Origin of the sequence: Brevibacillus reuszeri (assembly GCF_001187725.1) — a bacterium.
Lineage (GTDB): Bacteria > Bacillota > Bacilli > Brevibacillales > Brevibacillaceae > Brevibacillus > Brevibacillus reuszeri.
On sequence record NZ_LGIQ01000004.1, the window covers coordinates 5038 to 62708 of the forward strand.

At 44.1% G+C, this 57671-nt stretch carries 52 protein-coding genes, 2 tRNA genes, 2 pseudogenes and 1 other annotated feature (1 of these 57 running past the window's edge); of the genes and pseudogenes, 17 read left to right on the top strand and 39 right to left on the bottom strand.

The window, feature by feature from the left end; genetic code table 11:
• Positions 1–57: 57 nt before the first annotated feature.
• The 3 genes from ADS79_RS03225 to ADS79_RS03240 all read right to left on the bottom strand — a co-directional run bounded on the left by ADS79_RS03225 (position 58) and on the right by ADS79_RS03240 (position 5236).
• A complete protein-coding gene (locus ADS79_RS03225; RefSeq protein WP_049737003.1) occupies positions 58–2037 on the bottom strand; it encodes a TnsA endonuclease N-terminal domain-containing protein in 1980 nt (659 codons plus the stop codon).
• A 159-nt stretch (positions 2038–2196) separates the two neighbouring features.
• Positions 2197–3588 (bottom strand): TniQ family protein, encoded by a 1392-nt coding sequence (locus tag ADS79_RS03230; protein ID WP_049737004.1) that lies wholly within the window; start codon positions 3586–3588, stop codon positions 2197–2199.
• Between the two features lie 907 nt (positions 3589–4495).
• Entirely contained in the window at positions 4496–5236 is a 741-nt protein-coding gene (locus tag ADS79_RS03240) for a class I SAM-dependent methyltransferase (protein ID WP_152969573.1), read from the bottom strand.
• A 327-nt stretch (positions 5237–5563) separates the two neighbouring features.
• Here ADS79_RS03240 and ADS79_RS03245 point away from each other — a divergent pair, with 327 nt between their 5' ends.
• The gene (locus tag ADS79_RS03245) at positions 5564–6772 is read left to right on the top strand and encodes an IS110 family RNA-guided transposase (RefSeq protein ID WP_049737007.1); all 1209 of its coding nucleotides are present in this window, start codon (positions 5564–5566) and stop codon (positions 6770–6772) included.
• 449 nt (positions 6773–7221) lie between these two features.
• On the opposite strand, the gene ADS79_RS03250 is transcribed toward ADS79_RS03245, so the two are convergent.
• The 3 genes from ADS79_RS03250 to ADS79_RS35920 form a co-directional block, all read right to left on the bottom strand.
• Complete coding sequence (locus tag ADS79_RS03250; protein ID WP_049737008.1) at positions 7222–7953, bottom strand: YheC/YheD family protein; 732 nt, start codon at positions 7951–7953, stop codon at positions 7222–7224.
• A 2661-nt stretch (positions 7954–10614) separates the two neighbouring features.
• Positions 10615–10932, bottom strand: a complete 318-nt coding sequence (locus tag ADS79_RS03270; RefSeq protein WP_049737012.1) for a C40 family peptidase — start codon at positions 10930–10932, stop codon at positions 10615–10617.
• A gap of 931 nt (positions 10933–11863) precedes the next feature.
• A complete protein-coding gene (locus ADS79_RS35920; protein WP_236699867.1) occupies positions 11864–13459 on the bottom strand; it encodes a glycosyltransferase family 2 protein in 1596 nt (531 codons plus the stop codon).
• A gap of 583 nt (positions 13460–14042) precedes the next feature.
• Between ADS79_RS35920 and ADS79_RS03285 the strand changes: the two are divergent.
• Positions 14043–14203: pseudogene (locus ADS79_RS03285) on the top strand (transposase); the annotation flags it as partial.
• A 237-nt stretch (positions 14204–14440) separates the two neighbouring features.
• Here the strand turns inward: ADS79_RS03285 and ADS79_RS03290 are convergent.
• From ADS79_RS03290 to ADS79_RS03340, 11 genes are all read right to left on the bottom strand, one after another.
• Positions 14441–15205 carry an ATP-binding cassette domain-containing protein gene (locus tag ADS79_RS03290; protein ID WP_049737015.1) on the bottom strand — a complete coding sequence of 255 codons (765 nt, stop codon included), beginning with the start codon at positions 15203–15205 and terminating at the stop codon, positions 14441–14443.
• Positions 15202–16392: a staphylopine family metallophore export MFS transporter CntE gene (cntE, locus tag ADS79_RS03295; protein ID WP_049737016.1), complete on the bottom strand. Its 1191-nt coding sequence runs from the start codon at positions 16390–16392 to the stop codon at positions 15202–15204. The genes ADS79_RS03290 and cntE (ADS79_RS03295) overlap by 4 nt, the downstream gene beginning before the upstream one ends.
• 13 nt (positions 16393–16405) lie before the next feature.
• A complete protein-coding gene (locus ADS79_RS03300) occupies positions 16406–17212 on the bottom strand; it encodes an ABC transporter ATP-binding protein (RefSeq protein WP_049737017.1) in 807 nt (268 codons plus the stop codon).
• Between the two features lie 10 nt (positions 17213–17222).
• Complete coding sequence (locus ADS79_RS03305) at positions 17223–18098, bottom strand: ABC transporter permease (protein WP_236699868.1); 876 nt, start codon at positions 18096–18098, stop codon at positions 17223–17225.
• 2 nt (positions 18099–18100) lie between these two features.
• On the bottom strand, positions 18101–19051 hold the full coding sequence (gene nikB, locus ADS79_RS03310) for a nickel ABC transporter permease (RefSeq protein ID WP_049737018.1): 951 nt from the start codon (positions 19049–19051) through the stop codon (positions 18101–18103).
• A gap of 17 nt (positions 19052–19068) precedes the next feature.
• Positions 19069–20709 carry a nickel ABC transporter substrate-binding protein gene (nikA, locus tag ADS79_RS03315; protein ID WP_049737019.1) on the bottom strand — a complete coding sequence of 547 codons (1641 nt, stop codon included), beginning with the start codon at positions 20707–20709 and terminating at the stop codon, positions 19069–19071.
• 155 nt (positions 20710–20864) lie between these two features.
• On the bottom strand, positions 20865–22070 hold the full coding sequence (gene cntE, locus ADS79_RS03320; RefSeq protein ID WP_049737020.1) for a staphylopine family metallophore export MFS transporter CntE: 1206 nt from the start codon (positions 22068–22070) through the stop codon (positions 20865–20867).
• Between the two features lie 233 nt (positions 22071–22303).
• On the bottom strand, positions 22304–22861 hold the full coding sequence (locus ADS79_RS03325; RefSeq protein ID WP_236699869.1) for an ATP-binding cassette domain-containing protein: 558 nt from the start codon (positions 22859–22861) through the stop codon (positions 22304–22306).
• Positions 22862–22982: 121 nt separating this feature from the next.
• Positions 22983–23273: an ABC transporter ATP-binding protein gene (locus ADS79_RS03330; RefSeq protein WP_049737021.1), complete on the bottom strand. Its 291-nt coding sequence runs from the start codon at positions 23271–23273 to the stop codon at positions 22983–22985.
• Between the two features lie 223 nt (positions 23274–23496).
• Complete coding sequence (locus tag ADS79_RS03335) at positions 23497–23943, bottom strand: DUF6597 domain-containing transcriptional factor (protein WP_049737022.1); 447 nt, start codon at positions 23941–23943, stop codon at positions 23497–23499.
• Between the two features lie 474 nt (positions 23944–24417).
• Positions 24418–25140 carry a glycosyltransferase gene (locus tag ADS79_RS03340; RefSeq protein ID WP_049737023.1) on the bottom strand — a complete coding sequence of 241 codons (723 nt, stop codon included), beginning with the start codon at positions 25138–25140 and terminating at the stop codon, positions 24418–24420.
• 1149 nt (positions 25141–26289) lie between these two features.
• Between ADS79_RS03340 and ADS79_RS03345 the strand changes: the two genes are divergently transcribed.
• Positions 26290–26865, top strand: a complete 576-nt coding sequence (locus ADS79_RS03345; protein ID WP_255323714.1) for a transposase — start codon at positions 26290–26292, stop codon at positions 26863–26865.
• Between the two features lie 244 nt (positions 26866–27109).
• Here ADS79_RS03345 and ADS79_RS03350 read toward each other — a convergent pair whose 3' ends face one another.
• The 3 genes from ADS79_RS03350 to ADS79_RS03360 all read right to left on the bottom strand — a co-directional run bounded on the left by ADS79_RS03350 (position 27110) and on the right by ADS79_RS03360 (position 29534).
• Entirely contained in the window at positions 27110–27871 is a 762-nt protein-coding gene (locus ADS79_RS03350; RefSeq protein ID WP_049737024.1) for an SDR family NAD(P)-dependent oxidoreductase, read from the bottom strand.
• Positions 27872–27959: 88 nt separating this feature from the next.
• Entirely contained in the window at positions 27960–28442 is a 483-nt protein-coding gene (locus tag ADS79_RS03355) for a MarR family winged helix-turn-helix transcriptional regulator (protein ID WP_049737025.1), read from the bottom strand.
• A gap of 69 nt (positions 28443–28511) precedes the next feature.
• The gene (locus tag ADS79_RS03360) at positions 28512–29534 is read right to left on the bottom strand and encodes a hypothetical protein (RefSeq protein ID WP_049737026.1); all 1023 of its coding nucleotides are present in this window, start codon (positions 29532–29534) and stop codon (positions 28512–28514) included.
• 389 nt (positions 29535–29923) lie between these two features.
• Here ADS79_RS03360 and ADS79_RS03365 point away from each other — a divergent pair.
• The 3 genes and pseudogenes from ADS79_RS03365 (at position 29924) to ADS79_RS03375 (ending at position 32080) form a co-directional block, all read left to right on the top strand.
• Positions 29924–31078: pseudogene (locus ADS79_RS03365) on the top strand (IS110 family RNA-guided transposase).
• A gap of 428 nt (positions 31079–31506) precedes the next feature.
• The gene (locus ADS79_RS03370) at positions 31507–31830 is read left to right on the top strand and encodes an ArsR/SmtB family transcription factor (protein WP_049737027.1); all 324 of its coding nucleotides are present in this window, start codon (positions 31507–31509) and stop codon (positions 31828–31830) included.
• 19 nt (positions 31831–31849) lie between these two features.
• Positions 31850–32080 carry a hypothetical protein gene (locus tag ADS79_RS03375; RefSeq protein WP_049737028.1) on the top strand — a complete coding sequence of 77 codons (231 nt, stop codon included), beginning with the start codon at positions 31850–31852 and terminating at the stop codon, positions 32078–32080.
• A 375-nt stretch (positions 32081–32455) separates the two neighbouring features.
• On the opposite strand, the gene ADS79_RS03380 is transcribed toward ADS79_RS03375, so the two are convergent.
• Positions 32456–32544, bottom strand: a tRNA-Ser gene (locus ADS79_RS03380).
• A 171-nt stretch (positions 32545–32715) separates the two neighbouring features.
• Here ADS79_RS03380 and ADS79_RS03385 point away from each other — a divergent pair.
• Positions 32716–33435 (top strand): pseudouridine synthase, encoded by a 720-nt coding sequence (locus ADS79_RS03385; protein WP_049737029.1) that lies wholly within the window; start codon positions 32716–32718, stop codon positions 33433–33435.
• Positions 33436–33496: 61 nt separating this feature from the next.
• Here the strand turns inward: ADS79_RS03385 and tadA are convergent, their stop codons facing one another.
• Both tadA and ADS79_RS03395 read right to left on the bottom strand, forming a co-directional pair.
• Positions 33497–33955 carry a tRNA adenosine(34) deaminase TadA gene (tadA, locus tag ADS79_RS03390; protein WP_376747397.1) on the bottom strand — a complete coding sequence of 153 codons (459 nt, stop codon included), beginning with the start codon at positions 33953–33955 and terminating at the stop codon, positions 33497–33499.
• 20 nt (positions 33956–33975) lie between these two features.
• Positions 33976–34572: a nitroreductase family protein gene (locus ADS79_RS03395; protein ID WP_049737059.1), complete on the bottom strand. Its 597-nt coding sequence runs from the start codon at positions 34570–34572 to the stop codon at positions 33976–33978.
• A 109-nt stretch (positions 34573–34681) separates the two neighbouring features.
• On the opposite strand from ADS79_RS03395, the gene ADS79_RS03400 reads away from it, so the two are divergent.
• From ADS79_RS03400 to nagE, 7 genes are all read left to right on the top strand, one after another.
• Entirely contained in the window at positions 34682–35185 is a 504-nt protein-coding gene (locus ADS79_RS03400) for a DinB family protein (RefSeq protein ID WP_049737031.1), read from the top strand.
• A 159-nt stretch (positions 35186–35344) separates the two neighbouring features.
• Complete coding sequence (locus ADS79_RS03405) at positions 35345–35842, top strand: ribonuclease H-like YkuK family protein (RefSeq protein WP_049737032.1); 498 nt, start codon at positions 35345–35347, stop codon at positions 35840–35842.
• Positions 35843–36212: 370 nt separating this feature from the next.
• Positions 36213–37070, top strand: a complete 858-nt coding sequence (gene glcT, locus ADS79_RS03410) for a glucose PTS transporter transcription antiterminator GlcT (protein WP_049737033.1) — start codon at positions 36213–36215, stop codon at positions 37068–37070.
• A 129-nt stretch (positions 37071–37199) separates the two neighbouring features.
• Positions 37200–37697, top strand: coding sequence for a PTS sugar transporter subunit IIA (locus ADS79_RS03415; protein ID WP_049737034.1), 498 nt, complete (start codon positions 37200–37202; stop codon positions 37695–37697).
• A 37-nt stretch (positions 37698–37734) separates the two neighbouring features.
• On the top strand, positions 37735–37992 hold the full coding sequence (locus ADS79_RS03420) for an HPr family phosphocarrier protein (protein WP_049737035.1): 258 nt from the start codon (positions 37735–37737) through the stop codon (positions 37990–37992).
• 77 nt (positions 37993–38069) lie between these two features.
• Positions 38070–39782 carry a phosphoenolpyruvate--protein phosphotransferase gene (ptsP, locus tag ADS79_RS03425; protein ID WP_049737036.1) on the top strand — a complete coding sequence of 571 codons (1713 nt, stop codon included), beginning with the start codon at positions 38070–38072 and terminating at the stop codon, positions 39780–39782.
• Positions 39783–39924: 142 nt separating this feature from the next.
• Positions 39925–41364: an N-acetylglucosamine-specific PTS transporter subunit IIBC gene (gene nagE / locus ADS79_RS03430; protein WP_049737037.1), complete on the top strand. Its 1440-nt coding sequence runs from the start codon at positions 39925–39927 to the stop codon at positions 41362–41364.
• A 105-nt stretch (positions 41365–41469) separates the two neighbouring features.
• On the opposite strand, the gene ADS79_RS03435 is transcribed toward nagE, so the two are convergent.
• Entirely contained in the window at positions 41470–41679 is a 210-nt protein-coding gene (locus tag ADS79_RS03435; RefSeq protein ID WP_049737038.1) for a hypothetical protein, read from the bottom strand.
• 37 nt (positions 41680–41716) lie between these two features.
• Complete coding sequence (locus ADS79_RS03440; RefSeq protein WP_049737039.1) at positions 41717–41929, bottom strand: helix-turn-helix domain-containing protein; 213 nt, start codon at positions 41927–41929, stop codon at positions 41717–41719.
• Positions 41930–42095: 166 nt separating this feature from the next.
• Between ADS79_RS03440 and ADS79_RS03445 the strand changes: the two genes are divergently transcribed.
• Entirely contained in the window at positions 42096–42458 is a 363-nt protein-coding gene (locus tag ADS79_RS03445) for a helix-turn-helix domain-containing protein (RefSeq protein WP_049737040.1), read from the top strand.
• 51 nt (positions 42459–42509) lie between these two features.
• Here the strand turns inward: ADS79_RS03445 and ADS79_RS03450 are convergent, their stop codons facing one another.
• Positions 42510–42866, bottom strand: coding sequence for a winged helix-turn-helix transcriptional regulator (locus ADS79_RS03450; protein WP_049737041.1), 357 nt, complete (start codon positions 42864–42866; stop codon positions 42510–42512).
• Positions 42867–43067: 201 nt separating this feature from the next.
• Between ADS79_RS03450 and ADS79_RS03455 the strand changes: the two genes are divergently transcribed.
• A complete protein-coding gene (locus ADS79_RS03455; RefSeq protein WP_049737042.1) occupies positions 43068–43478 on the top strand; it encodes a DoxX family protein in 411 nt (136 codons plus the stop codon).
• Positions 43479–43876: 398 nt separating this feature from the next.
• Here ADS79_RS03455 and ADS79_RS03460 read toward each other — a convergent pair whose 3' ends face one another.
• The 13 genes from ADS79_RS03460 to guaB form a co-directional block, all read right to left on the bottom strand.
• Positions 43877–44320 (bottom strand): OsmC family protein, encoded by a 444-nt coding sequence (locus ADS79_RS03460; protein ID WP_049737043.1) that lies wholly within the window; start codon positions 44318–44320, stop codon positions 43877–43879.
• Positions 44321–44609: 289 nt separating this feature from the next.
• Entirely contained in the window at positions 44610–44801 is a 192-nt protein-coding gene (locus tag ADS79_RS03465) for a YgaP family membrane protein (RefSeq protein ID WP_049737044.1), read from the bottom strand.
• A 486-nt stretch (positions 44802–45287) separates the two neighbouring features.
• A complete protein-coding gene (locus ADS79_RS03475) occupies positions 45288–45494 on the bottom strand; it encodes a hypothetical protein (RefSeq protein ID WP_049737046.1) in 207 nt (68 codons plus the stop codon).
• Positions 45495–45593: 99 nt separating this feature from the next.
• On the bottom strand, positions 45594–46745 hold the full coding sequence (gene rodA / locus ADS79_RS03480) for a rod shape-determining protein RodA (RefSeq protein WP_161807252.1): 1152 nt from the start codon (positions 46743–46745) through the stop codon (positions 45594–45596).
• A gap of 157 nt (positions 46746–46902) precedes the next feature.
• Positions 46903–46979 (bottom strand) — tRNA-Arg (locus ADS79_RS03485).
• A gap of 101 nt (positions 46980–47080) precedes the next feature.
• Complete coding sequence (aceA, locus tag ADS79_RS03490; RefSeq protein ID WP_049737048.1) at positions 47081–48370, bottom strand: isocitrate lyase; 1290 nt, start codon at positions 48368–48370, stop codon at positions 47081–47083.
• Positions 48371–48397: 27 nt separating this feature from the next.
• Complete coding sequence (gene aceB, locus ADS79_RS03495) at positions 48398–50005, bottom strand: malate synthase A (protein ID WP_049737049.1); 1608 nt, start codon at positions 50003–50005, stop codon at positions 48398–48400.
• A gap of 63 nt (positions 50006–50068) precedes the next feature.
• Entirely contained in the window at positions 50069–50236 is a 168-nt protein-coding gene (locus tag ADS79_RS34095) for a hypothetical protein (protein WP_236699871.1), read from the bottom strand.
• 188 nt (positions 50237–50424) lie between these two features.
• The gene (gene serS / locus ADS79_RS03500) at positions 50425–51708 is read right to left on the bottom strand and encodes a serine--tRNA ligase (protein WP_049737050.1); all 1284 of its coding nucleotides are present in this window, start codon (positions 51706–51708) and stop codon (positions 50425–50427) included.
• A 48-nt stretch (positions 51709–51756) separates the two neighbouring features.
• Positions 51757–51979 (bottom strand) — a binding site (T-box leader).
• 133 nt (positions 51980–52112) lie between these two features.
• Positions 52113–52688 (bottom strand): pyridoxal 5'-phosphate synthase glutaminase subunit PdxT, encoded by a 576-nt coding sequence (gene pdxT, locus ADS79_RS03505; protein ID WP_049737051.1) that lies wholly within the window; start codon positions 52686–52688, stop codon positions 52113–52115.
• Positions 52689–52698: 10 nt separating this feature from the next.
• Positions 52699–53583 (bottom strand): pyridoxal 5'-phosphate synthase lyase subunit PdxS, encoded by an 885-nt coding sequence (gene pdxS, locus ADS79_RS03510; protein ID WP_049737052.1) that lies wholly within the window; start codon positions 53581–53583, stop codon positions 52699–52701.
• Positions 53584–53691: 108 nt separating this feature from the next.
• Complete coding sequence (locus tag ADS79_RS03515) at positions 53692–54999, bottom strand: D-alanyl-D-alanine carboxypeptidase family protein (protein ID WP_049737053.1); 1308 nt, start codon at positions 54997–54999, stop codon at positions 53692–53694.
• A 187-nt stretch (positions 55000–55186) separates the two neighbouring features.
• Positions 55187–56647: an IMP dehydrogenase gene (gene guaB / locus ADS79_RS03520; RefSeq protein WP_049737054.1), complete on the bottom strand. Its 1461-nt coding sequence runs from the start codon at positions 56645–56647 to the stop codon at positions 55187–55189.
• A gap of 165 nt (positions 56648–56812) precedes the next feature.
• Between guaB and ADS79_RS03525 the strand changes: the two genes are divergently transcribed.
• Positions 56813–57671: the 5' portion of a YaaC family protein gene (locus ADS79_RS03525; protein WP_049737055.1), read on the top strand. It continues 164 nt past the right edge of the window; 859 of the gene's 1023 nt are visible here — the first part of the coding sequence; the start codon lies at positions 56813–56815; its stop codon lies beyond the right edge, outside the window.

Here is a 57671-nt window from a genome sequence, read left to right on the forward strand (position 1 = left end):
ATTGGGAATTAAGTGTCCAATTTTATCTAGTGGATACTGTCCACTTTAGTTTAGCAGTCACATGGGGTTTACTTCCTTCGTTACTTGCCTAACATTTTTCATGATTTGAGTGTTACCTAACAGATTATAAATAAACATAGTATTAGCCGTACCGAACAATCTCTCACAAACAGTGCCAAAACGTGGTTTTGCCCCCGGTCGCTTCTTTTTATGACATCGATTCAGCGCCAAGAGAGATTCAAAATATATACTTTCAAACTCCTTCCCCCCGTCCACTACTAGAAACTTTGGTAAACGAGAATGCCGCTTTACACACTCCCTTAATGTCATCATACAGGCACGATAGCTTGGTTTTTCAAATGTGACATGAATAGCTAAAATTCTTCGAGTGAATGCATCGACCATAAAAGTTGCCCAAGGCTTGCCTAAGTTTCTTTTTGTTTTTGAACAGACCAACTCAATATCAAGCTCCGTATGATCGATGTGACAGATTTCAAAAGGGCGATCTCCATGTCTTGGGGTCTTATAATCTATTTCCCAGTACCATTCTTCTTTGTCGTAGGCTGCTTTTTTTCCTTTTCTGTTTCTTTTTTGCTCGTATTTTGGTCTTAAATGAACATATTTACAAAATGTTGTGTAACTACACGCCTTTATGTTCCGATCTTTGCATTCTTCTTGATAAAGATTGAATACGGATAGCACATTTTTCTGCTTTATAGTCTCATATTGGTTTAAAATAAAATCCAAGGCTAATTCTTTTGACTCGACTGGCAGCTTATCTAGATGATTTCCCCTTCGCTTCTTTTCAGGTATTAGCCCCAAGAATCCATTACCAAATTTTCTTTCAGCATTATGGTATTTCGATATCCACCGCCTTACAGTCCGTGAAGGATGCTCTATTGGTGTAATGTAATCCTCTTGTAAACGCGGAGATATTATTTTATACCTCCTATTCGCCTCTTCAAGATCCTCTTTACTGGCCTGCCTCAAAATATTATGTGCATCTTGATCGTTCTCCGTATGAAATTGCCTATTTATCCCTTTTATCTTCCCTTGATTGGCTAAGGTCTTAAATGCTTCATAGGTTATGTCTGTGGTTAAATCATCATTGTCCTTTAGGAAAATGGAGTTTGTACCCACATTTGAAATGATCCATCTCTGTCCATCCCATTGAATTTCAGTACCTACTTGTACCTCTATAGACGAGGCTTGAACCTGTGTTTCGACTGTCGGAGTTCTTTCCATGAATTTGAATGCCTGTGCAGTCTGACTATCAATAAAAACAGGTGTACTAACCACGTCAACCATGCGATGAGTATGTAAATCTACATAAAGCTCCCCTAATACAATAAGAGAATAAATATCATCAGAAGTAAAAGCGGTTTCTCTTTGAGACAAGAGTTTTTCAACGGTTATTCCTGGATTGCCCTTAACTACATCCAAAATTGTCTGCATTGTTTTTTTTGATACAGCTAGCTCATCGTCCAATAGATAGTCCTCTAGAAGTCGAATGTTACTTTGGTATATCCAATTAATTTCCTTTGAAGATCTTACTCTAAAGGATAGATCAAACTGCTCTGCATACCTTTCACTCGGTGGGCAACGCCACTTTCCACTTTTATCTCTACAATAACGGGTGGGGGATCTCTCAGATAAGGATATGAGCTCCTCCTCTGTTTTCCATTCTTCCCATCCTATCCAGTCTGACGTGATTACAAAGAAATCGGGAGTATAATTATGTCCTCTATTTCGCCCATTCACTTCATACGTAATACAAAACAGGGATGGTTGATCGTAATACTCTAGTACATTTTCATCGTGTTCTTTTTCGTATATTGCAGCCAATTCTAAAGTATGACTTTCAAATTGGATGGCCATTCCCATTTTATTACTTGAGTAAAATCCCGAGACATTTTTCGCGTTGCTTTGTACACGACGAACAGGTTCAGAAGCCCTAATTTGTTGGATTACGTTTTGTGCTGTAGCTGATAAGTTATGTTTTAGACAAAGTAATTTGAACTCGTCTTCGCTTAACATTCATTCACCTACTTTACAAAATTGGACCTTTCTTATTGAAATGAAACAATTACTCCAATGAGTTGGTTGAATTAGTGTAGGAAAGTTGATTAAAGAATTGAAATTTGGGAGGTTTGAGAGAAGTGTTGAGTCTTTACCAGTAATCTACTTATTACACCATTATTCTACATTAAAATTGTTTTCCCTACTTCTTATACCAAGATCTTTTAAAGTTTGATACCATGCTTGTCGAACCGCCCTCTCTTTTAATATAGCTGGTTTGAAAATGACTCTCTCCACATTACGACTACTTGGATTGATCCCCAGTTGTAAACACAAAACAGTAGCTTGTCGAATCTGACCTTTAACTAATCTAAATCTAAGGTGTTTTCGCTGCTTGATCAAAACCTTATATTTTGCTGAAATCTTTCGACATAACTCAGGAAAATGTTTGTAAAGCTGCCTTCGGTCATATTTTATTTTTCTAGATACTGATAACATTGAATACGTATTACTACTACTGAGAATCTCCTCCAACTGAATTCTAACCGTGTCTTGATCAAACGGCCTGCTTAGTCGCCGATTCATTTTAAATGTATATAACTGCTTTGGTTTATCGATAAAAACCTCCATGTGTTCTTCTTTTATTAGTTGAATCAATGTAATGCCCAAAGTAAGACATATCTTTAATAATCCATCTAATGATGCCTTATTCTTTCCTCGATACCAATCCCAGACTGTTACTTTAGGCAATCCAGCCAAACGTGCAAACGTAGATACGCTTCCATGGCTAATGTTATTTATAAGTCCATTAATCCCTGAATTAAAATCGTACTTACCTGTTCGTGCCAAAAAATACGGACCATAGGAAATTAATTCCCCTAATAGCTTTGTCTTTTGAAGATGCTCATCATTTATAACTACATGTTTGTGATACTTACTACGAGTGTGGGAGGATGTTCCCAACCACTGGTGACAAAACGAACAGTATCCAGGCCTTGTATATCTATTTAGTATAGGTAACCTCTTTCCACAACTTGGGTTATTGCATGTAGTTTGTAAAGGTGTGTGATGACGCAAACACACAGTTGACCCTGAAATCATCCATATTAACGGATCATAAATGGGGTGGTCCTTTGATTTCCATTCTTCGTAACATTCTTGGCACCATGCCCTGTTCAAACGTAACACTCCTCTGTCGGGGAGTAACGTTGACCAGGGCAGCATCGTTAACGGCGCTAAATCTCCACGTTTAGTTAACATCTGAATCGCTTCTACGCATTCTTTTGCAATTTTCCCAAAACCGTTCATACTTACAGCGCAATCAGAATACCCTTTACCACCTCGATTTACGATTCGTGAAAAATAATCCTTCCCCATAACTGGTACAAGTTCTTTGATAACAAAGGTTCCGGTTTCGATACAATGGGCTTCAGCTAGCCTACAAATAAATCCAGTAAGGCTCTCAGTTAATTCAGTACCTAAACCCATTGGGCATAAGTGAAATAAACGACTCCGATTTGGAGTTTCTGGTATTGATATATCCCAACATTCAAATATTTCATAACTCATTTTTGTACCCCTTAGATTATTAATGGTATATAGGTTTTTACTGATAAGTAATAACACTATCCGAAGGTGTTCTATGGAAAATGTTTGATTGTTTGATTGTTTGATTCGTATAATATCTTAAATCTTGTTGTATCTATCTCGTTCTTTGTATGTAATATACGGCTTATAAAAACTTGTAACCCTTGTTCTACAAAATCATTGATGAGACTCTCGTATAGAGGCGTTCCTTTTTTTATCTCTTGAGGGATAGGATAAAAACCTATCCCTGGAGAAAATGTTTATCTCCTATACCAGCGCTCTTCATCCACTTGCTTTGAATAAGTCCCCCCCTTGATTTATAAAAAGTACGTATTGTAAACAAAGACAATTTTACCGATTAAATTTAACCTTACTTTGCAAAATTCTCTGCTATCATCTAATGTAGTATTCTCTAATAAGCAGTGTTTCTCACCCCATACTGAATGATGGTAGATATCATCATACATAATCGTGTAATCGCCTACCTTTTCAATGACGACAGGCGTAAGTATTCTCGCCAATATATAATGCATAATATCGCTCCTAATTTATATCCTCTTAATCATCCTTTCCAATCGCAGCACATATTAATATTTCATTAATAATTTAGATTGATTAAATATAAAGAAACAGCAAAAACTATGGCCTCGACACTAAATTTAGGAGTTATATATTACACAACTTTTTATTCAATGATTTGCTTAATGTCGTGAAATGCCCAATTAATGTTCAGAGAAAATAAAGTATTTCTGTAGTTCTTTATACCAATCTTAAAAGAACTACATGTTAATCGCATATGTACTTAGAAATCTAATTGGAAAATAAAAGAGGTATTCAGGAGCAAAAAAATACATTCCTGAATACCTCTTTTTATTCAACTAACGATACCCTATAGTTTTCTTGCTTTGACTACAAAAGTTACAGGCAGCATCTTTGCTTTTTTTGCAAAATCGCTGTTATCGTCCCGCAATTGCATGATTTCATCATCAGATTGCTCAATCATTTGCTCAATTACAAATCCCGCTTTTGCCAACGCATTCACATAGGTTGATAGTTTGCGGTCCGATAATGTTAGAGTGCCATCATCAAGAGATACCGAATACCAAGATTCATCGAAATAACATTTTTTAAAAGCAAGCCTATTATTTTCTGCAACAACACATTTGTGTATAGGGTGAGACCAACTGAAAATAAATACACCGTCTTTTTTAAGGTAAGATGCGATCCGGCAAAAAGTACCCTCAAGGTCGCTGGTCCAGCCTATGGCATAAATCGAATAAACAAAGTCAAAATAATCCACTGGTACGCCACATTCTTCTTCCATGGGAGAACAGATCAATTTTGTTGAAAGACCGCATGACTTCAAATGTTGCGCTGCCTTTTCGATTTGTTTTTCTGATATATCCATACCCCATAGTTCAGATGCTTTGCGTTCTCCATGATATTGCAAGGATTGACCGTTTCCACAGCCGATCTCCAGCATCTTTTTCCCCGAAACGTCGCCAAAAAGCTGGCATTTTTCTTCTGAGACAAATGCTCCATAGAAAGGAAGCACAATTGCTCCTAAGAAGTCATTTCCTTTTGTATCCCAATAGAAACTGTTTGTTTTATAAACAGAATTCTTATCCATACCGGCCCTCCCCAAATATTGTTCGATGGCTTGACCACTTATAACCATATTTTAACATAGGCATTTGAAGATAACTGCCCATTCGTATTATGTGATCAACCAGTTCTTTCTGGTTGATCCTTTTTGCATTTGCTCTGAGGATTAAGGTAGCCGGGTCGAACGCAACTGCCCGTGGGACTTGATCCCGAGCGCTATAATGTTCACCTCTACTTGTCATGACCATGATTGAGGCTGGTTGGGACAACGATCCCGTATCACATGCGATGCTGTGGAGCGACAAGAAGATTCATAGAGGCTACCGGTAAATTTACATCAAGGAGAGATTGGATGAATCCAGTTATCGGGTTAGATATCTCTAAAGAAGAAAGTCATGGTCAAGCTTTTTTAGACCGAGGAAAACCGTACAAAAAGACTTTTCACTTTGCACATACGCAGGAAGGTCTCGAGAAACTGCTTCAAGCGATTCGTGACGTTGAGGTTGTATCTGGAAAGCGCCCTACACTGATTCTTGAAGCGACTGGGCATTACCAAAGCCCAGTGGTTCAGTTCTTAGAAGAGCATCACTTTTTATTCATTGTTATCAATCCGCTCATTTCAAACCGCCTTAGAAAATCTAATCTTCGTAAGGTGAAAACGGATGCTGCTGATGCTTATCTTTTGGGCGAATTATACTATAGGGAAGAATTCGAACCTTTCAAAAAAAGGGGCGTTCAGTTGCTTAATCTGCGCTATCTAACGCGGCAATACGAGGCCTTTTCTAAGATGTGTGTGCAAACAAAGTTGCAATTCCAAGCCGTTTTGGATCAAGTTTTCCCTGCTTATAAAGGCGTCTTCGGTGCTATGTATTCTAGTGTTTCACTACGGTTTTTATACGAGTTTCCAACATCATATTCAGTGATTCAAACCGATTCAACAATGCTAAAATCCAAGATCAGTCTTCTACTTTCTTCAAAACGTGGTCGATCAGAAGATTGGATGAACGAGCGAGTTCAAAGGTTGCTGGATGCAGCAAAACAAAATCCATTCCAGCAAACAATGTACGCAAGCCACTTCATTAATCTAAAAATCCTAATCACCCTTATTCTTCAATACCAGGAGCATCTTGCTGAATTGGATCAGAACATAGATGCCCTGGCTAAAGAGATTGAAGAGTATGATTTAATCCAGTCGATTCCCGGTATTGGCCATAAAATTGCGGCAACAATTTTATCGGAAATTGGTGAAATCGACCGATTTGATCACCCAAAGAAGCTGGTCGCCTTCGCTGGCATAGACCCGAGTGTTTTTGCTTCAGGAAAGTTCACCGCAACTCGAAATCGAATCACAAAACGTGGTTCTCGGCAGCTTCGGTACGCGCTAGTAATGGCCGTCCAATGTGGGCTTATCCGCTCTCGCAATACACGGATAAAGGAGTTTTACGACCACAAAAGAGCTGAAGGAAAGCCTCATAAAGTGGCACTAGTAGCATGCGCGAATAAGCTAGTTCATTGGCTTTATGCCATTTTAAAAAGTAAGAAGTCATTCCGTCCTGATTAACAAAAAGTTAATGGTATAACCTTCCAACAGATCTCAAATTGGGAGGTTATTTGGCATGCTTATTTTTCACTATACCACATGATTTATAATTACTAAGCTGGGAATGTTGACAAGCTATTAGCTGGTATAGCTCAGCCGGTTGCACCGATGAGTTAAACAGAGCTTTAATTTTTTCTAGATAATCTGTTTCATGATTTAGATGAGGTGACATTCTTAGAACCTTCACTAAACCGACTTGAATGGGCGACCCCAGCCGCAAACGTATAGACATAAATGTAGGAACCCTCTACGTTGAATACGTTGTTTTAAGAGTCAAGATATCACGTAAACGAAGTAACATTTTCGGTAAAATGCGTTACTTTGTTTACTATGAATAGCATGAACTAAACGAGTTAAGATAACCGCGTTTGATTGGCGGTACCTCATATAGGGCGATTTAGATGAATTTATCAACGCCGCTGGTAAATTTTTTGGTAACGGAGTATCTTCTGGTATATGCTTTTGTCTTTAAGCGATTTGAAACCGTATATGGCAGGACGGGTATTCACTTCAATAACCCACTCTTTTAGGTAGCGGTCAACACCAACGTCAAGACCGATCTCTTTAAGGTTCTTGTAGGCACTGTTCAACTGACGAGCGGTACGCGTCCCCAGACTTCTGAGCCTCTGTTTACACTGACTGAGGTTGTTTACGTTTTTCCCTAAAAGTAACTCAACAGGCTTTGAACTACCGCCCTTGCAAACGTTCGTTATGATCTTCTTGGGATGCCCCAAACGTCCGATCACGCCTGTCGTTTCCCACTTGCCTTTCGGGTTTTTCTGCACCATCACTCTTAGATCAAAGGAGCGTCCGTTGTACTGTAATAAGTTAACCCCACGTTGGATGATATAGGAACGGTTTTTCTTTTTCTTGTCTATGAAACTAGCCAAACTGTCAAAGGATTTGAAAGTCCTAGCGGTCGTCTTTAGCTGGTATTTATAATGTCCCCCCGACTTCTCTACACGCATGACGCCACTACCGCCCGTTCCCGTGTTCGGTTTAACGTAGACCATCTTGTACCTTTCAAGCATTGCTTTTAAAGTTGATTTGCTGTACCACTTCGTCGAAGGAACATTCTGGCTAAGTTCCTTATTACGTAATAACACTAAAGTCTTATTCCACTTACTCGCTACGCTTCCCATACGGTCCCCCCTACATACGATAATCAGTAACAGTATAAGTTATGTATCAAGGGGACTTGTTGACTGTGCTAATATCGTAAGCCATCCTGCTCGTTAACGCAGCAAGCTTCGGGGAATTGAACCCGTAGCCATTAAAGAAACTTTTGATCACACATCATCCTAGTCCAAATATCAATACAAGCTTTCAACAAATCGTTGAGTAGAAAGACATAAAAACGGCATTACCAGTAAAACCCATACGTTTGCGGGTGGTGACAGTACGCTGGTACTACCCCTTTTAATGAGGCAATAAGTAATAATTTGGATGACTACTTTGGTACAATCAATGGAGAGGGTGATAGGGATACAGAAATCCCTTCTCCACAACTGGCTTAATTTTGACTGGTAGCAGTTAAACGGAATGGCAAGGGAATTACTACACTGTTTTTTAAATTAGAAAAATTCCTATTGTATTAAATGCCGCATCAATTAGCACAATTCTTTAGTCTACAGGCTCGTATCAGTTGCCAATCTTCTCTCAATTGCATTCTCTATTCCATACAGAGAGAAGCGAGGTGATTGAAATGGCTCGAATTAGAACAGACATTGTAGTGATAGAGTTTACCCGTAGAACTGTGAATGGTCGACGGGTACGAATTATCCAAGCAGTTCGGATCATCGGTACTGCGTCACCGTGTAATGTAGTAGTCGGTCGACGTGTGGGTCCAGTTCGACGTTGTTTGTTGAATAACAGATTCCGTATTGTGTCAACGCATCGAAATACGCTGGTCTTTGAACGGAGGACCTAACTCAAGTAACAACTCATTACAACGGTAGCTCCAACGGGGTTACCGTTGTTAGCGGTTTTTTTATTGTTTCAGGAGACTATGCATTTACACACATTTATGTGGAGCTGCATAAGATGATCCAGAAGTTAACTAATACTTCCCCCTTGTTCGGACGCCATCCAATCTGGCGTCCTATTTAATTTGTATTTACTCGTCCATTAACTACCTAACTATTAATTAGACTATGAAAAACTGCATGCACAACGATTACGACGATAGAGAAACACGTTGATTGTATATGCACAACGTTTCGACGATTAATCTGTGTGTTTTTATCATTTTTTAGTACAGATAAGCTCAACTTTGTTAAAAAAATCAGACTAACTCCGCCTTGTGGTACCAAACAAAGTTGGTACTTTTTTGTTTATATGCGCGTTCAGCAAGGCATTAATTGCTAGTTGGTGAAAGTCCAACCGAGGTAAGAGCCAAGTCGCCTTGTAGCTGACAGGCAACTAGCGGAGAGATCCTACGGTTGAAGCTCTGTGACAAAGTAACTCCAAGAAGAGTGCGAGCAAATCAACAGACCGTAACATAAAGTGAATCCTGCCGCTTCGTGAAAAGAGACCATCGTAAGATGGACAAGGAGGTTTGGGGTTGATGCCATGCAACACGAAAAATACGCTTGTAACAGCTCTTCATATCTTTCTCCACCTATAAAGGCCACCAGCAAAGTGGCCGCTTCCATGATTCGATCCCTTTCCTTTTACAAAATCAACAACAATGTGAAAACCATGAAAGAGATGAGTACCTTGGAAGAAATCATGGAGCCGAATACTGCGAGAAACGGTAGACAGGTAAGAATTATTCAAAAAGCGAGAATTATTAGAAGTGCCTTCCCATGCAGGGTATAATACACGGAGTGGAAGGCGTGCGTTTCGCGCTCAGCGTTGCTGATTGAATCACGGGTTCCGGCTGGTGTCCTTCAGTCGTAACGTATTGATCTTTGAACGCAGAACCTAATGAAACTAAAGAAAAAGACGGTACCCTCTGAAAGAGCTAGGGGTCGCCGTCTTTTTTTCACTAAACGAATGAATCTCCCTCCCACAGGTAAAAACCTGAAGAGAGGGATTTGAAATGAATATTACTTCTGTTCTTTACTGGTTTCCGTATCGGTATCAACGGCTCCTTGGTCGTCGCTGGTTTCCGTGTCGGTATCAACGGCTCCTTGGTCGTCGCTGGTTTCTGTGTCGGTATCAATGGCCCCTTGGTCATCGTTGGTTTCCGTGTCGGTATCAACGGCCCCTTGGTCGTCGTTGGTTTCCGTGTCGGTATCAACGNTCGGTATCAACGGCCCCTTGGTCGTCGTTGGTTTCCGTGTCGGTATCAACGGTTCCTTGGTCATCGTTGGTCTCCGTGTCGGTATCAACGGTTCCTTGGTCATCGTTGGTCTCCGTGTCGGTATCAACGGCCCCTTGGTCGTCGTTGGTCTCCGTGTCGGTATCAACGGCCCCTTGGTCGTCGTTGGTTTCCGTGTCGGTATCAACGTTACCATGATCATCGATAGTTACATTCTGTTCAATGAGATCATTTACCTTTTGACCATCCGGTGTTTGTGTGTTATCGATTGCAACTTGAGTTGCAATGTTATTTTCTGGAGTAAGCTCTGCTGCATGTGCAGGTGAATTGGAAATACTAGCCACTCCTCCTCCAATAAGTGTGATAACCAATGCTGATTTCATTAGATTCTTTTTCATGATGTTCCTCCTGAATGCTAGTTTTAATTGTTTTCAGACCCTTGTCCTTCGGCCTAATCTTCATTTTTACTTCAAAACAAATTTTGGTGGTTACTGCTACACTCGGCCAGCACCAACATAATGGTTCTCCACCAGCCCACTTACCATGTTGCTATAGGTAACGCCACCTTTACCATGGTATGAAGAATCTTTTTATTTCCAGCGTAAATACCTAAATGTCCAATTCGGTTAATTGAATTAGCGCTATATTTCATCGTAGCATTTGTTGAAAAGAAGACGAGAACGTCCACTTCTAGATTGTTTCGCGAAACTTTGGTTGCTTTTTTGTATTGCGAACTTGCTCCACCTCTTCTCAAATCTTTCCATGTCCCTTCACGGTATGCCCACATGGTAAACTCTGAGCAGTCCATGGTGCTTTTATTCGATCGACTTGAAGCATTTTTATATGGTGTACCCAAGTACTTTTCTCCAGCTTTAATAACGGCACTGTTGCCCCACTTGAGGCAAACTGGTTGGGCTGTTGTTAATAGATTTAATCCTGCGTCGATAGAACCGTTGTCAGTGTTTCTTTTTCTTTAGACCTCTTATGGGTAGAACCTTTCTTAGAGATCTTTTACCAGAAGATCGATTTTCGTCAGTTACATACTCAAATTTTTTTTGCTAGAAGATCGTTTCTCGACAGATTCCTTGTGCGTTGATCGCTTGCCAAAATCTTTCTCCCCAAGAGTTTGATGTTTCTGATGACTTTGATGGTGATCCTTTTGTAGCAGCGTGTGCTTGTCCGCTGACTAATAGCGATTTACACATAAGTACAACTGCTGCTGAGTTCATTTCCCATCCTCGGTTGATCATATTTCTCACCCTCCTTGGCGTGTTTATGTTGTTACAGCCTTAATGATACATATTAAATCTGAGAATATATCTAAAGCTAAATTAAAATTAGCTTATAATTTCCTGATAGAAATCTAAGAGAAATGATTCAATTTACACAGGATTCTCAAATATTGATGAGAATCGCCAGATACAACTTCTCGGCTCTGAATAACATTGTTTGGAATCATCTTCAAATCCAATGTGTTTGGCAAAATAAAAGTACACACTTTGGCAACCGAAAGGTGCAGACCATTTCCGAAAATTAAAAAAGCCTTGCTAAACAACCCTCTACTCTTCTATTTGGCGAACAGATAGGAGAGGGATGAAAGGAATGCTGGCAATTGCTCAACAACACTATATGGGGTACCGCCAGCAAAACGCGGTTTGTTGGCGGTACCCCCTATTAATCTATGGCGCTACAAAAGTCGAAAATGCAAAATGAAAGTTGGTTTCCATGCCGGTGAAAATAAAAACCGTTGCCCCCACTATGGTGACAACGGTTACTTTATGTTTACGTCATGTTCGTTTCTTTAGAGACTTTTCTTTTATATACGAGAAAGCCTCAAGGTAATCCCCTAAGCTAGTCAAGCTTTGCTTCCTTTTTTTCAATCCCGCCCTGCTCTTTCCTACGTGAATCTCATCTATAATGCTATATGAGTTAGCAATTCGCAATTCCTGTTCAAGAGCGATCGCATGCGCTAATGGAGGGATGTGTAAATGGTGGACACCGATCGTGGTAGCCGCTTCCTGCTTGATCGCGAAAGGAAGATCGTTCATCGATGAGACTCCCAGCTCATGGCGGTCAAATAAGCTATTGAGATACCTCCTGGCCAGTACTAAAGTAGAGATCTCACTGGTTTCAGATAGGGGGATTTTGTTGGTCTTTCGCAATGCAACATCAACATCGCGATAACAAGCACTGGCAAAAGGCTGCAGCTCCTCCGCGCGTATCACCTTGTCCCCACATAGAAACAGCCAGACGTCTCCGGTAGCCTCCTGTGCTCCGATCGCTCTCCACATATCTTGCCCTAATGGAAAGGGGTAAACGTAGGTCGTCATCGAATAAAAAGAATGGTTTAAGATGAACTCTAGGGAACGGTCGTGACAGCCATTGACTACAACCAAAATTTCTTTCGGATATAGTCGCTTCGCCTGTTGGAGAACTCTTTTGATGGTGGCTTCATCCTGTTGAACAGAAATGATGACGCTAAGCCTGGTGCGATTTTCGATTTTTTGGGAGGATGTGATTCGCTTCTTGTTATTTCTTTTTGCGGGTTCGTGTCCGTTTCGCTTGGTATTTGCTCCCCCCTCGCCCTCCCAGTCATTCGGTTCCTGAAGGTAAACCGACCGTAAATGAAGTGACCCGGGGACTTGCAATATATTTCTGTAGCGTTCACCATCCAGCAATCCGCCTCGGGAGCCCTTGCCTTGCGTCAGAAGGGTGATCGCCTCCATGTGATCATCTAAGATTTTACTGGTGTTTTTTATCATGGTCTGGACAGGAGCTTGATTCCAAACCAAGGGGCAGCTTGGCTGGATCCATTTGACGGAAAGGTTATGAACGATTGCCTTCACTTGCGCAAGAGGTGGAACGGCCAACGATTCATACCCAACCTGCTCGAATGCCTTCCTATTTAGTGCGTAGGGAATCTTGTACATCGATCCGGTTCTCATATCCGCATTTCCTGTCAAGTGGTTTAACAGCTGGAACGCCAGTTTCTCCGGCGTACTTTTCTCTTGAGAAGAAGGACCGGAATCCGAGGTTATGACCACGTCCCAGCCCTGTTTGATTGCCTTTACATATTTTCTCAAGTCTTGCAACGGTACGGACAGCCTCTCGTCCAGAAAGAGCAGTTCGTCTCCTCTGGCGTGATACCCACCGATGGCTCTCCCTTCGTCATAGGTGAAGTGTGAACCTACATGGATGACCCGTGCTCCAGAGCCATGTGCCAACAAAGACGTAATGGGTGCATCACCCGTGCAAACCACGATCACTTCGATCGAAGGAGATAGTTTTTTTACCAAATTGATCATATGTGGTATCTTAACTGCCTCGTCACTCGCTGGGATGATAACGGACAGTTCAGGTCTTTCGTTTTCAACGTTTTCCATCTCGTCTCCCCCGGCAATGAATTGGATTTCTCCTCCTACTGTACGCGCATGGCACCTTGTTGGACACGGCACCTATCCTCTTATAGACGTGACGTGTGTAGGGGAAAAAAACCGTCATGGCACCCTGTTGTAAACGGTATATAATGCTACTACTCTGGCAGATGTATCCGGGAGACGAATCACATCATCCTTCGGTGTGAATTCTACAGATGTTACTCTGGAAGCTGATTTTACAGTAAGTTCTGACTGCTCCTTTAGATATATCAAGGATGTAGATGTAGATATAACCGCAAAAGGTTGGTTACGGTAATGATTTTTATTAATTTTGACACTGACTAGATTTAAATACTGGTAAAACTAAAGCCTGGGTATATGGTACAGGTGACCTTCACCAACGGACAACACCACTTGGTAATATTGTTTACAACTACGATTCAGTAGAAATGGAACACGCAAGGTGAAAACTGATGCGATCGATGCTTATCACTTATGTGAGCTGTATTACAAGGAGGAACTACAACATCATAAGAAAAGATGGTTACAGCTCTGTTAAATCTCCGTAATCTTACAAGACAGCACATCAGAAATTGAAGAATATAAGATTATCCAATCTATCGCTTCCCTGGTATCGGAGAAAAAATCGTGGCAACGATTATCTCTGAAATTGGTGAGATAGAGCGGTTTAATCACCCTAAAAAACTTGTTGCCTTTGCCGGAATCGATCCTAGTGTGCATTCTTCTGGTATACTGCAACCAAAGAGGTTCCAGCAGGCTACTTTGCCGCCGGCTTCCTCCAGATTCCACCTCACGGTGGACACCCTTGCCTTGAGCTAACGGTTGGTACAGCAAACCCCCGTTCGGGACTTACACCCTAGAGCTATCGCCCATGCTGGGCGCACCCAAAACAAAAAACCCTTGATTTCAAGGGTTTTTACTTTTTTTACGCTCTTCTTCAGTTGGATAGGACATCCCTATCTTTCCCTATCCATGGATGATCCTTTTCGAGGCAGGATGCACACAATGAAACATATGGGCAGTTTCCATTGTTTCCACTATTCTGCCTCGCTCGATGATTGCAACCTCGTCAGACAAGACGTTCACCGCTAAAACATCATGAGAAATAAACAAGTAGGAGAGACCGATCTTTTCCTTAAGCTCTCTGAGATGATACAAGATCTGTTTCTGTACAATCATATCCAGACTGCTTACCGGCTCATCGAGCACAATCATCTTTGGTTTCAAGGCAATCGCTCTTGCAATATTCACGCGCTGAAGCTGCCCACCGCTCATCTGATCAGGCATTTTTTCCATATCTGTTGTAGCAAGACCTACAGTCTCCAGCAATTCGGCTATGACGAGCTTCTCTTCTTTCGCAGATAACCGTTCATAATTGCGGAGAGGTTCTCCGATAATCTGTTTGACCGTCATTCTCGGATTCACCGCAGAATAGCAATCTTGAAAAACGACCTGTAAATCTCGGCGTAACCTTTTTCTTGTGTGACGATCCGAACGGTACAAATCCATTCCTTGGAACCCTACACTGCCACTGTCAGGAGGGAGAAGGCCAAGCACAATTTTCCCTAATGTACTTTTGCCCGCTCCACTCTCTCCTAAAATCCCTAAGCACATTCCCGGCTCTACTTGAAAAGTAACATCTGTCACTCCTGACCCCGCCTGCTTCCCTGTTCGAGACCATCCAGAAGACCCATAGGTTTTAGTTACTTGATTCACCACCAAAAGACTCATTTTACCACCGCCTTTTGCGAACGATACAGAAGGGCAAGTATGAATGTAGCCATACCTACGATCACCGCTGCTCCCAGCATCGCCTGATAGGAAAGTGCGTCAGCTATCCATCCCATGAAGAAAGCTCCAGACGATGTGCCGAAATCAGCAGCTGCAATGAACCATCCGATGGAATAACCCCGATTCTCTTCTGGGACGACAAACGATATGTACGTCATCAGCGTAGGGTACAGAAGGGATAAGGCCAGTCCGTTGCAAATCGCCGACAAAATTAACACTGGGGTAGATAGCGACCATGATAGCAATAACGGAGAAAGAGTAAAACAAACGATAAGAGCGGCGATTAACCATTTTGGAAAAGTTCCCGTGGAGGGGATGTATTTACGACCAAAAAAACGGATGACGATCAAAACCGCTGTCTCCGTCAAGAAATAGAGCGGAGCAGAACCTAGGCCGCGACTTTCTAGATACAGTGGCAAGAATGTTGGCGCCACACTGAACACGATAGATGCCAGTAACATAATCATCGACGGAACGAACAGCGCCTTGGCAAACCTCTTTTCTTTAACGTCTTGTGATCCGTCTCCGGTGTCTTCAGATTTTTTCGCCAAGTTAACATCCATATCCCGATAAAGGCGTGTCCCCATCAGAATGTTGCAAAAGCCCAATCCAGCAAAGATCAGTAGCATGCTCGTCATGGAGACTTCATCTTTCATGTACAACACAAGAGCAGGCACAAACGTATACGGTACCATTGATGACAATGACAACAAGGACAACCCCTGGCCCCGCATTTTATCGGTCAACAGATCCATAATGATCAAATGGATGGTCATGGAGAAGAAAGCCAATATCGCCCCTTGCAACGCGCGCATGAATGCAAATGCCCACAGATTTTCCAAGGTGTAAGAAGTAAGAACAAGCGCATTCAAAATAAGTGCAACCATAAAAATCTTTTTCGAACCGTATCGATCCACGACCGCTCCTGCCAATGGACGAAGGAACATCGATACAAACATATAAGCTCCCATGATCATCCCAATTTCCGATCGCCCTGCACCCAAGCTTTGCGAAAAAAATGGCAATGCAATAATTAGCATATGATTCGTTGCATAAAAAACAAAAGCAACGGCATAAAGCCAAACGGCACGGTTTGAGAAAGGACTTTCCTTAGCTATAGCATTCAATTCCGTTCGACTCCTATCCAATTCTGCTCTCAGCAACCATTCTAGCATCTAGAAGCAGCTTCGTATATTCGTGCTTTGGGTTGGTAAAAAGCTGTGTTGCTGGAGCGATTTCCACAATCTCTCCCTGCTTCATAACAGCTACTTCGTCAGCCAACTCGTTAATCACTTCCAAATCGTGAGAAACCAGCAAAATCGCAGTCTCCCCTTCTTTCTTGATCTTACGAAATGCCTCAACGACCGTCCTTCTATTTACATTGTCCAGCGCAGTAGTTGGCTCGTCAGCAATCAAGAGTGCAGGTCGCATCGCTATGGATAACGCAATCATTACACGTTGCAACATGCCTCCACTCAATTCAAATGGATATCGTTCCAATACTTTTTCTGGGTCAGGTAAATTCATTTCCTTCAAGCATTCAAGCGCAACATTTTTAGCCTGGATTTTCGACATAGCGGTATGGGTTCTGATGGTCTCCACAAATTGTTTTTCAATGCTCAGTACAGGATTAAAGGCATTCATTGGGTTTTGCATAATCAAGCACATATCCTTCCCTCTCAAATTGCGCATTTGCTTGGAAGTCATACCCGTCAACTCTCTACCTTGCAGACGAATGCTGCCCTGCATGATGGCATGCTTTTGCAATAACTGTAGAATCGCCAGACAAGTCAGTGATTTGCCACACCCACTCTCTCCCACAATCCCTAGGACTTTACCTGCCATGATCTGAAAAGATACATCTCGAACAGTAGATACCTGCCCATGATTCGTATGAATTTGTATATTCAATCCGTTCACATCAAGCAAAATGTCTCTTTTGTTCATTGCCTTTAACCTACCTTTCGCTGACCGCAGCTTTGGCTAGCTTTCGGATAGATTTTGTGTATCCCTTTTTCTCACTCAAAGCTTCCCCCAAGACATTAAGTAGAGATACCATAGCGAAAATCATCAACCCTGGTACAATCATTAATCGTGGCTCACTACGCAAGAACGATTTGCCTTCATTTATCATGGCCCCCCATTCCGGAGTAGGAGATTGAACGCCTAATCCGATAAAAGATAAGGCTGAAATATCCATGATCACCCAACCAATTTCGAGCGTAACAACTACAATCAGGGAAGGCATCAAATTCGGGATAATATGACGGATTAAAATTTGAAACGTCGATGTCCCACATATTTTGGCTGCGACAATATAATTTTGCTTTTTCAAATCCCGTACCAATCCGCGAATAAATCGACCGTAGTAAACCGACTGAACAATAATCAGAGCAATCGCCATCTGCTTCCACCCTGCTCCCCACATTGCAATCAGGCTGATCGCAAGGATCAAGGAAGGAAATGCGAGAATAGCATCACATGCACGCATGATTACGCTATCGATTTTGCCGCCTATAAAACCTGCACAACAACCGATACATAGACCAATTACCAAGCAAGATGACACAATCAATAAAGCAAGGCTCAAAGAAACTTGAGTACCGTAAAGTAGCCTTGAGAATACACATCTTCCTAATTGATCTGTACCAAGTGGGTATTCTGCTGATGGACTCTCCAGTTTATGTTTTAAATCAACAAAATTCGGATCATGCGGAGCAAGTAATGGGGCAAAAAGTCCGGCGAGAACAATGAATGCCAACAGTAAACCGCAAAACCAAATGATCATTTTGCGAACAGAGACTCTTCCTACCATTTCCTTGTTGCCACCCATTTTCACTCCTCCTCCCCATTCACTTGAGTCAAACGGGGGTCTAAGAAAGCTTGAATCACATCGGCAGCCAGACTACCTATCACAAAGACTATCGCCATTACCAAGACATAGCTTTGAATGACCGGATAATCCCGATGGTATACTGATTCCAAAAAAAACCCGCCCATCCCCGGCATAGAAAAAACTTGCTCCACAATTACGGTGCCCGCAAACAATTTTCCAAGATTCATCCCTGCAGCAGTCACAACTGGTCGTATCGCATGGCGAAGAACATGTCTTCCTACCACAGCAAATGTCCCAAGTCCCCTAGCCTGTGCATATAAAACATAAGGTTCTTCCAATCCCTCCAGTAAGCCAGTCCTCAATAATCGAGAATAGGTAGAAATGAGAGCAAATGCCAGGGTTAGGGCAGGAAGCACATAATGTTGCCAAGTATCTGCCCCTTGTAATGGGAACCAATCCCATTTTACTGACAAGAAGTAAATCAATAGGTAGGCAAGCCAAAACTGCGGAACCGATGCCCCTAAAAAAGCGAGTATGCGACAAACATGATCAATCAGTTGATTTTTGCGGAGAGCGGAAGCAATGCCAAGAGGAATACTTACGAGTATCGCAAGTACCAAACTTATTAAAGCCAACGAAGCAGTGATCGGCAATCTCGCCGCTAACTCCTGAGAAACTGGCAATTTACTGAAAAAGGAAGTCCCGAATTCCCATTGACATAGATGCCACAACCAGCTCCCGTATTGGGTCCAAAAAGGCTGGTCCAGACCTAATTGAGCACGGACTGCTAGCACCGCTTCTTCTGTAGGGACAATATTGGATACCGACAAATAGGCTCTTGCAGGATCTACAGGCGAGAGATGCAAAAGCAAAAAAGAAACAAACGTAGCCCCCAATAAAATGGGGACTATGGCTGCAAATCTTTTCAGGATAAAAAGGGATATGTTCATAGTAGGAACACCTTATCTTATTTTTGGATATCCAGCGTGTCAAACGGTGTTTCGTCACGGTGAGCCGGGAATTTCAAATCTTTTACATAACTTGGGTACACAGCAATGTTGGTCAAATAAGAAACAGGTAAGTAAGTCGCTTGTTCATGCAAAGTCGTAAAGATGGAGGTATAAAGCTGTTGGCGTTCTTTCTCATCAACGGTCAACAATACATCTCTCATCTGTTTGTGAAGCTCATCTTTCATTGGCAAGCCCTGTTGCGACTCAAAAATTCCATATCCTTGCTCATAGTTCGTAGAGACGAACGAATGCGGATCATAAGGAGCTCCATACGTATTCCAGAACAGTAAATCAAAATCAGCACTTACCATCCGTTTATTGCGCAGTTCTCTCTCAAGTCCAGTTGTTTTTAGGGCAACACCTATTTGCTGCAAATCTGATTGAATCGCTGCGCTCATCGGTTTCTCAATTTCGTCTGGCCCCATATACACGAGCTCAATCTCTAGAGGTTTTCCGTCTTTTTCACGGATGGTTTTCCCAGCCGGGAGTGTCCATCCTGCTTTATCCAGCAACGCCTTAGCCTCTTCTACATTGTAATCGTAAGACTTCAAACCAATATTCGCATAAGGGAAGTTACTGGAGATGATTGTATCTGCCACTTTTTCAACACCATTTGTTACTCCATCCACCATGGCCGTTTTGTTTACCGCATGCTGCAAGGCCAAACGTACATTCAGATCAGCAAAAGGGCCCTTAGAAGTATTTACAATCAGGGCGCGGCTGGCTACAGGGTCAGAGATGGTTGTTTCAAATTTTCCAGATTTCTTCAAGCTTACAAATGAGTCAAGGCTGATAACACCTTCTCCATATATGAGGTCGATATCACCTTTCTCCAATGCAAGAACACGTGCCTCACCATCTGGAATAACCTTTACAACAAGTTTGTTAAGCTTTGGTTTCGTACCCCAATAATTTTCGTTTCGAGTAAATACAGCCACTTCGTCTTTTTTATATTCTGTGAGCTCCCATGGTCCCGTTGTGACTGGCTTTTTTATTCCATTTGCGGTGTTACCGTCATCTGGGAACCCTTCATCCCCCAAGAAGCGCAAAGGACGTACAACAGCAAACTCTTGTAGCGCCGGATAGTAGCGATTCTTTAATGTAATTTTAAATGTATTGGCATCGACTACTTCTGTTTTGTCAATTTGGCTGATGAGACCCAACCAGCTGTGCATATCACGGTTCTTCAAAATCGTGTCGAAGTTTTTCTGAACCACTTTTGCGTCAAATTCTGATCCGTCAGTGAACTTTACGTTTTTTCGCAAGTGGAATGTGTACTCTTTCCCATCCTCAGAAATATCCCATGACTCTGCCAGCTTCGGCACAAGCTTTCCGCCTTCTCCATAATCGATTAGCGGTTCGTAATACATCCCTTGGGCAAAAAATTCATTCGGTGTATACTCGTGCGGATTCAACGGCCCGATATCTTTTGGCCATGAAATAGTCAATGTCTTATCCGCTGTTTGCGAAGCTGACTCTGGCTGCTTCACAGAAGATTCGGATGGTTGACTTGATTGCGTATTACATCCAGCAAGCATGATTGAAAAAATCAGGACTAGAAGGAATGGTACATATAGCCCTTTAAACTTACATAACATATTCTTTCATCTCCTTAAATACTCCTTGCGATTAATAATGATTATCATAATTACTTGGACAGTTTATTATATATTGAGATGAATCACAACTAATTTTTATTCTATAAATCCTCTCCTCACAGCAACCTCCGCGTGAGCTGTTAATCTTTTGAACATTACGTCACAGCATATGAATGATTCGTGCTTACTAGACGACGGCCGCTAACAAACACAATGATAAACGCCACTACCGTTAAGCAAGCACAAACGAAGTACATGGACGTGTAAGACAGCTGGTCGGCGACATATCCCATCACCATATTGCCAATCAATACACCAAAGTCAGACACAGCAATAAACAAGCCAATTAATGTATTTCGTGATGAAGTCGGCAAAACGAAAGTCAAATATGTCATTAAGGTTGGATACAGCAACGCCATACCCACGCCGAGCATCATTGACGCTGCATACATAAACACCGCTCCAAAATTACTCGCTAACCCCAATAGCAGCGTACCTGTAGCCACGAATAGGAGCAGTACAGCAACCAGTTTATCCGGCCACTTTCCGTCAGATGGAACCCTTTTGCGGAGAGTATACCTGGATAACACGATTACCCCAGCTTGGAGCATTAAATACAGACCTGGATTTCCGACTCCACTTGCTTTCGTATAGAGTACGATGAATGTAACTACAGCCCCGAAGCTGATTGAAGGAATGAGCATAGCGACACTGCATACGAAAAATGCATGATTCCTCCACAGTTGTCGCAAATGTGCTAACATATTCCCTTCTTGCTTCTCTGCTTGAATCTTTGTTACACCAGGGGAAAGCCGCACATTGTAGCCAATTAGCCCCGTTGCTATACCGATGAAGATCATCGTCATTGTGAATGCGCTCATTCCGCCCCAGTTCCATATGGACAATGCTGCCAAAGGGCCAACTACCGCAGGAAGCATACCTGCCAACAAATAGAGCGAGATACCGTGTGAGCGTTCATTTTCAGGGAGCGTATCCACGAGACCCATTTGCAGTGCCAAAGAAAAGAGGGCTGTCATCACGCCTTGCATAGCTCGAACGGCAAAATACCATTCAAGTCCAACGATTGTATAGAGCAGTAGAATTACACCATTCGCGATTAATAATGCTCGCAAAACGAATAGCGGACCGAATCGACTCACAACGCCCCCTGCCCATGGTCGGCAGAGCATGCTGGTCACCATATAGGCACCCATCATCATACCAATCTCAGCGTTACTTGCTCCCTCAGCTTCGCTACGTAAAGGGACCACTATATTGATAATTGGATTCGCGCTAAAAAAGAGAAAGGTGATGACATAGAGCCTAAGAAAAGGCTGGGATAATGATATACTTTTACTCATTTTGTCAGAATGGCTCCCTTACTCGTTTGCGGATGCATCTAGCCTCTTATAGAAAGAACCCAGTGTTCCTCCGTCACTCATGAGCTCATCCCTTCTCTCAAACGTACATGCTGTCTATCCGAACGAATGACACCAAGTCCGGGGTGTCCTGCCAGCTACGCTTCCAGCAGCTTTTGGACCGCAGGCTCGTCCGATTGCTGCAGCTCCGTTCTCTCGGAATAGCAGCCCCGGATTTATCCCTTATCCAAAACGATAAATTGATCCCCCAATGCGAACGCCGCCTTCAGATTATGAGTAATAAACAGGTAAGACATGCCGAAACGATCTTTTAAAAAGCGCAGTAACCGGATGATATTGACCTGATTTACCGCATCGAGGCTGCTCACGGATTCATCAAGCACGATCAAACGAGGTTTGACTGCAATGGCCCTGGCAATGCAGATACGCTGCAATTGACCACCGCTGAATTCGCGCGGAAATTTGTTGATATCCGATGCGGACAATCCGATCATTTCCAACAGTTCTTCTATCGTCGCCTGTTTTTCTTTGCGGCCCATCTTCTGAAAATTATCAATCGGCTCCCCGATGATTTGACCAGCCGTCATTTTGAAATTAAACGAAGAAAAACAGTCTTGAAATACTGCCTGCACCTGGCTGCGTAGTTCTTTCATCGCCCGTCTGCCGCCATACACGTCAACGCCGTTGATTCGCACTGTCCCTGCATGAGGCGCAAGTAGACCCAATACAATCTTGCCAATCGTGCTTTTACCGGCGCCACTGCTCCCGAGCAAAGCGACACATTGCCCCTCCTCCAGAGAAAACGGCACATCCTGAAGTACGGGGCGCTCTCCTCCCGCCTTTTATAGAATGATGAGTATCTGTACGTAACATGAGAAAGCTCCAACAAGGCCACTACATTTCCTCCAATTCCTGTTCAAATCGGCTGCACAGCAATTCCCGAGTATAGGGATGGCGCGGACTGTCAAACAAAGAAAAGACATCGGTGTGATCCACCGTTTCTCCACGGTTCATTACAAGCACTTCATCAGCCATCTCCGCCATTACATCCAGATCGTGCGTAATCAGTAAAATGGCTGCATCTTGCTCGGAACGGAGCCTTTCTAGCTCCTGGAGCACTCGGTACTGGTTTTCTGTATCCAACGCCGTAGTCGGTTCATCCGCAATGATAATAGAGGGTGACAAACAGATTTTTCCCCACAGCTATTACGAAGTAGCCCCGGCAAGGTAATCAGCAATAGCCTTCATGGACATCTTATATGATCTGTTCATTCTCAACACGGGCTGCCAACTAGGTATTTGTGACTCACCTTGTCTATTCGCCCCGAAAAGCGTTAAGACTTGTTTCATATGATTTTTCACATAGTCACACCACAAAATGAATTCAAAATATTCCCAAACCGTCTAATCAGGAAACGGTTATTCGTGGTAGAATGCTGTCAGACAGCGCCTTGGCCACCGTAATGCACCAGAACGGTCGCCCGATTGCTTTGGATCCCCAAATCTCCTCCCAAAAGACACGGCGGCCTATAAAAGCAGTGACTGGACATTTTAGCAGGAGCTGTGCCATCTCCAGATAAAAACGGATGCCAAATATAGATTGCGGCTCCGAAATGCTCATTTCCTCATATCGGGTCATCAGGCCTTCGATGAAAGCGACCTTCCGGGCAGAGGGGGAGTATCGATCGATAATAATGTCCACATAACCGTCCGGTATGACTCGATTCATTGCGGATGCATGGGAATCTATTGTCCAATAACAGGCAATATACGAAGCCAGTTTCTCGCCGGGTGCATATTCCCGATAGCTAAAGTCTGAATAGGACTTACCACGCTGAAGGCTGGGTGGTTGCAATGGGCGCTATCGTTGCAGCATTTTTTATATGGCACCTCCAACTTCAATTCTAAGCTATCCATGTAATTTGAATTTTACGAAACTCTGTTTCAGCAGCTATTCGAACTCTTGAAAAGAGCGAAATCACGGAAAAAACAATTGCATAATGGAGAATAATCTGTCAATCATGCTCCTTTAATCCTTGTTGTTTGACCATATACTTGTCCCACTCCGGGCAGAATTCAATTTCACCGATGTGGAGGTTATGGACACTGCAGATTGCTTTTTGACCCCAACGTGTTGCAGGGCATTTCTCTCACACCTTTTAATTAACATGGTTTTCTCTATAACTATGCTCATCCTCCGTTCCCCCTGTCCGATTGTCCGTGGTATATTATGGTTGCCAAACACACATTCGGGCTCCCGGTTGGGGGCTCTTCTTTTTTACACCTGGATGATTATGGTAAATTCCTATTCTTGTTCATCTGCTTCACGTTAGATCAATTTTCGAGAAGCGAGTTTACGCAAACGAATCGACCTCGCCAGAACCCGACTTCCCGACTTTAAATAGCTGTCTCCGGCTTTCCATGTGTGACTCTTTTTGTTAGTTCTACGAACCGCAATGTAATTACGAGGTGCAGAAGCGTAAATTTTATAGCCTCTTGCTCGGCTGGCTCTTATAAATCTTCCATCTTCCCCAAGCGAAATGTTAGCAAAACGTACGCGGTTGAATAAACGTTTTCTAAATAATATGGTTCCCCCTGCAAGCGCCCCTACGAACTTATTGTACTGTTTAGGGTAACGTAAAATTAAAAGCTTTCTTGATTGGAGATAAACCATGAATGCCCGCTTCCCAACAATGTCAGCTCCTGTACGATGAAGATCATTCATTTGCTGTTTTAAATAATATGGTGAGTAGTAATCGTCATCATCGAACTTTGCGATAAATTGGTATTTCGTTTTGCTGACCGCATAATTCAAGCATTTGCCCAAAGAGACCCTTTCTGGAACTTTGTAGATAGATATATTCTTATATCCTCGCACTTTTTTGCGGTATTTTGCCAAGCTCATGCTATCTTTATTAATCACAATTACCAACTCTTTTATCTGATACAACTGGGTCTTATAATTAGCGATGATATTATTAAAAAAATGTGGTCGGTTCGTGCACGTAATAATGGAAACTCCGCCCCGAATGCTGTTTTTATTTTTCCTCATCGCTCATCCCCCCTTTTTCGAAAGTTTGTATACTTTATGCAAACTTCTATACGAGGGAAAGGTACAACTTTACATGGAAAACATACAATTTTCTCTTTTGTTAAGAACCTTATAGGAGCTCAGGATTTTCGTATATGTTACCGATCTTCTTTGTCTTGATTGTCTCGCCCCCAGTGAAATGTCCAACCGTTTCGAGCTTAACTTCATAATTTTTCAATAGCGCTATTCAGCATTAGGTCTTTTTTGCATTTCAAAAATATTGTGGAGGTCGATTCATGATAAACCAAGATGTATCTGTATACCCATTCCTCTATATGAATCCTATTTCCGCGAAACTAATCTCACGTTCACGTTTACCATAAATAGTCAGTTACCCTAACACCAAATCATCTGGGAAAAGTATAATATTCTATGCTAATGAAAATACCCCATTAGCCTCCTACCTTTGGACGCCACCTACCCTGGCGTCCTTAATTATTGACTACTACTGATATTTAACTAACTTATCGTTTTGTCTATTTATCAAAAAAATGGACGAAACGAGAGGTTCCGCAAGTCAATTCATTCATATAATGATTTTGGAAAGTGGCCTGATCTCCCACTGTTCCAAACCATTCCCTTTTGTTAAGTCCCATCTGTTACGAAAGGGACTTTTAATTTATGCCCTTACAGCCATTTTCTAACTTGGACATATTTTGGAGATGCCAATCCAATTACGCTAGAGGAAGCCAACCATTCATGAGTCCTCCCCATAAATAGACTTTTGCCCTAACACCAAATCATCTGGGAAAAATATAATATTCTATGCTAATGCAAATTCTCCATTAGCCTCCTACTTCTTGGACGCCACCCACCCTGGCGTCCTTAATTATTGATTACTTCTGCTATTTAACTAACTACGTCAAATGTATAACGATGAGATGGAACATTATCCGCGCTATTTGCTCACAAAGCTTTGTGCTTATCTGGAATGAAATATTGGTGATATTTTGGATTTGGATAATGTGTCTGTAGAAGTTCAGTGAAAATATAGTAGTAGACCGGAACCCCTAATGGTAAAAGGAATTCCGGTCTTCTACAACACTAGATATTTGAAAAGATGAACTAGAGTTAGCTCTTCGTGGATATGTGAACCCCCACCAACGTCTTATGATTAAGACCATTCTAGCTCATATCGAATTTCTAAATGAACAAGTCGAAAAACTAGACCGTGAGGTCGCTCAAAGACTAACCTCTTTTCAAGAAGCTATTGAACGGTTAGACTCCATCCCAGGAATTGCGACTCGAATGGCAAAACAGATATTATCTGAGATTGGAACAAATATCGAAAAACAATTTCCGAGTGCCGCGCATTTATGTTCGTGGGCAGGACTAGTACCCGGACACAATGAAAGTGCTGGTAAAAAGAAGTCATCTAAAAGCAAAAAAGGGAACAAGTATTTAAAATCTGCATTAACCGAAGCAGCTCATTCAGTAAGAGGTTCGAGAAATCACCTTGGTGCATTGTATAGGCGTACAGCTGCACGAAAAGGTAAGAAACGAGCAGCAATTTCTGTCGCACATGCCATGTTAAAAATCGCGTACCATTTGCTAACTCGTAAAGAAATGTACGTTGATTTAGGGGAAGATTATTTCGAAAAACAGAAGCAACATTTCATCGTAAGGCATTCCGTTCGACGATTAGAAAAGTTGGGCTACACCGTTACCATTACCAAAGCCTCTTGATCCAAAGCAAAAACCCACATAGCAAGAACCCAGGTGTTGCCACTTTTTCAAAAACTGAATGAGCTACGTCTTCTTTAGTAATGCCATTTTTAACTTTATTGCAGAATCGAATTTTCATAGGAGTTCGACAGAAATAATTGCTTCACTGTGGTCTGCAAATCCTGAAGATTATTCATGTGAAGATACGCCGAAAATATCGAGCTAGACTGGGGAAAAGAACAGGAACAGCAAAACTATTCAAAAACTAGTTTCTTGTCCTCGCTAAATACGGATAAATCGGATCTCTTAATTCGAAGTCATACGTTTTTCCATCCACAATCCCAACAATTTTCTCCCCATCATAAAGGTCTAACATAAATCCAGCCATTTCTTTTGCAGTATGGAATTTTGGAACGAATCCTTCATAATTAAACTCATTTAAATCGAAAGCACTTTTAATAAATTCAGTTTCAGTTGAAGCAGGAGCCAAGACTTTTACTTGCATGGCAGCTCCTTTTTCTTTCAACTCTTGTGCGAGACCTTCTGTAAAGGCACTTACATAGAACTTTGTCGCGCAGTAAGTCACGGAATTGCCAACAATTTGGTATCCTCCTCCAGAAGAAACATTAATGAGTTGCGTTCCTTCAACATCTGCATAGTCACGTACATAAAGAGAGGATAGAATGGTTGAAGCTTCAATATGCAAGTGAAGCATCGTCATAATTCTATTTAAATTTTGTTCCCCAACGGAAGCAAAATTTCCACACCCCGCATTGTTGATCCAAGTCTCGATCTGATAGTCCTGGAGACTTTCGTAGAATTCATAAACATTAGCAGTAACAGATAAGTCAACAGTTCGAATGACAACATCCAGGTCTGGGTTTATGTTAGCCACTTTTAATTTTAACTCTTCCAATTCCGCCGTTCTGCGTGCTGCTATGATTATGTTTTTTCCACGAGCCGCAAAAGCAAGAGCCGTTTCATACCCAATTCCTGAACTTGCTCCCGTAATAACCGTATATTTCATATAAACCCTCCTGTTTCTAATAAGCCTTTAATCTTTCATACCAAGAGCTGGCTGAAGATAGTGTTGACTACCTCTTTCTTGCCTTCGCTTACTCATTTCTCAAACTCCGGAGATAAAATTCCTGTTGTTCGAGCATATAATCCGAAGCTTTTCTCATCATCTCGGCAAATAGCAGACTTTCTTCCTCACCAAGATGATTAACGAGACCAACGAACATATTAAGGCGAGCATCATTAATGCGTTGTATATACTTTTTACCATTATCTGAAAGCTGGATTCTGACAACTCGTCGATCGGCAGGATCGGCATGACGCTCGACAAGTTCCTGTGCTTCCAGACTGTTAATATGCTGCGTTACCGTTGGTGAAGTAACATTCAGTTTTCCACTTATTTCCGAAACCATCAATCCCGGACTATCATCCGTGACATTCACGCTGATGAAATAGAGAACCATGATCTCGCCTGGTTTTTGATTGTATATCGAGCGATTCTGCATCATATTTCCACCAACCTGTGATTGGAAGTACGATTCCATTAGCTGCTTTGCTATTTTCTTTTGTTGATCCGACAATTTATTCACTCCTTGAATATGGAACCTACATAGTTTTTAGATCGTTTTGGTTGTAATGTTTGCTATTGTTCAAGACTCCATTACGTCTGCATATCGCGCTGCAATGGTGTAAAATACTTCCTTTGGCTCCCAAGGCATGTCGGAGTAAGTCGTCCCGTGGTTCTCTTGAAGCACCCGCACGATCCCGTAAGACGCTCGATCAAAATCGTAATTGGGGTCTTCGTCGTACGGAAGGTTGTGGGAAGCAAAAGTACACCAGAATGCTGTGTCGACTCCAGCTTCTTCGAAAATGTTGAAGCTATCGTTGAAGTACTGGCTCTGTTCTGATTCATCACGCTCGTAGCTCCCTGTCAGCCGAACTGCACGCGCACCGTCCCACTCGACGATGAACATTCCGTGTGCGCCCAGATCGATCGCACCCTTAAAGGTCGTACATCCGAACTCGGAGATCACCAGTGGCTTATTTGAGCTGGCCAGCTTCTTGATTGAATCAGCATAGAGATGAGAAACTTCAGCAGAGTTGTAGGCGTCGACGGCGATGAAGTCGAAAGGTTCCCAGTTCACAGGTTCGGAAGGCAGGGCCGCGTAGGTAACACGACCTCCGAATCGGGCTCGCACGACGTCTACAGCGCGCGCTAGGAAACCGTTAAGCAGAGTCGGGAGTTTCGCGAACGCAGCACGACTAATCGTCGGATCGGACAGCGCAGCGAGGCGTTCCGGCAGAGTCTCACCAGGAAAGAAGCCGCTGGTAAAGAGCATGAGCTCTGCACCCGTTACCATGACTACCTCTGTCCCTGAAACTCGGAGGCGTTCGGCGCGTTCTGCACAGTCCCCCAGCAAGGCTAGCAACTCTTCTTGATTAAGATTGTTTGTAAACGGTGAGAACCATACCTCGAGGCCTGCTGCTGCCGCTGCTTGTGCAGCGATCTCTAGGCGAACGGGCTCGCCGCCTGTCACTCGTACTGCAGTGCAATGCAGGTCACGCCGTATAATTTCCATCTCCCTGTGCACTCTCGTCGCTTCGAAGTTGGGGTGAGTGCTGGCTCCTTCACTTAGGAATCCTGTGTCGTAGGTCACTCCACGCATGCGCATAATGAGCAAGACTCCTTTCGTTTTCAATCTACATAGATTACCTAATATTTTGGTTACGAATTAAATAAGTAACCTAATTATATGCGAATTAAAATAGGTATTCCACTAAATTGTTACTTGATACACTGCCTTAACCTGCCCGTTCGTAATATGAGGTCAGCCAGTTTTTACTGGTTGACCATTTTTTATTTGGTTCTACGATTACGGTAGCCGAGGTAGAACGTCCCTGCCCGTGGGGCATTGACCCCGTCAGCTAAACTGTTCACCCCCTACTTGTAGAAACATGTTTGAGGCTGGTTGGGACAAGATCCCGTATAACAAGCGAAGCTATGATACTACAAGCAGGACTAGGGGTTACCGGCAAATTATCTTGGAAAAGGAGCGATACAATGAATCCAGTTGTTGGTTTGGATGTATCTAAAGGGGAAAGTCTTAGTATTTCGCATACTCGTGAGGGACTAGATACTTTTCTTCACTTTCTCAAGAATGTAGAAAGTATAACTGGTAAACAACCTCCGGTTGTTTTGGAGTCAACTGGACCTTATCAGACTCCAATTACTCAGTTTCTAGAAGAACAAAACTACTTATATATTGTGATAAACCCACTCATCTCTTATCAAGCGAAAAAATCAAGCTTACGTAAGGTCAAAACTGATGCGATCGATGCTTATCATTTATGTGAGCTGTATTACAAGGAGGAACTACAACCTCATAAGAAAAGAGGGTTACAACTATTAAACCTCCGTATTCTTACAAGACAGCACGAGTCTCTAACTGATCTTTGCATGCAAGCAAAATTACAGTTCCATGCCATTTTAAACCAAGTATTCCCTGAGTTCAGAAGTGTATTTGGGGACTTATTTTCAAAAGTATCCTTGCACATTTTACTGGAGTACCCTACCTCGGAAGAGGTCTTAAAAGCTAGGGAATCTGAATTAACGGAACTAATCGCAGCTATATGTATCAGTCGTTCCAACGCTTGGGCCAAAGAAAAGGCGAAAAAAAATGGATGCAGCAAGCCGCAATCCATTTCAAAAAGTTGTGTACGAAAGTCATTTGATTAGTCTTGAGATGCATATTCGTATGATTCTTCAATATCAAGAGCATCTGTCCAATTTAGAGCACCGAATTGATGCTCTCGCATCAGAAATTGAAGAATATAAGATTATCCAATCTATCCCTGGCATCGGAGAAAAAATCGCGGCAACGATTATCTCTGAAATTGGTGAAATAGAGCGGTTTAATCACCCTAAAAAACTTGTTGCCTTTGCTGGAATCGATCCCAGCGTGCATTCTTCTGGCAAGTTCACTGCAACCATTAATCGAATCACGAAAAGAGGTTCCAGCAGGCTACGACATGCCTTATATATGGCTGTCCTATGCGGTATCAGGAGTTCACGCAATAAGAAACTAAAGAGTTTTATGATAGAAAACGCGATGAAGGAAAGCCGTTTAAAGTCGCGGTCGTTGCTTGTGCGAACAAGCTGATCCACTGGATTTTTATCTTATTAAAGCGTAAAGAAACTTTCCTTGATCTTGCTTAATACCAATAAGCAACAATAGAGATAAAGCCTTCCATCACTACGATGGATGGTTATTTGCCATGTTCAATTTCAGTATAACAATTAAACATAAACATGTTTAATGAAAAATGTTGACATCCTATTAGCTGGTTTAGAGTGTAATGACACTAGTTGTTCAGAGAAAATAAAGTAGTAGACTGATGGTGTTGATTTGACGCTAATTCTGTATAAGAAAAGCTCTTTACCTTAGTAAAGAAGGTATTAGACTATTCAATCCCTCCATACAAAAAGGCCAGTCAAAACACGAAAATAAAGTGTTAGACTGGCCTGGTTTATTGAGCTACCGTTTCCCGTTAGTGTAAGAGTGTATCTGCTTATTATACAGAAAAGCACCCCGAATATTAAAAAATACTTGCTATTAACTTACATATGTAATAAATTTATTACATATGATACATTTTAATAACGGTTATGAATTACTTTTGTTTTTGGAAGCTTTATCGAATCCTCACAGATTAAAAATTATTGCGGTTTTATCAGAAGGACGACAGTATGTAAGTGAACTGGCACGTGAGTTAGGTATGAGCAGGCCTTTACTTTATCTCCACTTACAAAAGCTAGAGGAGGCGAAATTAGTTTCAAGTAGCATGGAAATCTTAGAAAGTGGAAAAACAGCGAAGTACTATATGCTTAATTCATTTTATTTAGAAATCAGCGAGGTAATGATTTCCGATTTAGCATCAACACTAATAGTGAAAAAGAAAAACACATAAGTTCAGAGGAGAAGAGAAAATGGAATTATCAGCATTAACAGGTATCTTGGGATTACTGGGATTAATAGTTCCCATCGCATTGGTTGTTTTAGTTATTTATTTTATCTTAAAAACAATTAAAGGTTTTGAAAAAAGGGCGAATGAAAAGCTAATGCTTGAACGTGAAAATACTTTAACACTTCAAAAGAGAGTAGATGAATTGAACGAGCGATTAGTAAGTGTCGAAAAAATACTAAAAGAAGTCGAATGAAAAGAAAGACGAACTCTAAATGAGTTCGTCTTTTGCATTCCTGCCGGTTAGCTCAATAATTCTTCCTCAGTCTAATACTTTATTTTCCCAGTCTATAACTTTATTTTCCGAGTCTAATACTATATTTTTCAGTCTAATGGTTTATTTTCTTTTAACACTAGTTAGTCTATTGCTATATTTCCCTAGACTACAAGTTTATTTTCCAGTCTAGTACTTTATTTTCTGTGAACAACAATTAACAAAAAGTGATTATTGTGAGCGTTGAGATTAATTAAGCATAATGTGGCCAATAAGTAAATAAAGCATAAAGTGACCAACATGGCCATTTTATGCTTTAAATTACACTTCCATTCTTATTTCGTTCTACTAGATAAGCGGAGAGAGTGGGATTCGAACCCACGCACGCCTCACGACGCCTAACGCATTTCGAGTGCGTCCCCTTATGACCACTTGGGTATCTCTCCATATTGGTTGATCAGAAACATTATTTACTATAGCAAATCGTCATCAAAATTGCAAGACTTAGGTCCACTGTGTTCCACTTGATTTGCACGTTACATTAGGCCAAACTAGTATCAATGTACAAAAATGGTCATGACCGTTTTGGCTTATCAGATGAAAAGTGAGGAACATACATGAAACGTGAACGTTTGGACAAGGTACTGGCCAATATGGGACTCGGTACTCGCAAGGAAGTGAAAGTACTCGTAAAGCAGGGCTTGGTCGTAGTGGAGGGCGTCGTCGCTACTGATCCGGGCATGCATGTAGTTGCAGAGGAACAAGAGATTATCGTGGACGGTGAGCCGCTTAACTTCAAGCGCTGGGTATATGTCCTGCTGAACAAGCCGCCTGGAGTGGTTTCTGCAACAGAAGACAATGTACACGAAACTGTCGTTGATTTACTCCCTTATGAATGGGCGATCAAGGTACATCCTGTCGGTCGTTTGGACATTGATACAGAAGGACTGTTGCTGCTCACCAATGATGGTCAGCTATCGCACAGTCTGCTCTCTCCGAAAAAGAAAGTGGACAAGGAATACTTCGCGCGGATTGATGGCCGGGTAACGGAGCAGCATGTCCAAGAGTTTGCCAAAGGGGTTGAGCTGGAGGACTTTACGACACTTCCGGCCAAGCTGGAGGTCCTGTCCTCGGGCGAAACATCAGAAATTCGCGTGACGATTATGGAAGGAAAGTTCCATCAGGTAAAGCGGATGTTTGCCGCTTTTGAACTGCATGTTACTTACTTGCAGCGCGTTCGCATGGGTCCTCTCCATCTCGACCCATCCTTGAAGCCGGGTGAATACCGGGAACTGACTGAAGAAGAGCTGAACCTGCTGCAAAATGTAAATAAATAAGCGTTAAAAGAAGCCGCCGGGTACGTCTTGCTTGTCCCGAGCGGCTTTCCTTTTGTGCAGATTATTCCTGTGCCTGCTGACGTTTTTTTCGTAAACCGCGAAAGAAATCCTTGAGCATCTGCGCACATTCCTCTGCAAGTACCCCTTCGATTACAGGAACCTGATGATTGAAGCGCGGCTCTTCTAACAGGTTCATCAATGTCCCGGCACAACCAGCCTTTGGATCGCGCGCTCCGTATACAACCTGCTCAACTCGGCTCTGTACGATTGCGCCTGCGCACATCGGACACGGCTCTAGCGTGACGTATAAGGTACACCCGATTAGTCGCCAGCCGCCGAGCTTCTCACTGGCTTCACGGATCGCGATCATTTCTGCGTGCAGCGTAGGATCTTTTTGGGTTTCCCGCAAATTGTACCCTCTGCCAACAATTTCTCCGTCGCGCACAATGACTGCTCCGATCGGAACCTCACCGATGGCTGCTGCTTTCCCGGCCTCTTCCATAGCGGCCTGCATATACATCTCGTGCTCGCTCGCTGCTATCACTTTTTTGCGAATACCCCTTCAAATACGGTTTCAGACAGCTCGCGGCGGCTCGATGGCTTTTCCCGCTCCTGCATCGCCTCAGACAATGCTTCCTTTTCCCCTTGATAGCCAATCGCAATTACGGCATGCGCCTCGATATCTTCAGGAATTCCCAATACCTCGCGCGCTTTTTCCGGGTCAAATCCCCCCATCGCATGTGTACTCAGACCTTTTCTGGTCGCTTCCAGTGCCAAATAGCCCCAAGCTGTACCAGCATCAAAGGCATGTGCACGATTGTGCGATCCACGGGAGCCAATTGTTTGGGAAGCAATCAAAACCAGAACAGGCGCTTTTTCGCACCAAATGCGATTTCCATCCGCAATAAAAGGATAGAAGCGTTCCTTGTCTTCCTGCGTACGGGCAACAATAAACCGCCATGGCTGTTCATTGCTTGCAGACGGTGCCCAGCGTGCTGCTTCAAAAAGGCTGAAAAGCACTTCATCCGGAATCGGATCGGATTTATAAGAACGCGGTGACCAACGATTTAGAAACACAGGATCAATATCATGATCTGCGTGACGATGCTCTTTTACTTGTGGAAGATACTCAATCATCATGGTGAAAAACCTCCTGCAAATTTTTTCAAGTAATGCTGGATAAATCAAGATACTTATGTGTATAATAGAGAACAAATGTTCTTATTACCTATTGGGAGGGTTTTGTATGTACACGTCCATTGATTCATTCGTAAAGCTGTGGGAGTCCGAAGCGAGAAGCACCCAACGAATTTTGGAAGCCTGTACTGATGCATCTTTGCAGCAAAGCGTGACGAGTGATCACCGAACCCTGGGCAGACTAGCCTGGCATATGGTTACGTCAGTCCACGAGATGCTCTCTCGTACTGGTCTGAAGTTTGACGGAGCTGATCCCGAGGCACCAATCCCGGCCACCGCACAGGAAATCAGTGCTGCTTGGACAAAAACAAGCGATGCAATGGTTCAAGCGTTGCACGATCAATGGAATGACAGCACCCTGCAAGAGGAAACGGATATGTACGGTGAGCAATGGCCAAATGGGTTGACCTTGCAAATTTTGATTCATCACATGATTCATCACCGCGGACAAATGACTGTCCTCATGCGTCAAGCAGGCATAAAGGTACCCGGCATTTACGGTCCAGCCCTAGAAGACTGGGCTACGTTTGGCATGGAAGCACCGACCCTCTAGTTTGCGCCTTCCATAGCTGCGCCCTTTTTTCAGCAAAAATCGTTGATTCAAGAAGTTTTTGTCCTAACCTGCTCACATACTCTCTGCGAGATTACATACATTAATGATGTACGGAAGTTCTATGTAATCGATAGATAGCCTCTATTTGGAGGGATGTGAGTGGGCTTAACCTCAGCAAGCACCTTGTTTGATTGCTTTCACAGTCCGACTAGAGGGCTACTGGCAAAGGAGGACGTATTCTCCCACATTGAGCAAACCATATCGACACTGTCGGGTCCATTCGAGATTATCGTGGGAGCTGATTCACAGCTAAAAAGTCGTGGGACGTTTTTTGCCCTTGTCATTACGGTGATTCGCGCTGGACATGGAGGTACATTTTTTTATCACAAATTCCAGGAGCGACGATACGCATCCTTGCAGCAGCGTATTTTCCAAGAAGCGATGTACGCAGTTGGGCTGGCAAGTGAGGTTCGCGAATATCTTCGTGAACGCAATCATGATACCCCAATCCAGCTTCATTTTGACATCGGTAAAAACGGCCCTACCCGTAAGTTTATCCAATCTCTCCTGAGCTTAGCTGAAACCAACCATTTTCGGGCAGAGATTAAACCAAACTCGTTCTGTGCATCGACGATTGCCGACAAATTCACGAAGTAACCAAATGATAATTACTCAAGTAAGAAAGGCACAAGGCGGATCGCTCTCCAGCATCCGCCCGCTTTTTTGACGTAGTGCGGACATGCTCGATCACGTATTCGGGACTCGCCGCTTTAACTCCTGCTCATGCCTACACTTCAACAGAAACACCTGTGAAGTAGGCTGAGCAAAGCTTTTGTATCATCCTAAAAAATTCCAAACAAATGAACGCCTTGGTGATTGACATTATCCAAGACGTCAGCTATGATAAGCAGTAATTGAAGCGTTTTCACACGGTGTGTTACTGGTGATGCAGGCATGAGCCGAGAAGATCTTTTTATTGATAAAAAGGTTTTTTCGGCTCTTTTTTGTCTAAAGGTGGTGAAATTGGTTGTCCCGTGAACAGGAGAAAACATATACGATCACGCGCGTGTTAAACCACAACGTCGTACTCGTGGAGGAGCCTGGCTCCAGACAGGAGATTGTGCTATTCGGCAAAGGAATCGGATTTAGCACAAAACCCGGGAACATCATTCCTGCCCATGACCACCGTGTGGAGAAGCGTTTCAGATTGGAAAATGAAAGTCATCAGAAGCAGTATCAAACGTTGCTCAGTCAAGTTGACCCAGCCGTTGTGGGGATTGCAGAAGAAATTATTGCCTTGATTGCCACCGAGATTACGCCACAACTAAACGAACACGTCCACGTAGCCTTGCCGGACCATATCCAGTTTGCCATCTATCGGCTCAACAACGGAATGGAGATCGTGAATCCTTTCTTGTTTGAGATCCAGACGTTATACGCTAAAGAGTACGCACTGGCAAAACGGGCAGCAGATATGATTAAAAAGGCATTTGCTCTGGACATTCCTGACAGTGAAATCGGCTTTCTAGCCTTGCATATTCATTCTGCAATCAGCTATGTCCCTGTTAAAAAGGCAGTCCAGTTCACCAACATTATCAGTGAGCTGGTGAATATAATTGAGCAACGGACAGGAAAAACCATCGAAAGAAGTACTGTCGACTACGTCCGGCTCATTACGCATCTGCGGTTTGCCGTAGAACGCATTCGGCAACAAAAGTCGATCATCAATCCACTTTTGGACCGAGTCAAAACAACGATTCCCGAAGCCTACGAGCTGGCCTCTGAGCTAGCCTCCTATATCTCCTCTCGTCTCGAGGTGACTGTACCGGAGGACGAGGTTGGGTACATGGCTTTGCATGTGTATCGCTTATCACAACAATCCTAACTACAACATAATCCTGCGTGTTACTAGTTCGACTAGGCATGAGCGGTGAGATCATACGGACATAGTAAGTATGTCGTATGAATTAGCCGTCTCATGCCTATTTTCGTTCAGACGCAAAAGGAGGAACTTATGCTACGCAGCTTGTTTTCCCGTAAAAAACAACAACAGGAAGTATCCTTTTTAGCTCCATTGACCGGTGCGATTGTGCCGCTTTCCGAAGTTCCAGACCCTGTATTCGCTCAACAGGTCGTAGGTGACGGTGTTGCGATTTTGCCAACCGAGGGACTGCTGCTGTCTCCCATCGATGGGAAAGTAACGCATCTCTTCCCTACTCATCACGCGATTGGCCTAACGACGGATAGTGGACTGGAGATTTTGATGCACATCGGGATCGATACCGTAAAGCTGAAAGGTCAGGGCTTTACTCCCTTTGTCGCAGTTGGTGACCAGATCAAGGCTGGCGATAAATTGATCCAGTTTGACACGAATATCCTTCAGGAAGCGGGTTGTCCGATCGTAACCCCTATCGTCATTACAAACGGCGATTTGGTAGCAGAGAAAAACATTGTCGACAAAACTACCGTGCTGGCAGGTCAAGAACCGCTGATGACCGTCGTATTGAAATAAATGCTCGTAATGCCACAGGTCAGAAAGGAGGGATCGCATGATTCAATTTCAAGTAACGGTGATGGTTGAGGGTGGGCTTCACGCTCGCCCAGCCGCACTTCTGGTTAATCGGGCTGCCCAATCCCAGTCCAAAATCACCTTAAACAAAGGAGATAAGCAAGCGGATGGCCGCAGTATTCTTGGGATCATGACGCTCGGCGTCTCTCAGGGTGACAGTCTTACTGTTCGGGTCGAAGGCTCTGATGAAGAACATGTCGCAGAGGTTATCCAGCAAATGTTTTCCCACTCGCTCTGACAATCGCCTACAGGCTTTGCAGCGTAGATGCTTCGAATCGTTCATGCAAGCACCTGATAGAGGAAGGTGACCTACTCATGTTAACTGGAATTCCCGTTTCGTCAGGGATATCGATTGCACCCGCAGTACACCTGACACATGCACAGCCCATCGCGCAACCACTCATCGTTACTCCCGTAAACACTGCGCGAGAGCTCGAGCTCTTTCACCAAAGCGTCGAGCGAACACGAGAACAACTGGAACAGCTGCGCGAACAGACGAATCAACAGTTGGGACCAGAAAAGGCAGCCATTCTATCGGCCCACCTCGCCTTTTTGGAAGACCCGGCATTTGTCGGTGAAATGCAGACGCAAATGGAGAGTCAGTCTGCGAGTGCAGCTGCTGCCGTTCAGCAAGTTGCGGACCAGTTTATCAGTTTGTTTGAGAGTATGGACGATGATTATATGCGCGAGCGCGCTGATGATATACGCGATGTAAGCCGTCGCCTCGTTCGCAATCTGTCTGGGGAAGATGCTTCCGTTTCCTTTCCGGAAGAACCGTTTATTTTGGTTGCTGGAGATATCACGCCATCCGAAACCTTACAGCTTCCGATTCAAAACGTCCGTGGAATTGTCACGGCAAAAGGTGGCTCCACCTCCCATGCCGCTATTCTGGCTCGCTCGCTAGGTATTCCAGCAATCATGGGCGTAGGTGAACAGCTTTTAGTAGAAGTGGAATCTGGCCGTCTGCTAATACTCGATGGCACAACAGGTAAGCTCTACGTCGAACCTGATAGCGACACACTCTCCCGCTACCAGGAGAAGGCTGCGCTCGAAACAGCAGAGCGTCAAGCGTACGCAGCTATGAAGGACCTGCCCGCAGAAACACTCGATGGTCATCGCGTTCACTTATTGGCGAACATGGCTGTCCCGGAAGAAACAGACGCTCTCGTGGAATCGGGTATCGAAGGAATCGGATTGTTCCGCTCAGAGTTTTTGTTTATGGATCGTAGCAGCCTTCCAGACGAGGAGGAGCAATTCCAGGCATACAAACGTGTCGCAGCTGCTTTTGGTGACAAGCCCGTCATTATCCGCACACTAGACGCCGGTGGCGACAAACATTTGCCTGCACTTGCGCTCGCACAAGAGGAAAATCCGTTTCTCGGTTTCCGGGCGATTCGCATCTCTCTTGCTCGCCCTGCCTTATTCCGGGTACAGCTGCGCGCTCTCTTGCGTGCCAGTGCATTTGGACGGTTGCTCATCATGTTCCCGATGATTTCCCACCTGGAGCAGCTGCGCGGGGCAAAGGCGATGCTGGAGCAGGCCAAAGCCGAGCTGCGCTCAGAAGGTATTTCCTTTGACGAGGACATTGCAGTCGGCATGATGATGGAGATTCCCGGCGCCTGCTTACAGGCAGATGCCTTTGCAAAAGAAGTACAATTTTTCAGCATCGGCACCAATGATCTTGTCCAATATACTCTTGCCGTTGATCGAATGAACGCAGAAATCGCCGATTTGTACAGCTATTATCACCCTGCCGTATTGCGACTGATTTCTAGTGTCATTGATGCTTCACATCGCGCAGGCATCTGGACTGGACTTTGCGGGGAAATGGCTGGCGATCCGTTAGCAACCCAGCTGCTGTTAGGATTGGGGCTGGATGAATTCAGTGGTGCGGCATCGGTCATGCCAAAAGTGAAGGAGCGCATTCGCCAGGCGACTTTGGAACAGGCGAAGCAGCTGGCAGAGCACGCGCTAACCCTTTCGACCGTAGAAGACGTTGTTCAATTTTTGAAAGACAAAACCGAATAATCGGTTTTGTTCCGGCCCTTTGTAAGCGATTTCAATCCATTTGATCAGAATGGTCCTCTCCGGCTCCGATATCCTTTTTCTCCTACGTTTCTTCTGGAGAGCGGCTTTTTGATAAACATCTCATTCTAAGGAGGTTTTTCCTATGCTCGCCTTTCTGCAAAAGATCGGGAAAGCTCTTATGCTCCCGGTCGCTACGTTGCCAGCTGCAGCACTCTTGCTCCGCTTTGGCGCCATCAACTACGAAACCGAGTTTCAGCTTGGCTCGTCTGTAGGTGGATTTTTGAACCAGTACATTGCCCCATTCCTGCTCGCCGGTGGATCTGCTATTTTCGATAACTTATCCCTAATCTTCGCCGTCGGTGTTGCCATTGGTTTGGCGGGGGATGCCGTAGCTGCTCTCGCCGCGGTCATTGCATACATGGTTCTGACTGCTGTACTGTCCAAAGTACCTGCTGCCATGCCTTTCATCGCAGATGATGCCAAGCTGAACATGGGCGTTCTTGGTGGGATTCTTGCCGGTGGAGTAGCTGCATATTGCTACAACAGATACCACAACATCAAATTGCCGGAGTGGCTGGGCTTCTTTGGGGGCAAACGCTTCGTTCCGATTATTACATCGCTCAGTATGGTCGTCATCGGTTTGATTTTCGGGATCATTTGGGGACCGATTCAAGAGGCCCTCACCAACATGGGGAACTGGATTGTTGGACTCGGCGCTATAGGCTCAGGCCTTTTCGGGTTCTTTAACCGACTGCTCATTCCTTTTGGTCTGCATCATGTGCTTAACGCGATTGCCTGGTTCCAAATCGGTGACTTTACGGATGCAGCTGGAAAAGTCGTTCACGGCGACTTGAATCGTTTCTTTGCTGGTGACAAATCAGCTGGTATGTTTATGACAGGCTTCTTCCCGATCATGATGTTTGCACTGCCTGCAGCTGCTTTCGCCATTATTCATACGGCGAAACCGGAAAAGCGCAAGGCAATTGCCTCTGTTTTCATCGGTACTGCTCTTGCTTCGTTCCTGACCGGTATTACTGAGCCGTTGGAATTCGCATTCATGTTTGCCGCACCGCTGCTCTATGTCATTCACGCTGTATTGACTGGTATTTCCGGCTACATCGTCACATCGCTGGGAATCAAGCACGGCTTTGGCTTCTCTGCCGGGCTCATCGACTACGGGCTTAATTTCCCGCTTTCGACCAATGCGTGGCTCATTATCCCGATTGGTCTGGCGTTCGCTGTTGTTTACTACTTCCTGTTTCGTATCCTGATTGTGAAACTGAACATCAAAACACCTGGACGTGAAGACGATGATGTCGCCGTATCCAGCACAGGTAGTGTAGGCACCATGCAGGATAAAGCGCAAAAGGTGCTCACTCTCATCGGTGGAAAAGAAAACATCGTGAGTGTAGATGCATGCATTACGCGCTTGCGTCTTGTTCTAAAAGATGACAAGGTCGTCAATGAAAAAGGGCTCAAAGACTTAGGTGCTGCCGGAGTGATGCGACTTGGCCAAGGTAGCGTGCAGGTAGTCTTTGGCACACAATCAGAGCTGTTAAAGGACGAAATTACAAAACTGTAGATACACTCTACTGAAGACCAGCTTGGTCGCGGTGAATGCCGTGCCAGCTGGTTTTTTATTTTGTCATCTATGCAATGTGGCAATCACAGACTCCCTTGTCCCACATTATGAATGGCTGGTTCGGGTCCTCTGGGAGCCAAGCAGCAGCATGGACGTATGCTGAGTGCGCTGCTCCAGCTCTTTTTCAAACTGCATCAGGCGATCAAGAAAATCATCGCAAGCTGGTCTGCTTTGCGGCGCCATCATTGCAATCTCATACTCTAACGTTTTCTTCCAAATCTCCAATTGCCGCTTATTTGCATCCAGCGCATTCAATCCATTCACTCCTTATCTGATTATTCATTTTGCCATTTCAGCAAACAGAGAAAATAAACAGATCGTGCAGTTCGCATTTTAACTTTTTCGCCAGTACAGGCAGGTGGTTTGCTTTGAAATCGTAGTTACCCTTCTCATATTTTAAATATGTCGAGGCATTTTTGAAGCCGAGTGATTCCGCCATTTCCTGTAGGGTGAGTCCCTGTTCCATTCTTCGTTTCGCTATATATGATAGATTAATTCGTTCCATTTGCTACTCTCTCCTTTTTGTAGAAATAGCAAATATTTATGTTATTATGATATCTTTTCCATTTCAACAAAGTCAATACAGTATTTGTCATTTCAACAAATGTATTTTTTCCGTTTTGGAAAATTGTTAGAATGGAATTGCCAAAACGAAAAAGGTGGGTCTTACGATGTCCATAGTTGGTCAACGCATAAAGTGGCTGCGAGAGAAAAAAGAGTGGTCCCAAATCCAATTGGCCGAAAAGCTGGGCATACATAATACCGTCCTGTCGCGCATTGAATCCGGTGAAAAGAAGGGCGTAGATTTTCATTTGATTTCGAAAGCGGCCGATTTGTTTGAAGTATCCACTGATTTTATTCATGGAAAGACAGATAACCCCCTCCCATTCTGGCAGCAAGCCTCCGTCCGGGAAGAGCCAGCCCCATTTCTGGACGTCAACGGATTGTCTCCACATGAGCTTGAGGAACTGAAAAATCATATTGAATTTCTGCGATGGAAAGCACTGCAAAATAAGAAAAAAGAAAACCCCTGAATTCAAGGGTTTTCATCTTGGCAAGCGTCAGGCATACTCCTGATGCTTTTTTTAATGTTCATCTGCCTTGCTGTCGTCTGCCATTTCTTCTGCATCCAGCTCGATCCAAGACTGTGACCAGCTTTCAATACCTTTAATCACTGGTTCCAGAGCGTGTCCCATCTCGGTCAGTGAATACTCTACCCGGACTGGAGCAGAGTCCGTAAACACCTGTCGATGTACAAGACCTTCCTTCTCCAAATCCTTCAACCGTTCAGATAGTAGCCTTCCACTTACCGGTAGGGCACCCTCCAACGCACAGAAACGCTGCGGACCCGATAACAACTGGTATAAGATGAGCCCTGTCCAGCGTTTTCCGAGCAATTGCATGCCCTTTTCAAACTTTGGACAGAGGGAAGACTGTTTCATAGGTATCACCTCATTCTACTTTCCAGTATACCGCTCTTTCCCGATTCCTTCAAAACGAATGATGACTTCCTACCTAATTTCTTGCACTTTCCATCTCTTGTTAATTTCGGGAAGTGGCTTGACATATAATCTTATTATTGTATACTTACTAACGAAAAGTAACTTTGTTACTGATATTTATTCTATCGGAGGTAACGATATATGTCTACTCGTTTTGAATGGAGTGCTCTTATTTTACGATTGGTAGCAGGTATTACATTTGTTATTCACGGTATTGCCAAGTTCCAAATGGGGCTGGACAACGTGGCGGGCTTCTTTGGCTCCTTAGGTCTTCCTGCATTTATCGCTTATCTTGTTGCCTTTTTGGAGGTAGTTGGTGGCTTTGCTTTGATTCTCGGCTTGGGTACACGTATTTTTGCTGGTGCGTTGGCGATTGTCATGGTAGGGGCGATTACCAAAGCAAAACTGGCTGCCGGATTCATGGGCGGCGAGAGTGGTGCCGGATATGAGCTGGAGCTGGCATTGCTGGCCATTTTGCTTTCCCTTGCTGTGAGCGGAAGCACGATGCTTGGCCTGGATAAAGTTCTGTTTGGCAAAAGCTCCGTTGAATAATTACGATTACACATACAGGAAAAAGCCAGTGAGTAGGCGCTAGACTTGCCTAATCGCTGGCTTTCCTTTTTCGTAACCATTATTTGAAACGACTAGATACAACCAAACAGATGACTCCCAGAGCTGGTATGAACAAAAAATACAACGGAAAGGCAGGGTCCAGTATTTCAATCCGCATGATTCCATAGACAACGATGAAATATAGCCCCAAAATTCTCCAAAACATGGCTCTTTTCCAAAATGGCATGATTACTTCCTCGCATGATCCTATACTCTATAGATGAACGTAACATTTTACCATTTCTTGCGTCAAACCTGAGGAATAAGGAAAATCCCCTATTGTAAGCCTCTCGTCCATTTTGTTGACGTGAAAAAGAAAAAGCACCACGGCGGGTGCTTTACTTTTCAATGACAATTCCATTTAGTTTGAGATTGACTGGATTTGCGATCGTATCTCCGACTGGGCATGTCTTTTCCAAAAAGGCGATGAATTCCTCGACTCGTTCTCTGGGAGCGTCTGTCTTGATATGAAAGGTGTAACGAATGTCAGAATAACCGCGTCGAACATCCGACTTGTTCATGAAGCCATCTGTATCGAGTTCACCTTCTACTTCTACCCAAAAATCATCCAGCTGGACATCAAACTTGCCCGCATACGCTCTTGCAACAATCGATTGGCATGCTCCCAATGCAGACAGGACCACTTCAACAGGGTTCATTCCCGTATTGGTTCCTCCCAAGCTTTTTGGCTCATCGATCGTCAGCTCAAAATCTCTGGACCTGGCTTTGACGACCATGCCTTTTTGCAAATGTGCGGTGGCTCTAAAGGTTTCGACAGGCATTCTCTACACTCCCTTACATGAATGTTCAGACTACGGCTAGTATATCACATAATTCCAAGTGATTTAATAAGATTTATACTTTTCTTATGTAAAAAGGATTCTATAATAACGGACTATGTCGATACATCCCAAACCCATTCACTCGTCGTTTTTTCTATTTCGATTTTCGGGCGGTTCCCTGAATTCACCATAGGCGCTCCCTCCTATCGTCTCAAACTATTTTACCATTTTTTCCTTGTTCAAATCGAATGATAATAGCCCCCGAAGATTACGTGGGGGCCTTTCAAGGTTAGTGAATTTTGCAAGAATGGATACCAAGCAGACGATATATCACACATTTTTGAGTAAATGCGGTAAATAACAAAGGAAGAGAGAACAGCGCTGTCAGCTTCCAATAGCCCGTCAAAAAGTAAATGAGCGATAAAGCAGCCAGTCCAAGCAGTACCCGTAAAGCACGATCCCAGGAACCTACATTTTTCATTGTTTCGACCTCCAGTTTTCATCGTGATCACTTGAGATCGATCGTATCAAAGCGGCGAAGACTGTTCCGTGACTTGATCACATACGAAAAACTGACGCCAGTTGGATTGTTGTTGCCATTGTTTTTGCAAAGCGTTGAGAAATCTTCAACACTTTTCGCAATGGAAAAGCACCTTTTCTCAACACATTCAATATCATGCTGATAAATAAGCAATGAAATAGGAGCGATGAGAAAAATGAGAATGTTCGCTGTCGGTATTTTACTAGGTCTGCTGGTTGTTCCTGCGCTGCCTTTTCTGATTCTAAACAAGATCATGCTACCCAGTACTTTGTAGATAGTTCGCTCGCAACACAGAGCTTTGATCATACCAAGTTATGCGTTCCTAGCCTTTTGCCAAGCCCGTTCAATTTGGCACAAAAGAGGAAACCACCCAGCTGCGGGGAATCGGACAGCTAGGTGGTTTGCTTAATTGAGAGGGATCAGATCCTACATCCCTTTGCTTTTTCTTTCCTTCCATCTGTACCAGATAAAATTAATCAAAAACGCCACAGCTAAATGGATATAAACAAGCTCGTTTTCATTCTGCTCATTGTAAAAAAACTGGAAAAACAAAACACCTGTCAGAAAAAAGGTACCGAGAAGTACAATGGCGATCCGTACGATTGTAAAAACAGAGATGAGTAATGTTTTCATTCACATCATCCTTTTTATTACCGCAAAATTGTCTTTATTTTACATCAATCAACCATAATTAACCATCTGCAAAATACGAACGCCAATTTCCAATAACCCTTAGTCAAAAAACAGCTCCTTGCTTCTATGCTTCATAGACAGGACCATTCCTACGATCACAAAGTTCGTTAAAAGCGAAGTGCCACCGTACGAAACAAAAGGCAAAGTGATTCCGGTAACAGGCATCATGGCCAAGTTCATTCCGACATTTTCCACGATTTGAAATGTAAACATACCGATTACTCCGGTAATGAAAGATGTGGAGAAAAAGTCATTTGTTTGACCTGCGATCACCGTTAATCGATACAAGAAAACAAAGAAAAGAGTCAATAAGACACTACCACCTAAAAACCCTAACTCTTCACCAATCGCAGAGAAAATAAAATCAGTCCACTGCTCTGGTACCCAGTTCCCTTGTGTCGCTGTTCCATTAATGATTCCCCTTCCCACTAATTGCCCCGAACCAATCGCTAGCTTTGCCTGCGTTACTTGATAGCTAGCCCCCATCTTTTCAATTTCCGGATCTAAAAATGTAACAATTCGTTCCTTTTGATGATTAAGAAAAGGGAGCTTGTCTACAAATTCAATCGACTGCTCAGTGAAAACGGTCTTGGCAAGAATGATCACCGTTAAGCCGGCGGCAACAATCAGTGTATAATAGACCAGCTGTTTTCGACTTAAGAATAAAACCATCATAGCCCCGGTAATCCCCACCAGCGTGAGAGCTTGTCCTAAGTGTGGTTGCTTTAATATGAGGAGAAAGGGAACGATATTAATCATGAAAATAACAAAAAAATGCTTGAAGCCAAACGATTCGTTTTTTTGCTTTGCTTTTGTCATATAACGAGAGATGGTTAGAATGACAAAAATCTTTGTCAGCTCCGAGGGCTGAAATTGCATACCTCCAGGCAAGGTAATCCAGCACTGAGCGCCATTTTTGGCCGGGTAGAAAAATACACAGACCAGCAAAATGAGACAAATGCCGTATCCAATCCATGATAGAAATCCTCTAAGAATCCTGTAGTCCAAAATCGCAAATGCAATCATACAAACAAAAGAAATGATCTCCCAGATTAATTGCTTTTGATACCAATCTTCCATGCCACTTCGATTTATCGTCGTAGAATAAATAGCAACTGTAGAAAGGACTGAAATTGCCAGGACAGTGAACAGTAATATGTAGTCAAACTCCCTGAAAAATCTTCTCGTCAACAATTGAATCACCAACTTTTAACTGAATTACAGTAAGTACGTTTATTCTGTTTCATACGATACTCTATTGATTTTGAGGCTTTGAATCATAGCATGGGTAGCGATGGCAGAATGCTTTAGCAAAATAAAAAAACCGCGTAATAACGCGGCTTTTCGATGGCGTCCCCGAGAGGATTCGAACCTCCGACCTACAGTTTAGGAAACTGACGCTCTATCCTGCTGAGCTACGGAGACATTGTTGTCTACATCCTCCATTATAAAAACAATCCCGCCGTTTGGCAAATGAAGGACTAGGGTATCAACAGCCCTAGTCCTCGTTTTTCATCGATTTGGATTTAGTTATGCGCGAACTGTTCTTCTTCAGTCGATCCAGTCAGTGCGGTCGTGGAGGATTTTCCACCTGAAATTACTTGTGCTACCTCGTCAAAATAACCGGTTCCTACCTCACGCTGGTGACGAGTAGCCGTGTAGCCATGAACCTCGCTACCAAACTCAGCTTGCTGCAATTCAGAGTAGGCAGCCATTCCACGATCGCGATAGCCACGCGCCAGCTCGAACATGCTGTAGTTGAGGGAATGGAATCCTGCGAGAGTAACAAATTGGAATTTGTAGCCCATTTCGCCCAGCTCCTCCTGGAAACGAGCGATCGATTCTTCATCCAGCTTCTTCTTCCAGTTGAAGGATGGAGAGCAGTTGTAAGCAAGCAGCTTACCAGGGAATTTCTCATGAATGGCCTCTGCAAAACGACGTGCTTCTTCCATGTTAGGCTCAGACGTTTCGCACCAGATCAGATCTGCGTACGGCGCATATGCCAGACCGCGTGCGATTGCTGCATCCAGTCCACCCTTCAGGCGGAAGAAGCCTTCTGCTGTACGCTCACCAGTGAGGAATGGTTTATCCTGCTCATCGATATCGCTCGTGATGAGGAAAGCACCATTCGCATCTGTACGTGCCACGATGATAGTTGGAACTCCCATCACATCTGCTGCAAAACGAGCAGAGACCAGGTTGCGAACAGCTGCTTGGGTAGGAATCAATACTTTTCCACCCATATGACCGCATTTTTTCTCGGAAGCCAGCTGGTCTTCAAAGTGAACGCCCGCTGCACCCGCTTCGATCATGCCTTTCATCAGCTCGAATACGTTCAAAGGTCCACCAAAGCCGGCCTCCGCGTCAGCCACAATAGGTGCGAACCAGTGCGTATCTGTACCACCCTCAGACTGATCGATCTGATCTGCACGTTGGAAAGCCTGGTTAATGCGTTTGACTACCTGTGGAACGCTGTTTGCTGGATAGAGACTTTGGTCTGGATACATTTGACCAGATAGGTTCGCATCCGCTGCGACTTGCCAGCCACTCAAATAAATAGCCTTTAATCCTGCTTTTACTTGCTGAATCGCCTGATTCCCGGTCAAAGCACCCAACGCTTTAATATGGTGCTCGGTATGCAACAGATTCCACAAGCGTTCTGCACCAAGGCGAGCCAATGTATGTTCGATCTGAACCGATCCACGCAGACGTACAACATCCTCTGCGGTATAAGTACGAGTGATTCCTTTAAAACGCTCACCCTGCCAGATTTGTTCCAATTGTTGAATCGCTTCCTGCTTGTTTTGTTTGGTCATTTTCGTTTCCCCCACCCTATTTTTATTTTATAGATAGTGATAGCCTGGTACGGTCAAGAAATCCTCAAACTCATCTTCTGTAACCAGCTGCAAGAATAGCTCTCCCGCTGCTTGGAGCTTGCTTGTTTCATACCGCTCCTGACCCATCGCTTGTTTCAAAGCCTGCAATTCCTCGCTTAACCACTGCTTTACCAACGCCTCGGTAATCTTGCGTCCATCCTGCAAAACGCCCTGACGATGTCGAATCCACTGCCATACCTGTGCACGGGAAATCTCTGCAGTTGCTGCATCCTCCATCAAATTATGAATTGGAACAGCACCCATCCCACGCATCCATGCCTCGATATATTGCAAGCCTACGCTGATGTTGGTGCGTACGCCTTCTTCTGTAATGACACCTTCAGGTACTGCTAGCAAGTCCTTGTCTTCTACCTGTACATCCTCGCGTTTGTACCAGATTTGGTTCGGTTCCCGCATCAAACGATTGAATACTTCCATCGCGACAGGTACCAAGCCAGGGTGAGCGACCCAGGTGCCATCATGCCCATCGTAGGCTTCACGTTCTTTGTCTGCACGTACTTTAGCGATGGCTTCCTCGTTTTTCACCGGGTCATTTTTGACAGGAATTTGGGCTGCCATACCGCCGATGCATGGTGCTTGTCGTCTGTGACATGTCTTCACTGCCAGTGTCGTATATGCCCGCATGAACGGAACAGTCATCGTCACCTGTGCACGATCAGGAGTGATAACATCAGGCTGATTCCGCAGCTTTTTGATGTAGCTGAAAATATAATCCCAGCGACCACAATTAAGTCCGGCACTATGCTCGCGCAGCTCATACAAGATCTCATCCATTTCAAACGCAGCCAAAATGGTTTCGATGAGTACAGTTGCCCGAATCGTACCGCGCGGAACATTCAATTCATCCTGTGCGAAAAGGAATACATCATTCCAAAGACGTGCTTCCAGATGACTCTCCAGCTTCGGCAAATAAAAGTACGGCGCTGTCTGATTTGCGAGGAGTGCCTGCACGTTGTGGTAAAAATAGAGTCCGAAGTCAACCAGGCTGCCAGATATCGGCTTCTGGTCGAGCAGAATATGTTTTTCATCCAGATGCCAGCCACGCGGGCGGACGATTAGAACAGCTGTCTTTTCATTGAGCGCGTACTGTTTACCCTCTGGGCTCGTAAAAGAAATATTGCGTCGTACAGCGTCCTTCATATTGATCTGCCCTTGGATGGTGTTATCCCAAGTCGGCGAGTTCGCATCCTCGAAGTCCGCCATAAAGAGACGTGCTCCCGAGTTCAATGCATTGATGACCATTTTCCGATCGCCAGAAGGTCCTGTAATCTCGACGCGTCTGTCTTGCAGGTCAGTAGGCAACGGAGCGACTGTCCAATCACCACTTCGAATCTCTGCTGTTTCAGGCAAAAAATCAGGCAGTATTCCTGCATCGATTTGCAGCTGTCGTTCTTGACGCTTGGCGAGCAATTCCTGTCTCTTGTCACCAAAACGTTGCTCCAGCTTGATTACAAACTGTATCGCTTCCGGCGTAAGTATTTCACTGTATCCGGAGCGCATCTCGCCAGCGATGTGGATCTCTAATGGATGTGAATTAGTTGGCATGGTAGTCAAAGCAGCTCATCCTCCCTGAGCACGTACGTATTATTATGGTACAGATATAAAAAATATAAATTATTATAGTACAGTAGGTGCAAAAAAAATGGTCTTACTCTTGATACCCGCTGCCACTGCAATGGCTGCAGCTGACATGTCCATCCCCCAAGCAATTATGGCAAGCCGACCCGCTGTCATCGTGACCAACGCCTCCACATCTTGGGCAATTTTGTTCGCCGTTTCCTTCACACCGGTAGCAGTCCATTTTCCATTCCCTCCATGTCTGTATTAAAACAATTTTCTTAAGATTTGTTTTTATTATATAACAGCGATTGGTACAGCGCAACACAATTTTTAAAAAATCCATTCTGTATTACAACACAAAAAAACAGCCCCTGTTCCTTTTAAGGAGCAAGAGCTGTCTACACGATCTCTGATTATTGTTTTGGAGCGATTTTTTCCACTCCACCCATGTATGGACGAAGCACTTCTGGAATGACAATGCTTCCATCAGCTTCTTGGTAGTTTTCCAAAATCGCTGCTACTGTGCGACCAATCGCAAGTCCCGAACCGTTCAAAGTATGCACGAATTCCGGCTTCGATTTCGTATCACGACGGAAGCGGATATTGGCACGACGCGCTTGGAAATCCTCAAAGTTCGAGCACGACGAAATTTCCCGATACGTATTGTTGCTTGGAATCCAAACTTCCAGGTCAAATTTCTTCGCTGCCGTAAAACCGAGGTCACCTGTACACATGCTCAGGACGCGGTACGGCAAACCGAGGAGTTGAAGCACCTTCTCCGCGTTTTTCACCAGTTTATCCAGCTCATCATACGATTCTTCCGGTTTCACAAATTTCACCAGCTCAACCTTGTTGAATTGGTGCTGACGGATCAACCCACGAGTATCGCGGCCAGCCGATCCCGCTTCCGAACGGAAACATGCACTATATGCAGCATAGTAGCGTGGCAAATCTGTCCCATCCATAATTTCGTCACGATGCATATTCGTAACAGGAACCTCTGCCGTTGGAATCAGGAAATAGTCTGGTCCTTCCAGTTTAAAAGCATCCTCTTCGAACTTTGGCAGTTGGCCCGTACCTGTCATGCTTGTACGGTTGACGATATACGGCGGGATAACTTCCTCGTAGCCATGTTCATTCGCATGCAAATCCATCATGAAGTTCATGAGTGCACGCTCAAGACGCGCGCCCATTCCTTTATAAAATACAAATCGGCTTCCAGTTACTTTCGATGCTGTTTCAAAATCAAGAATTCCTGCCTGGCTAGCCAAATCCCAGTGAGGCTTGGTCTCGAAATCAAAGCTGCGTGGCTCTCCCCATGTCCAGGCCACCACATTATCGTCTTCCGACGTACCGACTGGTGTGCTCTCATGTGGGAGGTTAGGCAGGCTAAGCAAAATGAATTCCTGCTGCTCATCCAGTTGGCGCAGTTCTTCATCGAGTGTCTTGATTCGCTCGTTTACTTCCTTCATTTCAGCGATCAGGTGGTCAGCGTTTTCCTTGTTGCGTTTCATCACTGCTACCTGTTCAGATACAGTATTGCGTTTATTTTTCAGAGCTTCTGCTTCTTGAATCACCTGGCGTCTTTTTTCATCTACTTCTGCAAATTGATCCAGCGCAGAAATATCTTCATTGCGGTGCTCTAAACGACGTCTTACTTCCTCCAGATCTTGGCGTAACACTTTTACGTCCAACATAGTGAATCCCTCCGAATCCAAAATAAAATAAAAAACACCCGTCCCCTGGTAAGGGACGAGTGCTATATACCCGCGTTGCCACCCTCGTTGATACATGCTCATCAATCCCGAGCATCTATCCACTCTTCCGTCATAACGGGACGGGACCGGACAAAGTTATTTCCTTTGTCACTCCGAGATGGATTCCTCCGCACACCGGATCGGTTTGCACCTACCACCGACTCTCTAGACCAGGCTCTTGCGAAGTACTTGTTCTCATCAGCGCATTCTAACATGGATGATTACTTCTATTGTTAACTGTACTACAGGTTCTATACCTGTGTAAAGGGCAGCTACCCATAATCTTCCTAATGGAAAAAATCGGCACCTTATTGATGCCGATCCTCCTTGCTGTATCCTTATTGTTAACTTCGGTACTCCTTCACCATATCGAGGAAAAACTTATGAAGTCTCGTATCTTCCGTCAATTCAGGGTGAAAGGCTGCCGCAAGATAATGACCGTTTCTCGCTACGACGATCTTGTCTTCGTATTTTGCCAGCACCTGTCCATTTTCTCCTACTTCCATAATATATGGTGCACGGATAAAAACGGCTAGGTAATCCGCTGCAACACCCGCAACCGGCATGGTGACCTCAAAGCTTTCCTTTTGCCGTCCAAATGCATTACGCTCCACTTTGATATCCATCAAGCCAAGGTGGAAATCATCCTGTCCATTGATCTGGTTCGCCAGAAGAATAGCTCCTGCACATGTGCCAAAGATCGGCTTTTTCTGTTCGCCAAATTGACGAATGGCTTCGATAAAACCGTACTTGTGCATCAGTTTGCTAATCGTTGTGCTTTCGCCGCCCGGGATCACCAAACCGTCCAGATCATCGAGTTCTTCCACTTTTTTAACGGCAACTGCAACCGCTCCTGCCTCTTCCAGCATTCGGAGATGTTCTGCTACAGCTCCTTGCAGAGCAAGTACACCGATTTTCATGTGGTTCACCTTACCAGCCGCGCTCTTGCATGCGATCTGCTTCGCGTATTTTTGAGATTTCGAGACCTGGCATTGCGGTACCCAAGCCTTTGGATACGCGTGCAATCAGTTCGTAATCAGTATAGTGAGCAGTCGCTTCTACGATTGCGCGAGCGAATTTCTCTGGATTTTCCGATTTGAAAATACCGGAGCCTACGAATACGCCATCGGAACCGAGCTGCATCATCAGGGCCGCATCCGCAGGTGTTGCTACACCGCCTGCTGCAAAGTTAACGACTGGCAGCTTGCCTGTTTTATGAACTTCTTCCAGAAGCTCGTAAGGAGCACCCAGATTTTTTGCTTCTGCCATCAACTCATCGTAGGACATTGCCTGTACCTTACGGATTTGGCTCATCATGGTGCGCATATGACGAACTGCCTCTACAATGTTTCCTGTACCTGGTTCTCCTTTTGTACGGATCATGGATGCTCCTTCACCGATACGGCGCAGTGCCTCTCCCAGATCACGGGCCCCACATACAAACGGTACAGTGAACTCTTTTTTATTGATATGGTACAAATCATCTGCTGGGGTCAAAACTTCGCTCTCATCGAGGTAGTCCACACCCAGAGATTCCAGAACACGCGCTTCTACAAAGTGACCTATACGAGCTTTTGCCATAACAGGGATGGAAACTGCTTTTAATACGTCTTCCACAATACCCAGATCAGCCATACGAGCTACTCCACCTGCTGCACGAATGTCAGAAGGGACACGCTCGAGTGCCATTACAGCCACAGCACCTGCTGCTTCGGCAATTTTCGCCTGCTCCGCATTCACGACATCCATGATGACGCCGCCCTTTTGCATTTCAGCCATACCTTTTTTTACGCGAGACGTTCCTACTTGTACCATGAGATTTCCCCCTACCTCGTTGAAGTCGGAACCGGAACTGTTATGTGGTGTTATGGTTCCTTGTTACCGACATTGTAAACCAAAGAGAAGGGGGAAAACAACAGTTATTTATTTTCCGGTTCCGCTACTGAACAGATTGCTGAAAAATTGGATGATGCTACGGAAGAACAGTCGAATCCAGCTAGCCTCTTCAACGTCTTGGCTCGCTACTACATCTACGCCTGCTTTTTCCGCGTCCTGAGGCTGCAGGAATTCTGCTTCCTTGCCGCCTTCTTCTTTGAGCACAAGCTTACCGATCACTTGTCCTTGCTTGATTGGCGCACTTAGATCTTGGAAGGTCACGCTTGGAGTAAACTTTACCTCGCTGCCGATTTTGGTCAGCATGCTTACTTCGCTACCAGTAACTACTGGAACGCTCAGCTCCACGCCATTTTTTACAGCAGCTGTCTCAAATCCCTTGATCGGTGCATTTTTGTCCATTTGCTTGGTCATTTTGAAATTGCTGAAACCGTAGTCGAACAACTTTCTCGTCTCAGAAAAACGTTGCGTGTCGCTTTCTGTATTCATGACTACACTGATCAAGCGCATATTGTCACGGACTGCTGTACCGGTAAAGCAATAGCCTGCTGCTTTTGTATATCCTGTTTTCAATCCATCAACGCCCTGATAATAGCTGATCAGACCTGGCAACATCCAGTTGTAGCTTTTCTTGCTCCACTCTTTTGGAGTACCTGTGCGGAACGTAAAGCTTGGTTTTTTAGATACTTCCAACGCTTCTGGGAAATCACGGATCAAAGCACGTGCCAGAATAGCTGAATCACGGGCAGACATGAGGTTTTCTAGTTGGTCGGTCTTAATCGAGTATGGTCCCAGCTCATTCGCCGGCAGACCTGTGGACGTAACAAACGAGGTGCTTTTCATTCCGAATTCTGCTGCTTTTTTGTTCATCATCTGAACAAAGTTGGCTTCACTTCCTGCTACCTTTTCTGCAAGAAGTACCGTAGCGTCATTGGCTGAAACGACTGCCATCGCTTCGTACAATTGTTTAACCGTAAACGATTCACCTGCATTCAAGTAAACACCGGATGCATCCGAAATTTTTGCGATATAGAATGCATAATCACTAACCGGTACGACATCATCCCAACTGATCTTCTTTTGCTTGACGGCTTCCTGAACCAGATATTCAGACATCATCTTACTCATGCTGGCAGGAGGTAGTGCTACATCAGGATTGTTGCTATAAATCACCTTACCAGTAGATGCCTCCACAAGAATGGCAGATTTCGCTACAAGCTGTAAATTGGCTGCAGGTGCGGTTTCTGCATTGGCTACAGTGCCTCCCATTGCTGTCGTAAACACAGCGACAGAAAGGAACAGACCTGTCAATCTCTGTGTCCATGTCTTTCGTTTCATGTATTCTCTCACTCTCCCATTTCTGTCGAATTTGTCTTAGTGAAACGTGCACACCGCTTTAAGTTTACCATAGGTAGCAGGCTCGCTTGAAGCTTGTTTCCTCCCATTTCCATGTGGAAAACCCTAGTAAAAAACCCCTTTCTGCGTAACCGAAAGGGGTTTTGGGACTATATGACTAATCGAATTTCTAGGAAATGGAGTAATTCGGGGACTCCTTGGTAATTTGTACATCATGCGGATGGCTTTCACGCAAGCCTGCACCTGTGATTCGAACGAACTGCGAGTTGTTAATCAAATCCTCGATCGTTTTCGCTCCGCAATACCCCATACCTGCGCGTAGACCGCCAATCAGTTGATAGGTAACGTCAGCTAGTGGCCCTTTGTAAGGCACTCGGCCTTCAATTCCTTCTGGTACCAGCTTTTGTTCGTTTTCCTGGAAATAGCGATCCTTACTTCCCGCTTTCATCGCGCCAATGGAGCCCATTCCGCGATATACCTTGAAGCGTCGACCTTGGAAGATTTCAAATTCGCCTGGGCTTTCTTCCGTTCCAGCGAACAAGCTGCCGATCATGATAGCAGATGCGCCTGCGCCTACAGCTTTTGGCAAATCTCCTGAGTATTTAATGCCGCCATCGGCAATAATTGGAATATTGTACTCTCGTGCTGCCTGTGCGCAATCGTGGATGGCCGTAATTTGTGGAACGCCAATACCTGCGACTACACGAGTGGTACAAATCGAGCCTGGGCCAATCCCTACTTTTACAACGGATGCTCCAGCTTCGATCAGATCGCGGGTTGCTTGTCCAGTCGCCACGTTTCCAGCCACGATTGTAAGCGTTGGATACTGCTGTCTGATTTCTTTTACTGTATCAATAACCCCTTTGGAGTGACCATGCGCTGTATCGACAACAAGCACGTCTACGCCTGCCTGGACTAGCGCTGCAGCACGCTCAAATGTATCAGCAGAGACACCTACGGCTGCACCACACAAGAGACGACCTTGTGGGTCTTTAGCCGCATTTGGATATTGAATCGCTTTTTCAATATCTTTGATGGTAATGAGTCCACGCAAAACGTTTTGTTCATCAACCAGCGGAAGCTTTTCGATCTTATGCTTTTGGAGAATGGCTTCTGCCTGCTGGAGTGTTGTACCAACGGGAGCCGTCACCAAGTTTTCCTTAGTCATTACATCTTTAATCGGTGTAGAGAAATCATGCACAAAGCGAAGGTCACGGTTAGTAAGAATCCCGATTAAATGCGTTTCTTCATCTACGATCGGAACACCGGAGATTCGGTATTTCCCCATAAGACCATCTGCGTCTTCTACTGTATGGTCTTGTGACAATGAAAATGGATTTGTGATAACACCGCTTTCGGAACGTTTCACACGATCTACTTCACTTGCTTGCTGCTCAACCGTCATGTTTTTATGGATAATCCCGATACCACCCTGGCGAGCCATGGCAATCGCTAGTGCAGATTCCGTCACGGTATCCATACCCGCACTGATCAAAGGAATGTTCAGGACAACTGTTTCACTTAATTTCGTTCTAAGATCAACATCCCTTGGCAAAACCTCGGATTTTGCTGGAATGAGCAATACGTCGTCAAACGTCAAACCCTCTTTAATAAATTTGTCTTCCCGCACAGTAGCAAGCTCCTCTCGGCAAATAGTTTAAGACAGTTTAACAAACGGCATAATTTACTGTCAAGGAACGTGTAAAATGTTCGGTTATGAAGTTGATTTTACAGATAAATCAAAAAATAACAGATGATAGTAAAGAGAAAACGAAAATTCCCAAAGGTGGTTACTATGGATAAGGCTTGGAAAACACTTCGTTTTTTGGAGACAGAACCAACAGCTCGCAAGTTTTTGGCCACCTGCTATCATGGCATGGGTTTAGAGCATTTCGATCGATTGGCTTTTCAGCAAAGCTCCCGATTTCTGTATTTATGGAAGCAGGCAAGACAATTTTATCAAACGGCAGCGGTGGCCGACCTTTCTATCCAGCCTTTGCTGCTGTTTTATGGCTGTTCACATCTGTTAAAAGGCATGCTGTTAACGCGTGACTCTTCCTATCCACAGAATAGTCGTGTCCTGCAGCATGGGGTTACGACAAGAAAGCTAAAGCGCAGTGCCTACCTTTTAACCGAGGATGAGATTCGCCCACAAAAGGAGGGTTTTTTTGCTCATCTCGCTCAAGTTTTCTCTCTTACTCCCTTACAAGATCGTTACTTTGCTCATGACTTGTTTGCTTCCATACCAGGTGTAAGTCATGCATACACCTTAACCACTAACAAGGAACAATTTTGGATTCGCATGGAGATGACCAAAATCGCACCTCCAAAAGAATTAGAGTCGATGTATAGCGACACCTGGATAAAGGTTTCTTTTCCAGAAGGAAAGGACGGGCCATTATCCTATTCGACAGAGACCTTTATGCAATACATCCGCCGATTAACTCCTGCTGCTTGTAACCTGGATCATGTTCGCTGGAGAGAAGGAACCATCAAAGAAATGCTACTTCCCCAGTTTGCCCTTTCTCAAATGGAACAACACCCACTATTTCGGGTACAAGAGCATACGCTCTTTTTTTGGAATGGGCCTTCGACCTCTCATCCTCTTCCGGAATGGGCTAGCCACTATCTGCTGTTGTACCTCTTAAGCATGC

Bases quoted from the DNA above. Each gene is read 5' to 3' on its own strand.
- ADS79_RS03340 (WP_049737023.1), bottom strand. From the start codon at position 25,140: ATGAGGAAAAATAAAAACAGCATTCGGGGCGGAGTTTCCATTATTACG.
- aceA (WP_049737048.1), bottom strand. From the start codon at position 48,370: ATGACCAAACAAAACAAGCAGGAAGCGATTCAACAATTGGAACAAATC.
- nikA (WP_049737019.1), bottom strand. From the start codon at position 20,709: ATGTTATGTAAGTTTAAAGGGCTATATGTACCATTCCTTCTAGTCCTG.
- tadA (WP_376747397.1), bottom strand. From the start codon at position 33,955: ATGTATATGCAGGCCGCTATGGAAGAGGCCGGGAAAGCAGCAGCCATC.
- pdxT (WP_049737051.1), bottom strand. From the start codon at position 52,688: ATGAAAATCGGTGTACTTGCTCTGCAAGGAGCTGTAGCAGAACATCTC.
- ADS79_RS03350 (WP_049737024.1), bottom strand. From the start codon at position 27,871: ATGAAATATACGGTTATTACGGGAGCAAGTTCAGGAATTGGGTATGAA.
- ADS79_RS03360 (WP_049737026.1), bottom strand. From the start codon at position 29,534: ATGCGCATGCGTGGAGTGACCTACGACACAGGATTCCTAAGTGAAGGA.
- nikB (WP_049737018.1), bottom strand. From the start codon at position 19,051: ATGAACATATCCCTTTTTATCCTGAAAAGATTTGCAGCCATAGTCCCC.
- ADS79_RS03305 (WP_236699868.1), bottom strand. From the start codon at position 18,098: ATGGGTGGCAACAAGGAAATGGTAGGAAGAGTCTCTGTTCGCAAAATG.
- ADS79_RS03245 (WP_049737007.1), top strand. From the start codon at position 5,564: ATGAATCCAGTTATCGGGTTAGATATCTCTAAAGAAGAAAGTCATGGT.
- nagE (WP_049737037.1), top strand. From the start codon at position 39,925: ATGCTCGCCTTTCTGCAAAAGATCGGGAAAGCTCTTATGCTCCCGGTC.
- ADS79_RS03370 (WP_049737027.1), top strand. From the start codon at position 31,507: ATGATACATTTTAATAACGGTTATGAATTACTTTTGTTTTTGGAAGCT.
- ADS79_RS03420 (WP_049737035.1), top strand. From the start codon at position 37,735: ATGATTCAATTTCAAGTAACGGTGATGGTTGAGGGTGGGCTTCACGCT.
- ADS79_RS35920 (WP_236699867.1), bottom strand. From the start codon at position 13,459: ATGGAAAACGTTGAAAACGAAAGACCTGAACTGTCCGTTATCATCCCA.
- serS (WP_049737050.1), bottom strand. From the start codon at position 51,708: ATGTTGGACGTAAAAGTGTTACGCCAAGATCTGGAGGAAGTAAGACGT.
- ADS79_RS03445 (WP_049737040.1), top strand. From the start codon at position 42,096: ATGTCCATAGTTGGTCAACGCATAAAGTGGCTGCGAGAGAAAAAAGAG.
- ADS79_RS03300 (WP_049737017.1), bottom strand. From the start codon at position 17,212: ATGAACAAAAGAGACATTTTGCTTGATGTGAACGGATTGAATATACAA.
- ADS79_RS03515 (WP_049737053.1), bottom strand. From the start codon at position 54,999: ATGAAACGAAAGACATGGACACAGAGATTGACAGGTCTGTTCCTTTCT.
- ADS79_RS03400 (WP_049737031.1), top strand. From the start codon at position 34,682: ATGTACACGTCCATTGATTCATTCGTAAAGCTGTGGGAGTCCGAAGCG.
- cntE (WP_049737020.1), bottom strand. From the start codon at position 22,070: ATGAGTAAAAGTATATCATTATCCCAGCCTTTTCTTAGGCTCTATGTC.
- ADS79_RS03415 (WP_049737034.1), top strand. From the start codon at position 37,200: ATGCTACGCAGCTTGTTTTCCCGTAAAAAACAACAACAGGAAGTATCC.
- ADS79_RS03230 (WP_049737004.1), bottom strand. From the start codon at position 3,588: ATGAGTTATGAAATATTTGAATGTTGGGATATATCAATACCAGAAACT.
- ptsP (WP_049737036.1), top strand. From the start codon at position 38,070: ATGTTAACTGGAATTCCCGTTTCGTCAGGGATATCGATTGCACCCGCA.
- ADS79_RS03455 (WP_049737042.1), top strand. From the start codon at position 43,068: ATGTCTACTCGTTTTGAATGGAGTGCTCTTATTTTACGATTGGTAGCA.
- ADS79_RS03395 (WP_049737059.1), bottom strand. From the start codon at position 34,572: ATGATTGAGTATCTTCCACAAGTAAAAGAGCATCGTCACGCAGATCAT.
- ADS79_RS03225 (WP_049737003.1), bottom strand. From the start codon at position 2,037: ATGTTAAGCGAAGACGAGTTCAAATTACTTTGTCTAAAACATAACTTA.
- ADS79_RS03440 (WP_049737039.1), bottom strand. From the start codon at position 41,929: ATGGAACGAATTAATCTATCATATATAGCGAAACGAAGAATGGAACAG.
- ADS79_RS03450 (WP_049737041.1), bottom strand. From the start codon at position 42,866: ATGAAACAGTCTTCCCTCTGTCCAAAGTTTGAAAAGGGCATGCAATTG.
- ADS79_RS03475 (WP_049737046.1), bottom strand. From the start codon at position 45,494: ATGAAAACATTACTCATCTCTGTTTTTACAATCGTACGGATCGCCATT.
- ADS79_RS03345 (WP_255323714.1), top strand. From the start codon at position 26,290: ATGATTAAGACCATTCTAGCTCATATCGAATTTCTAAATGAACAAGTC.
- ADS79_RS03290 (WP_049737015.1), bottom strand. From the start codon at position 15,205: ATGAGTCTTTTGGTGGTGAATCAAGTAACTAAAACCTATGGGTCTTCT.
- ADS79_RS03460 (WP_049737043.1), bottom strand. From the start codon at position 44,320: ATGCCTGTCGAAACCTTTAGAGCCACCGCACATTTGCAAAAAGGCATG.
- ADS79_RS03375 (WP_049737028.1), top strand. From the start codon at position 31,850: ATGGAATTATCAGCATTAACAGGTATCTTGGGATTACTGGGATTAATA.
- ADS79_RS03385 (WP_049737029.1), top strand. From the start codon at position 32,716: ATGAAACGTGAACGTTTGGACAAGGTACTGGCCAATATGGGACTCGGT.
- ADS79_RS03465 (WP_049737044.1), bottom strand. From the start codon at position 44,801: ATGAAAAATGTAGGTTCCTGGGATCGTGCTTTACGGGTACTGCTTGGA.
- ADS79_RS03250 (WP_049737008.1), bottom strand. From the start codon at position 7,953: ATGGGAAGCGTAGCGAGTAAGTGGAATAAGACTTTAGTGTTATTACGT.
- ADS79_RS03240 (WP_152969573.1), bottom strand. From the start codon at position 5,236: ATGGATAAGAATTCTGTTTATAAAACAAACAGTTTCTATTGGGATACA.
- pdxS (WP_049737052.1), bottom strand. From the start codon at position 53,583: ATGGTACAAGTAGGAACGTCTCGCGTAAAAAAAGGTATGGCTGAAATG.